The sequence below is a fragment of the Paraburkholderia sp. A1RI_3L genome (assembly GCF_048957895.1).
GTDB classification, from domain to species: Bacteria; Pseudomonadota; Gammaproteobacteria; order Burkholderiales; family Burkholderiaceae; genus Paraburkholderia; species Paraburkholderia kururiensis.
Window position 1 is genome coordinate 55,795 of the sequence record NZ_JARCHA010000012.1, and the last position, 56,421, is coordinate 112,215.

The following is a 56,421-nucleotide window of genomic DNA, read 5'->3' on the forward strand; positions in this document are numbered from 1 at the left end:
ACCGGCGTCGACGCGCTCGCCGAACTGAACACGAAGCGCCCCGATTTCGCGTTCCTGGACATCAGGATGCCTGGTATCGACGGTCTTAAAATCGCTGGCCTCGTACCGCACGTGCACGTGGTCTTTGTGACGTCCTACGACGAGTATGCAGTTCAGGCGTTCGACCAGTCGGCGATCGACTATTTGCTGAAACCGGTGACCGACGATCGCCTTCTCCGCTGTATCGTAAAGCTGCAGCGCGGTGGGCCAGTTCCCACCGACACTGGGCTATTGGCAAATGCGGGCGAGCAGCGAGATGCGGCGCCAATTCGCTGGATAACCGTGGGCTTTCGGGACACCACCCGGCTCGTCTCGGTGGACGAGGTACTGTATTTTCAGGCCGCGGATAAATATACCGAGGTCGTCACCGCGAACGAGCGGCACGTGATTCGCACGCCCCTAAAGGAGATGCTGCAGCGGCTCGATACAGAGCGTTTCGCGCAGGTGCATCGCGGCGTGATAGTCGCCTATGCGGCGATCGACCATATCGAACGCGATCTACTTGGCCGCCAGCGCATCCATTTGCGCGGAAGCGCAGACGTTCTGCCGGTCAGTCGTGCCTGTGCGGGCCTTTTCAAGCAGATGTGAATACAATCGTGCGCACGCCAGCTGGCGTGCCAGAGCTACCAGCCGGTGCGACAGGCGAGCGTCTCCGAGGTTTGCTTGCGCGAATTCCCCGCTTGCCCAGTTTGCCGTGTCGTCTCTGATCGCCAATCCGCGGCCACGGAGATTGCCAACAACAACCCGACGGAAGTTCAGAGCGACCTCGCCCCCTTCCATGTCGTGGGGTTACCACAGCTGCAAGGGGTATTCGCGTACGGTAGTGCCCCACGCGTCCTCCTGGCTCCGCCCCCCAACGGAATTTATTGGTGCGGCCGCGAGCGCGCTGCAATCAGCACGGCTGCCGGTGTGCTATTCTTGCATCACATTTGCGATGCACAGAGGATCGAATGAAAACCGCGACCATGCCGCCACTGCGCGTTGACCCTGACCTGCGACGGGCCGCAGAAGAGGTACTCCATGAGAACGAGTCGCTGTCTGCATTCATGGAAACGGCTCTGCGCGAAGGAATCGCGCGTCGGCGCCTGCAGCATGAATTCATCGCGCGCGGACTCGCCTCCCGGACACAGGCCCAACGTGACAACGAATATTTTGATTCGGCGGAAGTGCATGCCGAGCTGGAAAGCATGCTAAACGCAGCCCGGAAAGTTCAGTGAACTTTCGCGTCCGTTACACCCGGGATGCTCGCGATGACCTCAAACGCCTCTATAGCTTCCTGCTCAAGCGCGACACAGAAGCCGCGGCGCGCGCACTGGAAGCCATTCGCCACGCCACCCGGTTGCTGGAGAGTTTCCCGTTCACCTGTCGCAAGGTTGACGAAGCGAACCCGTTCCTGCGCGAGCTGGTTATTTCCTTCGGCGATTCCGGATACGTTGCGCTCTTCGAAATCGAAGGCGGACCGCTCGCGGACATATGCCACGTCACAATCCTTGCCGTTCGTCATCAGCGCGAAGATGACTACCACTGACCTTAATGCCAGCGCCGAATGCCTCGCTCGATCGATCGATCGATGGGATATGCGGACTCAAACACACACAGAGGCCTCAGGCTCAGGCTTCTCGCACGCATGATTCGTGAATAAACCGCGTCGGCGGATTCTTCCGGACCGACGAGATCGTAAGCGTCTCGCGGGCACGCGTCATGGCCACGTAAAAGAGCCGCCGCTCTTCCGACTCCGGGCTTTTCGGGTCTGGCACGACGTTCTCCTCCGCACGTGTGATCCACACGTGGTCCCACTCCAGCCCCTTCGAGCTGTGCATGGTGGTGAGTACGAGCGCGTCGGGCGCCGCCTCGTTGTTGGCACGCTTCAGAAACTCGATGCGCTCGCTGAACGAGCCATTGAGCCGTGAAACGACGTCGTATGTCGCAATCACTGCGCGCTCGGCTGCTTCCTTGCGCACGAAGGTCATCATCCACTCGCGTACGCCCTCGAGTGCGAGCGAGTAGAACCGCCGCTCGGACAACGTCTGCCATTCGGCAAGACGTTTCATGAAGCTGCGATAGGCCGACGCGGTGTCATCGGTCAGTCCGAGCGCGACGAGTTCCCTCTTCTGCTTCTGAACGAGCGTCGCACCCATCGCGTTATGCAACGCAGTGAGGTCGCGCGTGCTCATGCCGGCGTATCCGAGCACTGCATCGAGGCCGTTGAGCTTCACCCGCTGCACGATCTGGAGAAGGTTGCACATGAGCGCGCCCTCAGGCTGATCGAGCACGGAGCGCCCGGAAGCGCGGTAATACTTCACCCCATACGAGCGGCAGACCGACTCGATGGCGTCCAGCACGCGGTTAGTGCGCGCGAGGATGGCACACGACTGGCCCGAACCGAGCTTCGGCTGGAGCGCTTCCACGGCAGCCGCAGCGTCGTCGTATTCGTCATCGAAGCGTCGAGCAACCACCACGCCGCCCGCGCCCTTCTCGGCGTGCAGCACCTTGGGGATGCGGTCCTGATTGTGCTGGATCAGACGGTCGGCAGCGGCAAGGATCTCGGCACGGCACCGGTAGTTGCTGCCAAGAACCACGCGCTGCGCCTCAAACTTGCCCGCGAACCCCTCCATGCCGCGAAAACCCATCGCCGCCCGGAAGCCATAGATGCTCTGGTCGTCGTCACCAACCACGGTCACGCATGCGCCGGCGTCCGCGTGCAGTTCGACCCAGCGGTACTGCAGGGGGTCCGTGTCCTGGAATTCGTCAACGAGCAGATGGGTGAACGCGTATGGTTCGATGTCACCCGACTGCATGCCCGCAATCGACAGGCGCAGCATGTCCTGGAAGTCGATCTTGCCGTTGCGCACGAGCGCCTCCTGATACGCTTCGTAGAGGATCGATTCGGGCGACCCCTCGACGGCGTGTGCGACGCCCGTCTTCAGCTGCTCGATGACCGGCACGGCCTCCTCAACCTTCCAGTTCAGGCCAGTCTCGGCCAGCGCCCGCATGAGCAGGCCCATGCGGTCACCATCGGAAGCGATGTCCTGCCGCCGACCGCCGCGGTGCCCGATCTGCCGGAAGCCAAGCGAGTGGAACGTCCCGGCGATCAGGCGGCTCTTTGCGGCCGAGCCCACAAGCCTGAGGATGCGTTCGCGCAGCTCGATGGCGGCCTCCTTGCTGAACGTGACCGCGCCAACCAGGGTGCCCGGCTCCTGAAGCAGGACGGCCGCTCTCGCTGCGATCGTCTTCGTCTTGCCGGCACCCGGGCAGGCCACGGCCAGGCAGGGACGGAGTGACCGGACTACCTCCAGCTGCTGCGGGTTCAGGCCGTCAAGCATGGCGTCGCTCAGAGACCGCGCACCGCCGTCATCAGGCGCAGGTGGGTCATGTAACCCCGCACACCGACCGGCTGGAACTTGCGCAGGAAGCGGCCCGTTTCCTCGTCGACGTCGGACTGGTCGCGCACGGCGTTCCAGACGAGGAAATCGAAGTGGTCCATCACCCTGTCGAACCGCATGATGATGGAGAGCAGGCGCATCGCAAACCGCGAGTAGGCCTCGACAGAGATATCGAGTGCGGGCTTCGTGACGGAAGGCTGGAACACGATATCGCCACGCGCCACCATTTCGCGCTCGGTGCGCTGACGGAAGCCCTCGGCCACCTGGAACTGCTCGTCGACGTAGGCCTCCAGCGCATCCAGCTGTTTGTCGAACCAGGCGTTGACGGTGTCCTTGTCATCCTCGCCGAACGTTGCACGACCAAAGCGCTGCATGTTGAGGCTCATGCGGTTGAGATACGGCCACCACTGTTCGAACAGAGGCCGCAGGCGGGTATGGTTCAGGCGAACCTGCGCGGGGACGATAGCCGCGCCCGACAGTTGCCTGTCCAGCAGTTGCCGGCCGATCTCGCGGCGGCGCAGGACGATCGCACGGCGCTCGGCCGCCGGCAGGTCGCGAAAGAAGCGGCGCGTGCGCGCGACCTGCTCGAGCTTCTCGCTGGCTTCGCTCTCGTTGATCATGCCTTCGCGCTGCAGCGTCACCGCATCGCTCTCCATGCGCTGGAGTTCGCTCTCCAGCTCCTCATCGTCGGAGCCGTCAGTCAGTGCGCGCCCATGCTCGCCCGCGTCGCCGTGTTCCATCGCAGTCTGCCCTGATGCCAGCGCACCGGCGACACCTGCCACCGCTGCGGCATCGGTCGTCACGTCTTCGTTGATGGTGCTCATGTCGTTGTCCCTTATGAGTTGCACGCGCACCAGCGCGCGGCACCCACCTATTGTTCCGGCGGGCCGCCGCCGTGTCGGGGCAAAACGCGTTCAATTGCGCGGGCTTTCCGGCAGGGCGCGGTCCGCGCCGACGCGCGGCATTGCCCCGCGGTTCAGGCGCCTGAACGACAAAAGGCAGAAAGCTCACAGAATTCGTGAGCTTTCCGGGAGGAGACAACGAAAGTGGACCGATGACCCTCAGGCCGACGAGTTGACGATCCAGATGAGCAGCGGCAGGAATATGGCCAGCAGCGTCCAGCACTGGGCGACGAGCGGCACCGGCAGCAACAGCACTGAAAACGCGCCGCCCGTAAGAACGAGCAGCGCGTGCATGGCCAGATGGAAGGAAAGCGGACTGGCCATGCCGGCGGCAGCCGCCCGGACCTTCCGGCGCACTGCGCCGTCAATAGCCGCGGCGATGCTGAGTACCGCGATGCCAGCGAACCACGTGTGCATGACCAGGACGCGGTACAGCGCGCGATACACCAGCATCCAGAACTGGCGTGCCCAGTCCCGGGCAAAGCCGTTCAGGCCGTCGGCATCAAGGTCACTGCGGTCGCTCCCGGCGGTCATCGTCGCACGCACGGCACCGGAGTCGACGAACCAGCGGCGGAACAGCGCGTTGGTTGCATCGACGGCATCGCTTGCGCGGACCTCGCCCAGCATATCGACAACGGACTGCGATTCGACGTCGCTGACCTCGAACAGGGCGCGATCTGGCACAACCGGCATTACGAGGCCAGTGGCCAGCGGCATGATCACGAACCACCATTTGACGTGACGTACGAAGCGGCTGCTAGCCATGAAGCCACTCCACCACGGACAGGAGCAGGTAGACCGGGAATGCGGTCAGGCCCAGGAGGCCCAGCCAGAAACGCACCGGGTTGCGCACGATGACAACTGCGAGCCCGTACGCACGGGCCTTGCGTCCGCGCGCGAACTCCGGCGGCGCAGGCGCCGCGAGGTCATCCTGCGAACGCACCGTCGAGAGCACGCGCGCGGCGTCGACCTGGTCAAGCCCCGACAGCTTCGCGATCAGGGTAGCTGTGAGCGACATCGTAGTCCTCAAAGTAGAGCCGGAACCCCTCGCCGGTGAGCGCCCGGGCTGCGAGCTGGAAAGCTGCGGTCTTATGGGTAATGCGTTCGGGGCACGCCTCGTCGACCATCGCGGTCGCGCCTTCACCAAACCGGGCCTCGAACGCCGTGACGGGTTCAAGCATCGGCCACCACACATGCACTCGGTCCCCCTCATTCGCCACGTAGCGCCGGGCGTAGAGCAGATGCGCGCGGCTGAACAGACCGCGCATGAATGCGACATGCGGCTCGCCCGTCTTACGCACGCGTCTGTATTCCGCGACGCCGTCCTCCAGCATCTCGCACATGAGCGGCTTGCGCTCCCCTTCGAAACGCTCACCGATAAAATCCGCGAGACGCGAGCAGGCGAGTTCAAGCTCGGGCGCGATCGTAAACACCGGCACCAGGTGGGAGGAAAGTCTGTGTTCGCGAATGATTTTTTTGAACAAGGTGGAAGTCATGCCTGTTTTGTCTAGCCTTGCAGGATTGGAATGCGGCCCTGATACACAGCGCCCCCTGAGATGCGCATGAAGTACTGCAGGTTGGGTAAGCGCTGGATGAGCGCCACGGGGATGAGTGGCACCTTCTCCAGCTGCAGCGACCGGGTGATGGTTCCGTTGAACTCGCCGATGTGCCCTTCGCTGCCGCGGCTCGTGCCACCGGACACCTGGATATTGCGGATGGCTGTCTCCCCGACCTTGTCCGAGAACCACTGTGCCGTGTCGCTGTCTTCCAAGCGTAAGATGATCTGGTTGTTCAGGTTGCCCAAAACCTGCAGCATCTTTGCAGCGTTTCCGAGCTTCGCTTCCAGGTCGGAGCGTGTCTGGAACGCGACGAACGCCTTGAAGCCTGCGCCGCGCCCCTTGTTGAGGATCTGGATCACCTGCTCGTTGATCGCTTCGGCCACCTCGTCGATGATGAGCACGACATCGGGCGTCTCCTTGTAGAAGTTGTAGATCGCGCCGCACACTGCCGCAACGTCGGCCAGCACGAGGGATGCGATTGCCTTCTGGACGATGCTGTTCGACAACGAGTCGAAGCCCATGTACAGCACGGCCTTCTGCTTGATGATCCGGTCGATGTCCCAGATTTCCCGCTCGTCCTCGAAGTCTTCGACCTTGGGAGCGAGCATAAGGCCCGTCTCGCCGGTCGCGAGCATCTGCAGGAGCGGCATGACAGACGCGATGACCCGCGTGTAGTGATCGCGGTCGTGTGTATGAGTCGCAATAAGCCCGTCGATCGCCTCGTGGCCGAGATCGTTATGCGCGTACCGCTCGTTGTACAGCAGCACCATGGCGTCGACGCGCGACGTACTCCCAGGCTTGCCGCCGATCTGGGTGACCGTCGTGGCGACCAGCTCTTCCCAGTTGTCGAGGCCCTTCTCCCGGAAGAACCGCTCCAAGCTGCGTTCGAGCAGCTTGGCGACACCGGCCTGCGCATATTTGAGAATGGAGCGCAGGTTCGGCTTGTCCCCGATATACAGCTCGCCCTTGACCGCGCGATCGATGAAAAGGAAGGCGAAGTCCCGGAACGGCCCCTCATCCATCAATTGTGCGATGCGCCCGGGGATTTCTGACGGCTGCGACCAGTTCTCCAGCGGATTCAGCCGGATCGATTCGAGCGGCTTGGCCTGACTGAAATAGAGGAACTTGCGGCCGGTGCGTGCGCACTCGCGCTCGACACGCGCTTTCCAGTCCTTGTCGTTCTTCGGGTCAATGACGATAAGCACATCGCCGCAGTGGATCACCTGGGTGGAGATGACCTCGTAGGTGCGCGTCTTGCCCGAACCGGTGGTGCCGCCCACGGCGGTGTGCGCGCTCATCGCCTTGTAGTGAAACGGGATGCGGACCTTGCTGGGCTCCATGCCGTGAATCCACGAGACGCCCTGCGGCTCGCGGTCGCGAATGCTGTTGGCCGGTACGAACATCTTCTCGATGGCCGCTTCTATTTCGCGACCGCGTCGCGTTTTCCCCAGCCACTTCGGCAATCCCGGTATGTCGGTAGTGGGCATGCGCAGGATATCGTGTGCGATCTGGCAGTGCTTCTGGGTCCACTCGAAGCCTGTGCCCAGGTACATCGAGTTGCTCTCCTCGCGCATCTTCCTCTGCACCGCCATCAGCTGGGGCACTGGAAGCGTCGTGAGCCATTTGGTCGAGATCGCCAGACGAAAGCGCAGCGCCTTCCAGACCTGCGTGCCCCGCAAGGCGAGCGGCGCCAGCATCGCAAGAGAAAAGGCCCAGCCATAGGGCATGCCCGAGAACGGGAGAAAGACGAGGGCAACGAACCAGAAAATCGTTGCCCGGAGTTCGTAGACCGGCCGGAAATGGTTGATGTAGGGGCTGACAGCGTTCACGCTCCGCGCTCCACGATGAGTTCGCCCGCGCGCGGCGCGAGCACGATCTCCGTCTGCGCATTGGCCACGAGCAGGCCGCGCCTGCGCAGATGTTCGACGAGCGTGTCGCTGGCCACGCCGTAGCTGCCCACGAGCCGCTTCGATACTGACAGACCCTTGTCGGTCCAGGCGACCTTTGCCTTGCCCGCTGCAACGTCTTCGGCCAGCGCCCGGAAAAACTCGCGGATCATGTTGGGCTGACCCTCGAGCACCTGGTCGAACGTGGCAGGCACGCCTGCGCGTTCCTCGCGTGCCGCGCGGGGACGCATCGCGCCCGGATCGACAGGCGCCGCCACGGGTACGGTATCGCCCTGAAACGGCAAACCGAGTTGCGCGTCCTGCTTCTGGCCAGTCGTGCGGGCCACACCTTCCGGGGCAGACGGCGCCGCTGGCGCGGAAGTGGAGTCGCCCGTCGTTGCGCTCACCAGGTCTTCCCGGATCGCTTCCATCAGCGACGATGGCCCCGTTGCGTTCGCGGCGGAGTCTGCCGGTGACGTCGCCGTACGTGCGTCGGCACCATGCGCGACAGAGGGCGCGGTGGAGGCCGGTGCGACGGCTGGCACTGCGGCCGAGGTTGCCGAAGGGGGCGACATGGGCGGAACCGCGGGAGTCACCGCTGCCTGCGAGCCACCCGCGGCATGCGCCGCGGCTGGTGGCACGGCCGGCGAGGTCACTACCGGCTGCACCGCCGCCGCGACGTGCACCGCAGCCGGCACCGGATAAGGCACCGCGTTGTACACGCCCTGCTGCGCCTTTCGGTCGAAGTCGGCCGCCACGCTCACTGCCTGGCGCACGACCTTGTGCACGAGCGACTCGGCACCTTGCGGATGAGGCACGGGGTTAATCGCCCCAAACAGCTGCGTCAGCACGTCCGCGTCGTATCCGGCCAGCAGCTCGTGGCCAATCAGGTTTTGCGCGAAAAGCGCGGTGCGCATGCGTTCTACCGGCAGCGGCGCCGCGCGGCGTTGAACAGCGTAGGCGCTCCCACCGAGCCACGGGCCAAGGGCCCCATGCGCGGCGGGATTCCACTCTGCACGGTCGCGTTCACGCAGCACCACAAAATGCCGGTACGGCTCGTCCAGACCGGAGCACACCGCGGCGAGAAACACGGCATGGTTGTACTGCGGCTCGACCCGGCGCCGATGTTCGGATGGCAGGTTCGTGCCGAACTTCTGGCCACCCGCCAGACGCATCGCGTAGAACGCAGTTTCCACCGTGCAGCGGAAGGCACCACCGGGCTCGCGGTAGAGTTCCGGCGACCACGGCAGGCTCGAGAACCACGTTGCGCAGCGCCCGAGCACCTCGCCCCAGCGCTGGCGGTACTCTGGCTCGCTCGCCTCGTTGGCAGCCTGCCGGATGAGCGCCACGCGGCGCTCGTGCACGGCGACCAGTGCCGCGGGCTCCATCGGCTGATGCAACGAGCTGGCGGTCACAGGATGCCCCCCGTGGCGACGCTCGCAGCCTTCTTGATGAGGGAGCCCGAGGCGTTGGCGCCGCCGCCGAACATACCCGCAAATTTCGGAATCTCGAACGAGAGGAGAAAGACGAAAAGCGACAGGTCAAAGACGTACGATGCCCCCTGTGCCGTCGTCATGCCGTTCGCGGTGGCGGCCGTAAGCGCCGTCGATAGCGAGCCGATCACGAGCCTCGCGAGAATGGCGCTCACCACGCAATACATGCCCGCGCTGATCATGTAGTCGAGCCACGACTTGAAGTAGCCACGCGTGAATGACGAAAAACCCAGCGCAATCGCGATCTGGCCCATGACGATGCCCGCAGCCGCCTGGATCAGGCCCAGATTGTTCATGAACGTGAACACGACCCCCGTGAGCATCAGGATGATGTAGGCGAAAATGAGCGGAACCAGCGAGATCGTCAGGGCGATGTATTCGTACCAGTGCGTGCCCTTGTAGGCCTGCACGATAGACTCGAACGCCGTGCCGGCGACACCGCCGGTCATGGTGAGAAAGCCTGCCCCCGCACCAGACTGGATCATGCCGGCGAGCGTCTGGAACCATCCGTAAAAGCCCTGCGAGAAGTTCTGGTAGCCCACATAGATCGATGCAAAGATCCCGAGCATCGCGAGCTCCTCGAACACCACGACCCATGCATTCACGGGGTCCCGGGTAGCGGCATAGCGCACAAAGGTCAAAACCAGCGTTATCGCGCCCAGGCCTGCCGCAAACTTGTCAGCCTCGGGCTTCAGGCTCTGGCTCGCCGCCACGGCCGCCGGAATGATCGCGCTGAACAGGGCGTTGAGCTTCGACGCGGCGGATGCATTGCCCTGCGCGATCTCGCCGCTCTTGATCGTTGACCCGAATGTGTCATTACCCGTGGACGTCACGGTGACCGTGTTGTCGCTGGCCGGGGTAATCTGCTGGCCGCCTGCCTGGGTGTCGTCGGCACGCGCACTGGCCGCCGCGAACAGCGTCAGGACGAACAGCAGCCCGGCGATCCAGTTGCGTCTCACGTTCATGTGCCGCCTCAGTTTGTCGGCATGGCGCTAAGCGCCGCGCGCTCCGCATCCTGTTTCGCCTGGAAGCTCTGCGCGGCAGCCGCCCGGTCCTTCGCCATCGCGTTGTCCATAGCCGACTGCTGCGCATCCGTCTGGGTTTTGGCGGCCATCATCTGCAGCAGGTCGCTGTTCTGGCTCGTCACGATATCGAGGTAGTGCGTCGTAAGCGCGGCCGTCGCCTCCTGGGTCGGCGTCATCGACAGCTGCGACTGAAGTTCAGCGCGTCGCGAGGCCAGCGTCTGGATGTGCTGGTTCACGTCGTTGCCCATCTGGAACAGGCTCGTCGCGGTCTGGTCGCCCTGCTTGTAAAGCGCGTTCATGTCGGAGAGCCACTGCGTCGGCGACTTGCCCGATGTCGAAATCAGGTTCTGGATGTGGGTGATGTATGAGCTGCCCTGCGAGAGGCTCCCGTAGAGGCTCTGCAGGTTGCTGTTGTAAGTGTTGATCTTGGAGATATCGCCCGTGATCTGGTCGTACTGCGCCTTCATCGCCGTCGGGTTCAGGTTGGTCGCCTGAAGCAGCTGGTTGGCCATCATCTGGTACTGGTAGGCGATGTTTGTGTCCTGGTAAATCTCGCCCTTGATCGCCTTTGCCGCCGTGATCATGTTCTGTGCAAAGTTGGTCGGATCGAAGACGACCCACTGTGCCGACGCCGGCTGCATCAGGCATAGCGCAGCTGCCACACCACACAAAGCGGTAGTCCCAAACTTCTTCATCGTTTCACCCCTCTCAGTCCTGCGCGAGCATCTCGCGCATGTAGTTCTCGCGCCAGTGCTCGTCGCCTGACTCGAAATGCCGGTCCAGCACGCTCTGCGCGCGGCCATCGGCGCGCAGCGCAGCAAGCGTTTCGCGGTCGAAACTCGCCTGAAGCATCCGCGTGTGCGTGGGCGTGACCCACAGGTAGTCGCGGTTGGGCACCGCATCGGCCACCATGTCGATCTGGCTATCCGTCAGCCCGAACACATCCGCGTAGAGCTTGCGGTTGCTGCGCGCGTCCGCGTTGGCCAGATAGACGATGTTCTGCAACTGCTCCTTCAGGATCTCGAAGTTCGCCACGCGCTCGAGCTGCTTGAGTGACTGGGTAGCCAGGGCCAGCATTCCGTTCAGGCGACGGATGGTGACTGCCCACAGTTCCAGCCGCGCATAGAAGCGCGGGTACAGGAAATAGAAGCCGCACTCCTCGACCTCGATGACCGTGAAACGCTTGCCGTCAAGCCACTGCGAGACGCGGTAGAACGCGTAGTCCATGAACAGGAACGCGGCCTCGGGGTGGTTCTGGAACAGGTCGCCGCACTCGATGGAGAGGTTTTCCGACAGCGCAAACGCATCCTCGGCGTGGTCGAAGAACTGGCCGTTTTTCTCCCCTCTGGTCCAGATCCGCAGCCGCTCGCGAAGCTCGGACGACAGCAGCGTGGTCAGGTACGACAACGTCCAGTACTCGGCGCTGTAGCCAGTCGCGAGCATCTGCACCTTTTCGTAGATCTCGCGCTCCTGTGCCGGCGAGCACCGGAAGCCGCCGGCCTCGTCGTCCTCGATCGCCATCTGGACCCAGTTGGCGACATATACGTAGTGGCGCTCTTCGGAGAGAAGCGACAGCGGATTGATCGGGGTAGCCGCCGTGTACCGGCCGGTGACGTCGATGAAATGCCCCCCGGAGAGGACCGTCGGGATGCGCGTCGAGCGCTCCTTGTCGAAACGCACACGTCGCGCATCGTGCCGCCCCATTTGCGAGAGCAGAAAGTTGAGCAGCATCGTCTTGCCCGCACCGTTGGGGCCCACAACGAGCAGGTGCGCGCGCCCGCTCGGATGATGCAGCACGACACGCTGCAGGGTGCGGTGACGCGTCGGCAGTATCGTGGTCGGGCCAGTCCTGCGTCCGAACTGCTGGGTGAGCCACTCGTTGACCTCCGGGCCTTCGGGAACGCCACGTACGGGCGCCACATCGGACACGGCGGCCGTCTCCACGAACTGGAGGCGCTTTTGCTGGTCCCAGCGGCCAGGCAGCGTGCTCGCCCAGGCGGCCGGCAGGTTGTCCTTCTCCAGGATCAGTCCGAAGCCCGCGTTGCTCAGGCGCCCCACCACATCGGACATGGCCTGATCGCACTCTTCCTGTGTGTCGCCGTAGACGACCACCGAGATGTTGGCGTAACCAAACTGCGCGCCCTCGGCATTCAGGCGTTTGAGGGCGTCCTCGGCCTCGTCGGCCAGGGTCTCGCGATCCTTCTCGTTCTTCTGCTCCTCTTTCGCGAAATAGGCCTTCGCGATGGCCCACGGATTGAACGCGGCGGCCTTGAAGAACTTGCGCACTGACTTGATGAACGCTTCAGCGCGGCTGGTGCTCAGAAAGCGGAACATCACGCAGATGTCGAGCTCGGCGTCGACATCGCACAGCACGTCGAGCGCAGCCTCCTGGAAGCCCAGCCACTCCTTCACCGCGACAATCTTCGCGTATCGCTTGCCGTGCGCGGATTCGAACAGCAGGTGCTCTGCGCCATACGTCACTGTCGACTCGGTCAGATGCGTATCGAGCATCGTGACCGGGTAGCGCACACGCCGCGGCGGCACCGAGGGATTGGCGGTCTGATGCAGATAGGCGAGCGCATGCTGCAGCTCCAGCCGTTTCATCCTGAGCCGCCCCACGCCGCCGCGAAACGCGTCGAGCACGCCTTCGAAGCGCCGGATGTCCGCGGTCAGCTGGTCGACGTCGAAGACGAACGCGTTCCGCGTCAGGACCTGGTCGCGCACCGCCTCGAAGATTGCGAGCGGCATGGGTTTGCCGCCGACCTTGAGGTGATAGCCGACCTTCTCGAAGAACTTGTTGATGCCGGTCTCGGGCGTGAAGGCGAGCGACAGGGAGTGCGTGTTGCGAAAGTATTTCCCGCTGCCGACGCTGTGGCGGTTGATTTCGTTCAGCCGCGCATCGAGCGGCGAGGCGAAATCGCCGTCTATGTCGCCATGCACGCGCCGGTGCGCAAGCCGCCACCAGGCGGTGACACGATGGTCAAAGTTCTTGCAGGCCTGATCCAGGTTGTTGCGCGTGGCCGTGATGTCGCCGGCGTTGGGTGTATCGATGTCGATGCCTTCGTACTCGAAGGACGTGAGCACCGACCCATCCTTGTCGAGCACGAGACTGGGCGTCACCATCGTCATCCACGGGACGATCTCGTGAATGGGCCGGCGCGCAAGCGCGCGGCGCTTTGCGGACTTCAGCATGGCAGGTCCTGGTCAAATCCGTAGGGCCGGCGAAAGCGTGCCGATGACCTGAGCGAGGGCGACGGCTCATGGACGTCCGGGTAGCGGTTGTAGACGAGCATGACGAGGCGCCACCAGGGATCGCGCGAACTCATCCAGCGCAGGAAGAAGTGCACGGCGACGCCCATCGTGATAAAGCCGACGCAGCTGCCGAGATCAAATCCACACGAGTAGCACAGCATGACGGTGACGAGGCCGTTGGCGAGCGCAAGTACCCGGTCCGCGCCGCCAATCTGGCGCGGCAGCGAAAGCGACCGGCTGACCTTGACGGGCTTACGTGCAGACATATGAAATCTTGAAGTGGTTCTTCAGCACGGGGACCGCACAGGCGGCAAAGCCGATCCCGACGAATGCCGCGGACAGCACCTTCGCGATCGTGCTTTCCGACGTCGCGATTGCAATGCAGGCCACGATCATGATCACGAGGCCAATCCCGAAGAGCCACGGCCCGCTGATCCAGTTGGAGACGAGGCAGATCACATCCGTCGCCGACCCCAGATCGCTCAGATCGGTCGACGAGGCCGAAGCGAGCGGTGCGATGGCGCTCAGGGTCAGCGCAACGAGCGTCGTGCGGAGCTCACGCCGGCTGAAGAGTCGTGCGTATGCCTCGCACGCGCGCTGTGCGACACGTCGTCGGAAGGAGGTCAGGCGTTGCTTCATTTGTGGTCCACTCCAGTGGTTTAGAAAACGCGTTTGAGGATGTAATCCCCGTTGTCGTAACCCCGCACTTCGAGGATTTCGGAGAGGTGGCGCATTTCGCCTGTGCGCTTCATGTGCACGACGTAGTGAAAGCAGCTCGCGATGTTCTGGCGCAAGTCGCCGATGTCCCAGCGCGTGCCGGACGGCACGCCAAGCATGGCGAGGCTCTCGAGCCGGCGCAGCCCGCCGCGCGCAGTGCTGGAGTGGATCGAGCCCAGACCGCCGTCATGACCGGTGTTGAGCGCCTGGATGAAGTCGTATGCCTCGCCGCCGCGCACTTCGCCCACCAGAATCCGGTCCGGGCGAAAGCGCAGACACAGTGCAACGAGCATCTGCGTCGTCACGCCCGTGTCGGTGTTCGATAGCAGCCGCAGCAGGTTCGGGACCGGGAGATTCAGCTCCTTCGTGTCCTCGATCGTGATAACGCGATCCTCGTCGGGGATCTCGGCGCCAATCGCGTTTAGCAAGGTCGTCTTGCCGGAGGAGGTGCCGCCGGCAACTAGGATGTTCTTCTTCGCCCGCACGATTTCGCGCAGCGCCTGGCGCAGCTCGTCGTTTTCTGCGCCAGGCGGGAAGTATTCGATGTCTTCGTCCTGACGGGCGCGCGCCCGCGAGAACGCACCTGCGGTGACGTAGTCGTCGAGCGAGAGATGCCTGTCGCGATGCTTGCGGATCGCCAGCGCATCGCCGTCGATTGCCGTCGGTCGCATGACCGCCGCAATACGGAGGGTGCCGTGACCCGCGTTGAGAATCCCCTGGTGGGTGCCAGCCTTCGCGGATTTCTCCACCGATGAGGCGAGCGAGTGAATCGCACCGGACAGCGTCGAGGGGTTGAGCTGGAGGGGTACGCGCGTGAGTACGCCGCGCCGCTCGATCCACACATCGTTGGGGTGGTTGACGAGCACATCCGCGATATCGGGCGCGTCGAGAAACTCCTGCAACGGGCGCAGTGAGGCGAAAAACATCTTCACCGCGCTCTCTTCGAGGCGGTTGAATTTCAGGGCGGAGTTGTCGGCGGCATCGGACATGCCTGTATTGTTCGGGCGCGCCCGTGTGCCCCGTCAGGCAAAAGAGCCGCGATATTGGTCAGCTTTTTGCGCGGCTCAACGCGTGGCGCCGATTGCCGCGACCGCGCAGAGCCGCCGTTCAGGCGCCTGAACGGAAAAACCCGGAATGGTGCGGTTTTTGTGCAGCTTTCCAGCCTCGTCGCGTTCGGAACAGACGAAAAAAAACCCGGCTCGAAGGAGCCGGGTTGGGTGCAGCAAGTTGGACGGTCAGACAATCACCTCGACCGTCTCGCCAAAAGGCGCGTGCCGCGCACGCTTCAGCGGCGTGGTCGACGCCCACAGGACCGGGTACGACGGCGCGACGTCGGGAAACCTGCCCTCCATGTCCGTCAGGTAGACGAGGAACGCCGGATTGATGCCCTCCTCGTCCACCCGATGAAACGGATCTACAAACGACGTGCCGCCGCCGCCCTTCACCGGCGCAAGATCAATGGGGTCGCCCCGCGCGAAGACCTGCACCTGCCTCACGCGTGTGTCGCAGTCGAGCACGATGAGCCGCGCAGGCCGCACGACCTCAGCGACGTGAATCACCTCAGCTGCAAACTGAGCCTGCGTCTCGTCGAAGACCGACCCGCTGCTGTCCCGTACGAACACGGCATCGCCTACTGCCGGGGAATGCAGCGACGGCAGGTAAAGGCCCAGATGCAGATACCGGCGGTTTGGCATCGCCCAGCTGTAGTCGTCGTGGGTCACCCGCTGCGCAAAGCGCATCAGGATCGCGCGCCAGTCCACGGAGGGTTCGGCCGTTTCCTCCACGAGAGACGCAAGGCTGCCGGGCAGTGACCCGCGCATCTTCGCCGCTTTCGCGGCCTGAAGCACGGCGACCTTCCACCCGGCTTCCTTCACCGGCTTGTCCGGCCCCGGATAGGGGCGGACCTCGCCGCAGGAAGGTGGGGCATCCGGTTCGGGAGCCGCTGACGGATTGTTCGCGCCGTTCGCGGGTGCCGGCTGGTCCACCAGCGCGTTCGCACCGGTCTTGCCGCCAGACTTCTCCTTCTCTTTCTGCCTTGCTTCCTGCGTGAGGACCGCGTAGATCTCCTCGGCCGACTTCCCGTGAAACCGGGCGTCGTCGAGGTGCGGTAATGGCAGTACGAAACCCGCCTGCTTCACGATCGGATTGATCGCATGGTCGCACGCGTCGTTCCACCGGTCCGCGTCGCGCGGCCCCTGCCGGAAGCAGTGACCGTTGGCGACGTGCAGGATCAGCTGCGCCAGCACACCCCGGCATTCGAGATCGTTCAAGGTGGCGAGATACGCCGGGTTGTAGCCCAGCAGCTCCCCATCCACCCAGAAAGTCCTGCACGCCGGATCCTCGATCACCTTCAGGCGCAGTGCCAGCGCACCGAAGAACGGCTGGTTCAGCACGAGCGCCGATCGCTGCTTCGAGATACGGGCATCCATGGGCGCCTCACGCCGCGATGCGCAGATGCGACGCAGTACCCGCCGCGGGCAGCGCCGTCTGCGGCTTGCCGCCCATGAAGGCTTCCATCAGTTCCTCGATCTCCGTCGCCTTGGCGGCAACCTGAGAGCGAAGCACCTCGGATTCCTTCAGTTCTATGCCGGTATGCACTGCAAGGTGACGGCGGGCCTGCTCAAGGATGTGGTCGAGCTGCGGGTCGTTACTGAAGTTCAGCTTCGGCAACAGCCCGCACAGATCGCGTACGTTATCGGCGACGTCGATACGCACGTTGCCCGCCGCATACAGCCGGTTGGCCATCGCCGACACAGCATCGTAAAGACGCCGCACGATGTCCTGATTGGCATCCTCGATGGAGCGCATGACGTGCTGGTCGATTTCCGAGCGCAGGCTCGTAAGCACGTCCTCGGGCAGATCGACACCAAACTGGCTCGCGTCGGGAAACGGCAGCACGGACATGCGCACGCCGAACTTCGCCCCCAGCTGGGCAAGCGTCGGGTAATCGGCCTCGTTGAAGAGGCCATTCATTTCCTGCCGTGCCTGTTCCTTGAGGTCCAGGTAGTCGGTGAGGAATACCTGCACGGCGAGATCGAACTCGTCCTTCATCCGGCGCATCTGCGCCGAGAAGTCCATGTAGATCTCCGTGGGCAGCAGACGCACGGACAGCTGGTTGTATTCCAGCGTGTGGTCGTAGAAGTAGCGGCGGATGCGACCACCGAGCGACACGACTTCCTTGAAGCTGGGCGCATTCTCGGGCAGCAGGCGCTTGTTGAAGCGCCCGATGCCCTTCGTGTCGTGGCGGCTCTCGACCTCCTCGGTGACCTTCAGGTCAAACCGCCGTGCAACCCACGACGAGATGGTGACCGAGCAGAGCATGACGCGCGACTGGATGTCGGTGATGTTCATGGAGAAACTCCAGAGAAATGTATGGGATGGAATAAGTCAGGACAGGAAGCTGCGACGCGGGAAGCGCGCGATGCGCGCCGCCCGGAACAACGAAAGGAAGGCGTGGCGTTCAGCCGTGGATCAGCGTGCCGATCGGACCGCCCTGCGCCCTGATGAAGGCATGTGTGTTCGCGATGGCAGGCGTCTTGCGCAATGCGTCGGTCACCAGCAACGCGGCAAACTCGTTCAGACCCGCGCCGATCAGACGTTCGGTGTAGGTCACGACGCGCTCGAAGTTGCTTTCGTTCGCGTACATGGCCAGCGCCGCACTGATCGCATACAGGGCCGAAGGCTTTTCCGGAATCGGCGCCGCATCGGGCGCGGCGAGGACCGCCGCCGGCGAAGGCAGTTCGCGGTAGATCTCCACAAACGCCATCAGCTCCGTGGCTGGTCCCTCGCCCACCGCGCCGGCATAGGAAATCAGCTCGAGTTCTTTCGGCACAACGCCCATCGCCTTCGCGACGAAGCCCCAGCTGCGGGGACTCGGTGTCGCTTCGATGTCGCGCGAGGTCTTCTGGACCGACAGCAGATCCGGGCGGAAGCGCAGGAATGCGATGAGCTCTGGCTTGACGTTGTTGGCCACGGCCCAGGCGGTCCACTCCTCGATGGTGGCCTCAAGCTCGACGACCGTTGCGAAGCGGGAGATCAACGGATCGAGGATGCCGCTCACGCCCGCGTTGTCGTTGCGGCGATTGGTGGCCGCGAGAAACGTGACGTGATCCGGAAGCCTGTGCTCGCCGATGCGGCGTGCGAGCAGCAGCTGCATCTTGGCGGCCTGCACGGCTGGCGAGGCTTGCCCGAGATCGTCAAGGAACCAGATGAGCGGACGCTCGCGCGGTTGCAGGGCGCGCTCCAGATCGCCAAACGGCAGGAAGCGCGCCGATCTCCCGTCAGCCGCGGCGAACGGCAGGCCCTTGGAGTCGGTCGGGTCTTCGACGACCGGGTGGCTGATCAGCAGGTCATGACTGAGGGTAGCGGCGACCTGGGCGACGATGTCGCTCTTGCCGATACCCGGGCGCCCGGTGATGAGGACCGGCAGGCGATGGGGGACATAGGCCGTGAGCAGGGCATTGAGCTGGGAAGCGTTGACTTGCATGAAGGTTTCCTGAGAAAAGAGAAACCCCGCGCAGCAACACCCCCGGCGGGAGCGTTATCCCGGCGGGGTCATTGAGATGGCCGCGGTGGCGGCGTTGTGATGCGTCGAACGACGCGGTAATGCGGCTTACGGCCGGGCGGCGTCGAGCGCGGACCGTTGCGTGTCGTTTAGCGATGCGCGCGAAACACGCGTCCAGCCGTGATAGATCGCGAGACCGTATACGTCGGCCAGCGAGCGCGCCTCGGCACACAGCACCGGGCTATCGGGATCGGCAGACGGGCGGCGTTCGCGCCAGTGATTGATCGCGCACTCAAGCTGCGCAATTGGTACATCGGCGGGTTGCGGGTTCATGGGCAGTCCTTTCGGAAAGCCCGACGGGAGCACGCCCCCGAGGGACGATGCCCCCGGCAGGCGGGTTGGATTGCCGGCAGTGCCGGCGTGGTCGATGCGTCAGGGACGCGGGTGATAGGGGCCAGTGTAGGCGTGAGCTACCTACGCGAACGCCGCAATGCTCGCGAATTCCGCGTGGCTTTCGATGCGGGACGTTTGCCGTGGACAAAAAAAAGCCGGCGCACAAGGCGCCGGCGGACTTCAGCAAACAAGAGTCTACGCAGCGCGCCGCTCCAGCAGGGCGCGCGCGTAGGCGAGCGTACCGTCCTTTGCGCTCAGACGCCGCGCCGCGCTTTCGTTGCCGCGCATCAGCGCATAGTTCAGTATCGCGCCACGCCGGAAGCTGTGGATGGTGCAATACCCTTCGCTGATCGCGAGATCGACGTGCTCTGCCCCGCTCAATTCGGCACCGTTGCCGGCCCTGTAACTTGCGCGGGCCGCGGCGTCGCGCGCCTCCTTCAGGTCGCGCTCCGCATCCCGCTGCGCCTTCGCCTGCGCAGCGTCGCGCTCCCAATGCGCCTGCTCGTCCTCACTGTAGCCGCAAAGCGCAAAAACCGCGCGGCGCCGGGCAACGGCACGCACGCCAAGGACTTTGACACCGAGGACCTCGCGGAACGCCGTCTTGCTCGCGCGGTTATGCTCGTCCGAGGTATCCAGCACCTCGAGCAGCAGGCGGACGTCGCGCTGGTCCAGCGCGCGGGAGAGCCGGTTTCCATACGCGAAGGTGTGGCGGCCGTGCTCCAGCCGCGCGATATTGCAGTGGTGGCGATGCATGCGTCCGCTGATGCGGCCGAGAGCCAGCTCCCTGTCGGCCTGGTCGATCGCACGTTTGCGCGTGCTGTCCGCAACGAGTTCACGTACACGGATGGCGAGCGGCGAGACGGGTTCTCCCACGTCGACCGGCACGTCGAACGCGGCGGGCAACGGCAGGTCGTCGATGAAGCCGTTGGCATGCAGCAGATCCTCGACATCTGGATAGCTGGGGCAGTCCTGCAGCAGCCGCGCGATCCTCGTGAGGACGTCGGCATTCTGTGCATCGATCGCCTTGCCGTTGTGCTTCATGACGGAGACGATGTGCTGCAGCTTTGCGCCCGGAATCGCGCCGCGCAACTCCGGGACATACACGAGCGTTGCTGCCCAGTACGGACCATAGCGGAACGCCTCACTGTTGCGGCGGTAGCCATCGAGCACCGCCTCGGGTACCGGCAGGTTCGCGAGCAGCGCGTATGCGACCTGCACCTCATGGCGACTGCTGACCTCCCGTGTGCCGGGGAGCGCCGGTCCTGCGTAGCCGAAGCCGAAGCGACGCTTCATGGCCTCGATGCACAGATCGGAGAGGTTGAGCCTGCGGCCGCGCCCGCGAGCCTCGGTGACGGCTGCGTCGATCTGGTCGAAGCTGAGCAGCAACTGCGGTTCTCTGCAAACATCGACGAACGCAAACAGCCCATCCCAGTCGACTGCACAGATTTCCCACGGCTGGCGTTGCACGCCGCGGTCGTCAAGAAAGGCCACGCTGCGCATTTCATCCAGCATCCCGGCGACGATCGAATCCGCCGTGCCGGGCTGACGGAGTGCGAGCTTGCCGTTGTAGCGCGTGACGCTCACGCCGGCCGGTGCGCCGCCGAGTGCAATCTGGGCCGATTCCGTCGCGCGCACACGCTCGTCACGGAACAGACCGAAGAGGCCGGCGAGCGTGCTGGCCGAGAGAACTGCGTTGGGAATGGAAAGTGTGTACATGGTGAAGCTCCTGAAGGCGAAGCATCACCCGTCCGGGGCAATGCCCCGCAAGGGAAGGGAAAGAGGAAGGTGGTTCCGTCAGTCGATATCGAGCAGGCGAGAAACCACTGCGGCCACCGACCACGCGAGGGTGCGTGTCAGCGTCTTGATGCGCAGCAGCGGCACGCTGCTCCAGTAGCCGCCCTCGCCTTTCGCATGAAATGCGATGTACTCGATGTGAATGACCCAGCCTTCGGAGTGGCGGCGTTCGACCGACAGGCTCAGGCGTTCCTTCGGACTACCAGCCTGCGGCCACGGCGCCGTCTCGCGCAGGCCGTAGACGTTGCACTTCGGATCACCGACGAAATTCGAAATGCAGACCCACTCCGGTTCAAGCCCGGTCCTGCATAGCTTCCGCCCGATCTCGCGGGCCACTTCGCCGACCGTTTTGCCGGAAGTGTCGTACGGTGCGGCCGCAAGCGCGACCGGCAGATCCAGCTCAAGCGTTGATTGCATGTTTGCGGCCCTGAAAAGAAAAAGGGCCGCACCGGAAGGTGCAGCCCTTTACTCAACTATGCCGACGTCAGCCGGCGCTACAGTGATCGGTCAGTGCGAATGCGAGCGATGCGCCCGATCCGCCTGACGGCCCCGGTTCGTCATGTGGCCGCCGTAGAAAAACACAGCGAGACCAACAACGAGGGCGAACAGTCCAAAGCCCATGCTCATTCTCCGTTCATGGAATCCATGCCTCGCAAAAAGAGTATCACGAACAGGAACACCAGTACCGCCTCATTCAGCACGGCGGAGATGGTCCAGGTCCCAGTAGAGTGCCAATAACCCACTGCGCCGACAATCGATGCCGCCGACAACGTGTGGGAAAAGCGCCCAAATTGCTGTCGTTGTTCCTTGCTCCAGGCATGCCCGAAGCGGCGGAAAGACAGAAGCGAACGAGGCGCCGGCTCAGCCGCGCTGGCGCGCACGATGAACTGCCCGTCGAGCGAAGTCACGGGCAAACGTGCGTCGTCGACCTGTGCCGTAATCCTCGGGGGCGCCTCCGTCGTATCCGACTCCAACAACAACCGCCGGAGACGCTCCGAAAGATAGACCGTCATGGAATCAGGATCGAACGATGCTCCGTCTGTGATGTCCATCCCGGACGCAAACTCGACCACGACGCTAATGATCTTCATCCGGCCTCCTGGCGGCGCTCTTGATCGAGCCCACTGGCCAGCCGCAGTGCGGCGAGCATGGCCTCATAGCCCTCGCGCGACGAGATCTGATCGAGACTCACTGCGTTATCGCCGCCGCCCGACAGGTCGGAACGGCCATGCCGGGTGCGGAACGAGACAGCGACGCTGTTGCGTGCCGGTGCATCGGCCACCTCGACGATGAGCCGCCCGGTGTTCAGCGTCACACGACAGCCTCGACCGCGCGCGGCAGGTAGCGACGTGATGTCGTGCTGGCCCGCGCGCAGACGCAGGTCACCTGCCACACGGCGCAGGAAGCCGCGAGCGCAGCGTGCGATTTCGGTATCACGCCTGGCGCCCGCGCTGCGGCGATCGGCGTGAGTGATCCTCGTAATATGATTCATGAATACCTCGAAAAAGAAAAAAGCGAGGCGTCCCTGGTGGGAAACGCCTCGCCGTGCTGGAGAGGAAAGCCGGCGTGCCGCCGGCGGATGAGGGAAAGACTCAGTGCGTGACGCGCACGCCCGAGTTACTGCTGACAAGCAGGACCTGATCGCCCGGCTTGAAACGCTGGTCGTCAGGCTGCGTGACCACGAGCATCGAACCGTTTGCTTTACGCACAACGATTTCGAGGCCTGCTGTCCGCGAGAGCGCAGCGCCAACGCGTTGCGCGATCACTCCCGCACCGGCACCAGAGATCGCGCCCGCGATATAGCGACCGTTGCCGTTGCCGATCACCTGTGAGCCGAGAAAGGCACTCGCACCTGCGGTGATCAGGCTGACGATCCCCGAGCCGTCGCCCGAGGTCTGGATCGTGATGTTGCGCACGCGTACAACGGTGACCTCCTCGAGGCTACCGACGCGCTGCACGTCCGAACGCTGATAGACGTCGGGCGAGCCGAAGTCGGTCATGTTCGCGCAGGCTGCGAGCGTGGAGAGGAGAACGACGATGGAGACACTACGGAACGCACGTTTGAACATGGACGGCTCCTGAATGAAAAAGGGGAGCCGCGTCCCGTCCGGGAGTAGGCTCCCAAGGGGGATCAAAACGATAGAGGCTGGACAGGCGCCAGGCCGGTAAGACAGAAAGAAGCACAACGGCAAGCCGCTGTGGTCAGGTCGATGCGCCAGAAGCGCGAGGGATAGGAAGAGTCTAGGCCGCGGCGACTACATTGCCCGTCGGAATGATCGCGAAAACGACCCCGTTTTTATCGCGCAGGCCTGCCCGCGCCTCGCGCACGATGTTCACTGCAGCGCACCCCGGTTTCGAGACACGCGTCGCCGCAGCCGGCGCAATAGTGGCGGTCCACGACAGCCGAGGCGTCCCATCCCGCTCCGGTCCCGAGCGGCGTGCCGAACTCCACGCCGCCCTCGCGCGCGAAGAACACCGGCTCGCCGGCCCGCCCCCGTCGCACGATCGCATTGATTTCGTCGCCGCCAAACGCCTCGCGGAGCGCCTCAATGAAGCGCGCGATCTCGGGCATCGGTGAGACGGAGCGGACCACGGATAACCTCCTGGACAGTAAGCATGCCCACTCTAAGCCAGCCCATGCCATCGTTCGTCAGCATTGAGCTTTTCGCTATAGTCGTTGGCACCTCCTGCACACTGGGTGCGGTGGTGCCGGATATGTCAGCCGTGATCGGCACGGCTGTCCTGCGGTCACTCGGTGAGACCGGGCAGCGAGAACCAGCGCGAGTCCGCGACCGGGTCTGGGGCGCGCTGGCGTGCACCAGCGCATCCGTAACGGCCCTCGCCACACGCGGTGTGTCACTGCCCGCGCTCGTTGCTTCGCTCCTCTGCCTGTCGCTGCTCATCGCTGCGGACATCGACCGTCGCCATCACCTGCTGCCGGACGCTGTCACCCTGCCCTTGCTCTGGCTGGGCCTGCTCGTCAATCTCGGCAACCACGTCGCTCCGTTGCCCGACGCCGTCATCGGCGCGGTGGCCGGCTACCTCGGCCTCCGTATCCTTTCGCTGCTCGTCGTAGCCATCACGCGGTCGGATGGCATCGGCCACGGCGACTTCAAGCTGCTCGCGGCAATCGGCGCGTGGCTCGGCTGGCAGGCACTGCCGCCGGTCGCGTTCATAGCGGCCGCCCTTGTAGTGCTCGCTGGACTGATGCGCACCGCACGTTCCAACGCCGCGGCCCATTCGCGCGTCGCATTCGGGCCTGCGCTCGCGGTCGCAGCGACGGTAGTGTTATTCGTTCCGTCACTACGACACGGGTGATTTGCATCGCACACTCACATGGAAACGGCGGACAAAAAAAACGCCGCCCGTTTTAAGGGGCGGCGCTGATCGATAAACAGCCAGGGTGGACCGAGCAGGCCGGTGGCTCCTCAAGCTTAGCCGCCGCGCGCAATTTTGCGACGCCGCGCCGGCTTGCCTGAAGGCGGTGCTTCGTACCCGAAGCGCGCCCATGCTGCCGCGTCGATCGGTACCGGATTCGTGCGTCCCGTTGCGAGATTCACGAACACGGCAGAAAACACCAGACCACCATTCCGAAACAGCGACCAGAGCAGGTTGAACGCCTGAACGGAAATCGCCTGATTGATGACGAGCGACTGCTTGCGCAGCGCGTCGGCCATCGAGCACGAAGGCGTATCGTCGGCTTTGTCGTTCTTCGGATTCAGCATGTCGGGAAACAGGTCGCCCACGTGGGGCAACCGGTCGTGCCGCGGCTTGCCAAACTCGCCGAGAATAACCTGACCACGATCCTCCTCATTGCCGCAATCGAGGTAGTAACGGCACTTTCCCCGCTTTGCGGCCTGCACAATTGCATGGCGCGCGCGTCGCGAGTCCACGCAGCCGATCACGAGATCGGCATGCAGGTTAATCCGCGAATCGACGCGCCGCGGCTCGGCCACCCAGTTCGTGCCCATCAGAAGGTTCAGGCGGTTCACGAGCAGCGTTGCCTTGTACTGGCCCACGTCGTTCGGATAGAACCCCTGTCTGCCGACGTTGAACTCGCTCACCGTGTCGTCGTCGTACACCGTGCACTCGATACCACCGGGGTGCCCGAGCTCCACCATCGCGTGATGCAGTCGGGCAAGCGACGACAGCAGGGCACTGCCGGTCCCCCCCGCACCGATCACGACGACCTTCCATGCGCTCCGCGCCATATGTTCCGGGGTAGCGTGCAGAACATCGCCAGTCATGCGACCTCCCCGGCCAGTGCCGCCAGCCAGTGAGCCGGGGCGCCGGCCTGAACCTCGAAGCGGCCTTTCATGCACAGCCGCAATGCCACCGACGGCGTGCGATCGCAGCTTCCGAGCACGAGCGCAAGCTTCACGTCGTGCGCGTCATCGCGGTCATCGGTGGACGAGAAATATGCTTTCCCGTGACCGTGCGAATGGCAGTCAACAACCAGCCACTCCCCTTCACGCAACTGCGGCCGCCCATAGTGCAGATGGGCGGGTCCGTGCGAAAGCGACGCAAGCCTTTCCAGCCTGAATTGCCTCGTCACCGCGTCCCACACGATCCATGCGCCTACTTCGTTGGGCAGTGCCGCCCGCGCAAGGCGGGCGAACTCCACAACGAGCGCGGCGGGAATGGCACCGCAACGCAGATCCGTCAGCTCCCCCACCTCGCCATACGGAACCGGCGTGCGCCAGTCGAATACGCCAAGGCGGCGGACCAGCCTGATCCACGGACGGTCGACTTCGAGAAACACGCCATTGGAAGCGATGAGCAGTCGCTCGCCGGCGCCAGCAATCGGCGCGACGGATTCACGCGTGGGCACCATCACCGACGGAAACGACCCCTGCAGGACGGTATCGACCGGATTCATGCCTCACCTCCGATCTTTCCTCCGACGAGCCTGCCCGCCGTGGCGCCCTTCATCGGGACGAGCACTTCGAGCGGGAACGTGTCGAACTTCCCGTCGAGCATGTCGGTCCAGAAGCCATAGAAGCCCTTCGCGTACTCGACGCGCTTGCTCCCCTGATTCGGGTGAGTAAAGGCCGACGTGAAGAAGCCCTCCTCCCATCCCGTGATTGCCGAGACCTCGATGCGTCGTGGAACACGGGCCGATCCGATGCAGATCTTGCCGTGGTCCCACGTGTTGAAGTACGGCGGTTCGAAGAGCTCAGTGCCGGCCTCGGGGCGCGTGTCGCCCTTCAGCGCGAAAACGCGGAACCCGCCCGCACCGGCCTGAAAAACGAGGCCAGGATGCGGCACAACCGCACTGCGTTCACCGATCGTCTCGCACTGGAAAAACACGCGGCGCCGTATCGGCGGACACCACCATGTCACCGCGGCTGACGTCACACCCAGCACGTTTCCAGGGAGGAACTCGTCGCGCGGCGCAGCGTTGCGGTCAAGTTGTACCAGTGCGTCGACGAGCGCGCGCCGGCTCAGCGGCCGGCCTGCACCGATCACGGGCCGACCTGTCTGACGCTCAGCCGCGACGGAATGCACTGTCGCGTAACGCGACCCGTCCTGCGCCGAGTAAAGCAGGAGGGCCGACGACAGGGTGACGTCGTGCCCGGTCTGTCCAATATGAACACGTTTCATGAAAACTCCTGGTCAAGGGCTCACCACCAGCGCCAGAAGGCGGTCAAGGTGGCGAAGCATCTGAAGGGCGAGGCTCCATTGCGCGTACTGCGCACAGATGCCCCGCCTGTTGTTGGAAAACGTTATGAAGCAGCTGTACTCGGTGGCCTCGCCGCCCTGGTACTCGCCATTCATAAAGTCGTCGAGCAACTCGCCGATACGCTCATTGCTCTCGAGCACCAGTGAGCAGCCCGAATACAGCGGCCGCGCGTCATGGCCGTCGTTCAGCAACGGTCGATTACCTGCGCGCCCGAGTAGGCGGTGCAGCGCGGCTAGTTCCACGCACACCCGGGCCACGAGCGGCGTGGTGCCGCTTTGCAGATGCCGCAATTCCCGCCCGGATAGCACCTGGCTGCGCGAGCGGCGACCGGGAACCTTTGCTGGCATCCGGATCTCGTCGGGGTACAGCTCGGGGCGCAGCACCGATGGAAGAAAACGGTTCACGACTTCCTCGTCTTCACCGTAGTACTCCTTCATCCATTCGCTGACGTCGGCATCCGTGGCTGCTTCGTCGCCGTCCCAGTGACGGCAGGCCGCCTCACAGAGGAACCAGCCCGGCGTGCGGATCAGAACGGTCTTGCCCGACACCCGGTCAACGAGGTCAAAGAGGGTGTACAAGAGAAGCGGATGAGCTTCCCGTAATGGCTGGGCAAGCACACCCATCTCATGCAGCCACTCGTTCTCCAGCCGCACGCCAAGATGCAGCGGGCCATCTGGCCTGAACTCATCAACGCCATACCCATGCTCGAGAATGTCCATCACGGCGTTCGTGTCGAACAGGTCGAGGCCGAACGAGAGAAAGCGAAACGGCTCGCGGATCTGCCGCTGCACCCAGGCGTAAAAGGCCTGCTGGAATGCATCGACCGGGCTGACCGGCGCATGCACATCTGCGGCGCGCAACGGCCCGTAGCGGAACTGCTCGAGCACGACTGCCTCCACCGCCACGTCGGCGCGCCACCGGATGGTGGCCTCGCGTGGCACGTCAGCGGCGAACCCGGGCAACGTCAGAACAGAATCGGGAGGTCGATGTCGGGCAGCGGCAGCGCGTGGCGATTGCCATGCCCCGCCGGCAGCCGCATCGACTGGTCGATCAACGCATGAAGGATCGAGCAGCATGTGCGAACCTCGTCGTCATGTAAAAAAACCGCCCTCTCGGGCGGTTCCTGTGAGTTGAAGAAGCTGCCCGCCGGATCGGCGAGCGCCCTGAGCAGTGTGTCCTTACGCATGGGAGCCCTTGGCACCCGCCGCGCGGACAAATTTGTAGCTGGCAACTTCACCCGAGAACTCGGGGCCATCAACCGTCGCGGTCGTCAGCTCCGGGTACTGCGCCGAGTACAGATCGCGGACCTGATCCGGCGTGAACGCCGGGCCAGGGTCAACGAACCGCATGCCGTTGTAGGTGAACTCGCGAAGGATTGTGGCGATGCTGATCGTCATGACGCCTCCCTCACAACAGGCTGAGAAGGTCAGTCTGGCCGGCATCGGACACCGTCGATGTCGTCGCCTGCGCGGCGGCCGCGGGCTGGCCATTGCCCTCACCCTCGTCAGCCACATCGTCATCGCCTTCGTCGTTGTCGTCGGCCTTGGATGCGGGCGCTGGCAATGCCGGCTTCGAGCCTTTCGACAACGCCTTGTGCGCCTTGCCCGCCTGCGACTTCTCTGCCGCCTGCAGGATTTCCGTCGTGGCGCTCACCTGCTCCGCGAGTGAGCGGTGTGCGCCTTCGAACGTCCGCAGCGCGTCAGCGAAGCCTTCATCCAGCTCGGCCGGGCTCGCTGTCAGCACCAGTGGCTGCCGCATCGCGGCCTCCTTCGAGTCGCTGCCCGGCACCATGACCACTGCCATCTGGTCACCCGCCATCTTCAGCGTGAGCGTGACCTTGCCGGTCTCGCGCACGAACGCTTCGAGTTGCTGGAACATATGAAACCTCACGGGAATGAAAAAACGCCGCGCAAAGGCGGCGTGAAGAAAAGGGAACCGTGGCAACCGCCACGGCCAGCATCAGTATTTCAGGACCTTCGGCACCTTGCCCGCGTAGTCGAAGCCTTCGACCGAGAGCAGGGCATCGATAACCTCCGACTTCGATTTCGCGAACACCTTTTTGAAGTTGTCGCCCATCGCGGCGCGAAGGCCGAGTTCGTCGGCCACCACCTTCATCTCGGATTTCGTGACCAGTTCCAGAAACTCCTTGTCGAGCTTCCAGTGCTTTGCGAGATCGAGCTTGTGGTGACGGCACATCTTCACGAGATACTCGACGTCGACGCCCTGGATGGCCGACATCGTGAGCGCAACGAGCAACTTGACCTGCACGTCGGAGTGCAGCTGTCCGGCAGCCGACGCGGCCTTTGGGAAGTCAGACACACCTGGCTTGTCGTCGATGAGACGCTCCCAGATCGTGTTGAGCGGTTCAGCTGCGATGCTTCGCGCCTGACCGGTCGCAACGACCGCGATCAGATACTGGCGAGCGAGCGCCACGTCCGAGCTGACCTCGCGACGCAACGCCTTGCGCCAGAGCGCGACGCGATACGTCTTGACGCGGTCGGACTCGGCCACCACTGTCGGCTCGGGACTGGCTGCCGTCGATGACTTGGCGTCATTCGCCGCACCCGCCGCCTTCGAAGCGCCTGGTGCAGTCGCAGCTTTCGCCGCATCCGTCGCTGGCGCCTTCTCGCTCTTGATACGCGCGGCAACCTTCTTCATGTTGCAAACCGTGTCGAAGCACTGGCCCTTGTAGACGTTGCCCATTGAATCCGGCAGACCGCTCACCGCCGCGCCGAAGTTCTGGCACCCGTAGCAGGCTTTCGCCTGTTCGGCACCGACGCCCTTGGGACCGTCAGCCACGAGCTGGATGCGCGTGTGGTTGTCGCCAGGGCGAACGATGCGCACGGTCTGGTACTCGTCACGCAGGCCTGCCGCGATCGCGTCGAGCTGCTTCTCCGTCTTCGCGTTATAGCAGGCGCGGTTGGTACAGCTCCCTGTGCCGATCGACTCGCCGAACATCTCGGCCTGGGCAGCAGAGTTGTGCGGGCACGCGGCGCAATCGGCCTTGTCGAAGATCGCGGCAGGCAACGAACATGAAACCTGCTCGAGCGTTTTCTTCAGATCCGCGACCGTACGGCTTTCCTTCACGACCACAGGCAGAAGCTTCTCCTGCTGGTCCTTCGTGAAGGCGGCGAACAGCTCGGCGTGGCCGAGCTTGATGGTGCGCGTATCGAGCGCATCCAGCACGGAGGCGCTGCAGTTCATGAGGGCGAGGCGTGAGTCAAGCTTCTGACGGGTCCAGCCGAGCTGCAGGGCCGCTTCGTCCCGGTCGCCCTTGCAGATGCCGACAAGTTCCGCAGCGCCCACGGCCTCTTCCGACGGTGCCATGTCGTCGCGCTGGATGTTTTCGATGAGCGCGACTGTGCGCGCCTGAAAGTCATCCAGTTCCCTGAGAACGATGGGCATGGGATAGTCGGGCCCGCAGGCCTCCATCGCAGCACGGTAGCGACGGCCGCCGCAGACGAGTTCTCGCGAGCCGTCATCGAGCGGACGCACGACAACCGGCTGCAAGATTCCCTGCAGGCGGACGGATTCGACCATCTCGGCCATCTTCGCCGGATCGAAGTAGCGACGGGGGTTGCGGCCCAGCTTGATGTCGCCGAGTCGCATGGTGGGTTGCTGTTGCATTGCGGGGTCTCCTGAAAGGGAACCCGCGTCCCAACGGGAAGTGGATTCCCGATGGGTGGAAGAATGCGGCCGCGAGGGCCAGGGTCGATGCGCACGAGGCGCAGTAGGTAAAGAGACGATACCGCGCGAATGCTGCACCCGGTTGCGAAAAGATCGCTGATGCGAGGCAGCTTTCGGGAGATGGCCCGGAACAGGTCCGGACCATTGTTCAGAACAGGGTCAACTGGTCGACGAGTTCGAGAAACGGTTGCGGGCCCGACTGCGGCTGCACCGCTTCGTCGAACAGGTCCGCCAGTCTGGCCGTGTCCACCTGTAGCGGCTCGACCAGCGCGACTTCCGTTGCGTGTTCTACGGGCGGTTCATCCGTCGACATCACCGGCACAGTGGCCGGCTCCGCAGCGAATGCGGTATCGTCAGCTGCGGTGTCCGGTGCGCTACCGATCATCTCGCGCATGGCATCCTCAGCGCGACGCGTTCGCAGGCGGCGGCTCCACCCACCAAGCACATGGGCGGGGGTGAACCAGTGTCCCCACACCTCCATCGAAAGTGCGTTGCCGTGCACAACGATCGCCGGAATGTGCAACAGGGAAAGTTGCAGGTACGTCATGTGAACACAGCACGGGTCGATGTCGATACACGTTGCGTGCATCGCCTTCTGGTAGTTGAGGCCTGCGTCATGGAACGCTTCGGCCGTTGCGATCACCATGCCGCCGGCGCCGCACGCTGGCTCATGTACGCGTGTGAAACCTCGCGACCGTGCGACCTCAACACTTGCGCCTGTCACGATTGACGCCATGAGATGCGAGACATGGTAGGGCGTAAAGAACTGTCCACTCCGGTCGTTGCCAAGCCCGAGCATCATGTAGGTCTCGCCTAGCACGTCCGCCAGTCCACCGCCGCGTGTGCCCACGGTACTCGCAGCGAGCATCGTTTCGACGCGCCTCTCGAACGACAGTGTGAGTTCGGCCAGCATCCTGGGGAACCTCGCGACCTCTTCACGACTGTACTTCCCGATGGTCTCGAGATAGCGCTTCTCGCGGGTCTCGAACTGTGTCCGGTCCACGCTATTGCTGATCGCGAGCGCGGCCAGCTCAACGAAATCGCGGAATACCATGTCGAGGCGGTGGCCGTACGAAAACTCCTGGAACAGCGCGACCAGGTTTCGCTGGTGCCCGTCGGCCGTCAGATCATGTTTGCGCTGCGCGCTCTTCTTGCTCATGCCACTCCATAACAAAAGAGGGGCATTGCCCCTGCGGGCGCGATGCCCCACAGGGAAAGAAAGGAAGTTCCGGCAAAGCCGGCCCATGTCGATGCGTCGATGACGCTGGTGATGAGGGCATGTTAAGCCCGCATACCTCTGACAGAGACCTTCAAAGAGTGCGAACATGCGCGGGCTTTCGCTAGCAGCCGACACGGCGTTATCCACAGTTTCTGTTGGCAAAGCTGTGGAGAAGTATCTCCGATACGCGGCGACGTCAGCCTATGGAGCCAATATCGGCGGGCTTTCGGGCGGTTCGGGGCCTGCGGCGCGTTCGAGAATGATCGCGCGTGGGCAATCACGCCCGCGCTCTGCGGCGATATACGTGCTGGACCTGACAAGACCCCAGGCCTGGGCAGGCTCAATCACATTCATTGCCGCCATCCCGGCGTTTGCGCTCCGTTCTTTCCGGACGTTCGGCGTGGCCGGCATGCAGCCGCCCCTGCGAGCCCCTTTCGTTCAGGCGCCTGAACGGCTTTTCCCGAAAAGCTGCGCTTTCTGTTGAGCTTTCCGGCTGACTCCATCCCGCAAACGCTGTCAAATCCCACCTCTTTCGCGCGTCGGCGTGCCGGGAGCCGCGCGATGATAACGGGATGGACTTCGCGACCGACCACCACGATGGTTCCGTATCGCTGCGCCTGCGCCGCGTTCGCTATCCCGGCCGCTCCCGCGAAAGCCGGGCGGGCGTCGTGATCGAACACGAGCTCTCGCGCGGCATGGTGACCGTCCTCGATACCGACGACGGTACCTTCTGGCGCGGCCGGGCGGATTCAATCGTGGTTCTCGTCTGACCCGCGTTCGCAAGGAGAATCGCCAGTGCCCAACGTATCCTTCGACGGCAGCACGCTCGCACTGTCCGACATCCAGGAGAACCCGGCGCGCTTCGCCCGACGTCTCGAACGGGCAAAGATCAACCCGGGCCACGCACTTTGCCACTGCCGCCCGGATTCACCGCGCAAACTCGTGATCCGCAGGTACGGCTCGCTCTAACATCTCGCCGGGTGGCCCGATGACGGACCGCACCATACCGACGGCTGTGACTTTCGCAAGACGCACGGTGCCAGCGGCACTGCCGGCAATGACGGTCGCGCTGCCATCCTCGAAGGCCCCAACGGCCTGAACGTCCGCCTCGACGCCTCCCTCGTCCAACGCGAGGCGACCTCATCCCCCGGCCCACGTGCGACCGGAAGCCCTGGCGGCTTGTCCCGTCGGACAGCTTCGCTTCTCGCATTTCTGCAGGCTCTGTGGGCTACCGGCCGGCTGAACGCATGGCGCGGTTCCTCAATGGCACGCGGCTGGGGTGCCGTCAACGCAATGCTGCTCGGCGGCCTCGGTGAAAACGTCCTGATTAACGGCGCGCGTGCGCAGGATTCGCTGCATGTCATGCGCCGCTACGAGGAGAGCGAGCGCGATGCAATCAACGCCGAGTTCGATGTTTTCCTCAACGGGATACACAACGACGGAAAGGTTTCGCGACGCGCGTTGATCCTCGGGGAAATCGGTGAGGTCACGGACACCCTGTACGGCAAATCGATCACGCTGCGGCAGCGCAGGCAGCGCTATTTCACTACCCCGACACTCATCGCCGCTGCTGCGAAGAAGTATGGGCACGCGTGGCGCGCCATTGGAGAGGCAAGCGCGCGCGGCGTCGCGCTCATACTCATCGAGCGCACGCCCAAAGGACATCTTCGCGTCGTCGATCTCGCCGCGATGCTCTGCTCAGCTGCGTTCCTGCCCTGCGATTCCATGCATGAGGTCGCGATGGCCAACCGTCCGGTCGCGGAGCGCCGGATCTTCGACAAGCCGATGCGCCTGTCCGATGGCGACACGATGCTGCCCGACTTCGTGTTGCTCGATACAACGCCGGCGACACACATCGAGGTCTACGGAATGAACGGGATGGCCAGTTACGAGCACCGCAAGCTGGAAAAGCAGATGCTTCGCGAGGTCAGTGGTGTGCCGGTTGTGGAGTGGAACACCGACCGGGAGCGGCTCGAAGAGGTACGACTGCCAGCAGCCCAACGGAACACCTGACTTTGGCCGGCACGCGGGAGGCCATAAAGCGCTCACGCCGGTCCCGTCCACTGTCTGCGAAGCTGCGTTATACGAATGGGCCACGTAGCACCTCGATTCGCGACCAGGGGTCGGATGCGAACCGCATGACGGGCACCAGGGGCAAAATACTCGGTCCACGCGAAGCGCCGGCGTAACGATGGACGACATAATGTTCGGTGACGAGCCCCACACGCTCAGACCGGGATGCCCTCGCTTTCTCCGGTTGCTTCCATATCCAGTTTGAATGGCGCGAGCCGGGAGTTGACGCCCACCTTTCGGTTTTGAAACACAGTGTGGATAATGGCGGGCAACCATTCAAGCCAATCGCCATGTACGAGCAGCTCATCCCCTGCGACCACTGCGGCGGCCGCCCCACCCTCGGCCGCTCCCAACGCCTTACCTCCTTCCTGCCCGACCCCAAATTCGACTATACCGAGTGGGGACGGCTCGCTGGCCCCCCCCGCATTGGGGACCGCGTGCCACGGCCTCCCGAAGCTCCGCCGACGGAGCATCTGGTGTGCGTTTACTGCGCCGAGTGTGGCATGCAGACACCGTGGGAGCCCATTGAACCCGACGAGCGCGCCGCGAAGGACCGCGTCGCTGAAATATGGAACCGCCGGCTTAACCGACCCGAGACCGACAAGACAGACCTGCAGCGGCTCGTTGAACGCGAGATCGGTGCGGCCGACATTCCGGCCGTCCTCGACCTGCTATCACGCACAAAGGAGAACTGGGAGGAGATGGGCCCCGTTTTCGCGATGATCGCGCGTCGCCTGATCGATGCCACGATCGTGACCTTCGACGGCTGGCCCATCGCGCCCGTCCTCATGGATGCCGCCCGATACCGCAAACTCGTGCAGCTCGCCAAATGGGTTGAAATGGAGGGTGAGCGCTACGCCGAGTTCCCGCGCATCTACTCACCGTCGGACGACGACGAGCTGCTCTTCGAGGACCGGATCGCGGTCGGAGTCGATTCGCTGCCCGACCGGGACCGCTGGTAGGGAGCAACGCGAACAAAGCGTTCATCCCGCTTCTCCGCAGGAACGCGGCGGAACAACGTCGGCGTTCGGGTGTCGGGCGGCGATCGGCCACTTCCGGTCGTTCGCGAACGTCGGCTTTGCGGCCGTGAAATCGGCTGTCCGTCCTGCAACCGGCGCGGCTAGCGGCCGTAACCGCTGCAAAGTCGAAGTCGCGCGTTTGAGAGGCGCATCTTTGCTCCATCACTGAAGGCTTTGCTTGATGCCGCTAAGCCGCGTTGCTCTCCTATTTAGCGACAGGGCGTTTGACATCGAGAAGGAAGCATGGACCCTGCACTGCTTTCGGCTTAATCAGCATATCCATGCCGTCAGAGCCCTTCAACTTGGTCCACTGTCCAAGTTCAACATTCACAGGCTGCCCGGCACCATCGTTGATCGAGACGTTCTCTCCGTACACGTAGGTCCTACCTTGGGCATCATTAATCAGATTGATGTTACCCATGAGACCGGGGATTGCGGTCCAGCCGTCGGTGGCGATAATTGATCCCACGCCGACCTCCGCTACCAAGTCGATTCGAAAAGGGTCGCTGGTGACCGCACCAAACGCTCCGGCGAAGTCTGGATGCGAGACGAAGACTATGTGACCGCCGGCAAAGCGAGGTTCAAACGCTGCCAATCCTGAAGACGAAGGAACCGATCGGTGAAAGACACCGTCTTGATCAATGAGCATGACGACGGCGTTTGCCACTGGAAGGTTGTTCTGGTCGCGCACGTCTACTACGACTGGCATTCCAGACGCTTGTTCCCGCGTTTCTGGGCGACCGAACACTACAGCAAGTGCAGTCTTAACCGCGATCGGGAAATGCCTCCGAATGTCTTCGCACAATTCAGCGATGTCGCTTTGCTCCCGGCTGCCCCCACCAAAAAACGAAGTGTGCTTGTCCCAGAGTAGCCCGCCAAAACGCGCGCGGGCTGGCCCCTCTAACGTGATGCCACACCGCACTTTCGCCATCGGTGCGCCGTCCCGCCGCAGCGTCACCCTCGTCACAATCCGAGCTGCCTGTCCGGTCGAGTCTGGAATTGCCCCAACTACCTCAAAGCCCCATTCAAAGTCATCGATCCTCAAAGAGACGGGCTCGAATGACTTTTCGCTTAGCGCGCGCCTCATCTCTTCCGCGAGTGGACGAAGATATTCTCGCAGCCTTAGGCCGAATTCTCTGGTCGCCGCTGCCGCGCGACCTTCTAGTTCACGACTCGCGTTCGCGTCGATAAGACGTCGGTCTAGTTCGACTGCGAAAGCGCTCGTATCCAAAGTCAATCCTGTCGAAGTCGCTATGGTCGGCGCCAGCCATGCGGACAATTCCGAAGCGAAAAGCGCCATCGGCGGACGGGCCGCGGGTTCAATTGCCGTGGCACTTGCGATGAGTCGATCGAGCGGGGCTGTTCGTTCTTCGGCAATGTAAGAACCGATTCGGAACACGGGAAACGCAGGGTCGTATGTGCCCGGCAGTGGAAATTTTTGCCCCGTAGCGAGCACCCACAGAGTCTTCGCCAAGGAGAACACGTCGGCCGGCTTGCCGTCGGCATTCTCTGCATCATTCAGCATCTCAGGAGCGATGTAGTAAATAGGGCCGATTCGCTCTCCCTTCGCTGTGTGATGGCGCTTGCCTTCGAAGCTTACGAGCCCGAAGTCGCCCACCGCCCATACGGAGTTGTAGCGAAACAGGTTGTCGGGCTTGATGTCGCGGTGCGAGACGCCCCGGCGGTGCAGATTGCTCAGAGTGCCTGCAAGCGCGGCAACCGCCTCTACAACTGTGCGCAGAGAGGGCTGCTTACCAAGCGCATCTTCGATGGGCTGCGCCAAGCCCATCACGAACCAGGGTCGTGATCCCTGCGCTGCGTCCAACGCTGCGTCAAGGACTGGCAGAACGCCGACAACATCAGCACATGTACGCAGCGCTTGGACTTCATCGCGAAAACGATTGACTCTCGCCTGCTGGTCATGTTGGGTCAGCACTTTCATCGCGCCCTGCTGGCCACCCTTCTCGACGAGGTAAACCTGCCCATTCCCGCCTTTCCCGAGGATTCGCCGCCGCTGCCAACCACCAACGGGTGGAAACACGTTCGAGCCCTTCGCGCTGGCAGATTTACCCACTGATTACCCCTAAGTGCGTGTCCATTGAAACATTCGTCAGCTACGAGAAGTCGGCTTGAAGACCGTCAAGCGATATGTGAACTGCCACCTCGTTGCCGGTATCGCTGTGCGAGGTAGTTCGGGCCGTGCTCTTCTCGGTGGAAACTATAAGCTGGTGCGACGTAAAGTTGCTAATCTAGCGCGGCTTGCAACGCCTGCTTTGCAGCGCGAGCAGTCGTTAGTGGCGGAGGATCAGGAACGACCGCCTGCAGGCAGTCAGATCTTCGCGGTGACCGGCCGCTTTGGGTCGATTCTGTTGAAAAACCCGCTTTCGAAGTCGGCACGCCCGTCTTCTTTCTCGGTCGGCGGGCCTGATTGTCCCGCGTGCGACTGGGCCGGTGCACAAGATCGCGGGCCCGAAACCCCTCAAGCGGGGCTGATTCCCTCTTCCTTGCTGACCAGCATTAACCGCTTTGCCATACGTCGTAGATTTTGTGCTGTTGCCGCCATCAGAAACTCATCGTGTGCACCGCTTAATCCTCGCAGTCGAAGTCGATCAAGCTTGAGGATTCGCTTCAGGTGAGCGAAGAGCATTTCGACCTTCTTGCGTTCGCGACGTGAGCGTTTGTATTCCGGTGTTGTTGCTATAGCCCTGGCATGGTCACGCGAGGCCTCGTGAACACTGCGCGTCACCTTGCGCATCGGCGTGTCCGGACAGCACTGCTCTTTCATTGCGCAACCGGCACAGTCGCGCTGGCTTGAACGATAGATAACAGTGCCGGCTTTCGTTATATGCGTGCGGGGATTTTTGAGTGGTCGCCAGTCGCTACGCAGGGCATGTCCACCAGGGCAGCGATACTCGTTAGCCTGTTCGTCCCAGGCGAAATCGCTGTTGGGGAATACGCCCTCGGCATGTGCTATTCGTTGCCACACGGGGACGTGTGGCTCAATCCCTTTCTCCTGGACAATCCAGGCAAGCATCGCTCCGGTGCCATAAGCGGTATCACCGACCAATCGATGGGGCTTGAGATGGAAACGTTGCTCGACCCGGTCGACCATTGTCTTTGTCGACTCAACCTCCTGCGATCGAAACGCGGGTGTGGCCTCGACATCAAGGATGATTCCCGCGCGTAGGTCGATCAGATAGTTGGTCGAGTAAGCGTAGAAAGCCGGACCGCCAGGGGCTGCCGTCCATCGGGCCGCGGGATCGGTCAATGAGATGTTCTTTGGGAGCGTGGCAGGTTCTGCCTGCTTCACTTCATCGGCCGTGGTCATAGCGCTCTTGTCCAGAGCCGCCAGGTATTCACATACTGCGCGGCTCGGACGCTCACCAGGATTCCAGTTGGCAACCTCGGCACCCGGGATACCACGTGCACGATTGGCGTCGGCCTTGACGACGCTCGCATCGACGGCGAAGCCTTCACCGCCGACCAGTCCCTCCGTCATGCATCGGCTCAGGACCGATTCGAACACGTGACGCAGGGTATCGCTGTCACGAAACCGGCCATGTCTGTTCTTCGAGAAGGTCGAGTGCTCCGGAACTGCATCCTCCAGTCCCAAGCGACAAAACCAGCGATAAGCCAGATTCAGATGAACTTCTTCGCACAGTCTGCGCTCGGAGCGAATGCCGAAACAGTAGCCCACGATCAGCATCCGAACCATTAACTCCGGAGGGATCGACGGTCGGCCCGTCTGGCTGTAGAACGGCGAAAGGTGACGACGCAGGTCGTCAGCGTCGAACAGGTGATCGATCCCACGAAGCAGGTGGTCACGCGGAACATGATTGTCGAGGTTGAACGAATAAAAGAGCCTATCCTGACCACCAGCCTGTTGACCCATCATGACGATGCACTCCCGTCGATTGATGTCTTCCAGGATAGCCAACATCTCGCTTCGTGGGCGGGTTTTTCAACAGAATCGGTCGTGTTATGCCTTTTGCATGATATCCGCGCCCGAAGCGATCGCGGCGCCCGGTCGTGGGGCGCTGGTCGGCCAAGAGCGGTCATTTGACGATCGCCCTCCGATTGCTGACAATCCAGCGTCTTTCGCCGATCGCCGACTTGTCAATCCATCCGGTTTTTCGACAGACAGTGCCACAAGGGTGCCAATGACCGTCTCCAAGATTCTCGAACTTTACGCTCGCAGCGGTCGGTCGCTTGAAGATATGGGTCTAAAGGAAGCCGCGTTAGATCTCTCGGAAGCAGGGCAAGCGTTGGACCTGTTTGCAGGCCAAAAATGGCTGGTCCTTGGCGGGGACGTTTACCGCGCATCGTCTGACGGACGAAGTCTTGAGCCTACGCACGAAAATTGGTTCTACGAGGGAAACGACGTCGACGACGGAATCTCTGCGGCTAGGGATTTTTTGCATTCCTTGCGAGAGCGCTCATTATTCGTTGTGTTTGTTGTTACTGGCCGAGTTCCACTCTGGTGAATCACCGCCCCCTTGAGCGAGCGGGCGCTCATGGTGACTCTTGCTGTCACAGGTGCCGCCCCGCTACGCGAATATCATGAGGCGACGGTCGGCCAGCAGCGGCCGGTCGAGGTCGTCGTCCAGTTCGGCTGGTCGATATCTCGGTCGCCCTCGCTCAATGGCCGGTTTCCGGCGAGCATGTTTCGAACGGCACTGCTCCAACCCGGCCAGGAGCGGTCCCTCACGCATTGTCGGCGAACGACTGCTAATGAGCGATCAACCGCCCATCAGGCAGTAGCGCGCGTGATTTTTGGATCAGAGGGTCGTAGGTTCGAGTCCTACCTCACCGACGACAACGGCTCTCCCACCGAGTGAGCCAATCAGCCATCCGACGATTTTTAGCGTGTCCATATCGGCCCGTAGGTTTGATCGGTTAGATTTTAATTGCACCGAACAGCGGGATGACAAGAGTGTCAGGGGTTCGGTGCTCGTTTCCGCATGGCTTATGATTGCATCAGTCCCACGACCAGACACCGAAATGGATTCCGCCAAGGTCATTGCCGAGATAGAAGCGCAAGTTAACGTCGCCATGGATGAGGCTAGCAGGGCGATTGCTTTTCATGAGTCGTGGCGACCCATGGCATACGACGAAGAACTGCACATGCGCATGGGGAATTCGTTCGCGGCGGGAACCTTCGTAGTGATTCGGCAGGCTCTACGGCGTGAAATGCTTTTGGCCCTGCTGCGAGTCTGGGACGATCAGCAAAAATCTTTGAGTCTCCGGCGTACCTTCGAAGCGTTGCGCATCCCCGCTGTTCTCGATGCGCTGATTGAGAAGCGCACAAAGGACCGCACGGGGTCGAATGCGTTCGACAAGATACTGGCCGAGCATATTGCCGGTTCCTGTACCGATTACATCAAGAAAGCGAGCGATCTGTTCGACAAGTACTGGAAGAAGGGCGAAGCCTCGCACGTCATGCAGCATCTACATGTGCTCAGAAACACGATGCTGGCTCACAACCAACTCGCACCCCAACGTGTGAAGGGCAAAGACGCAAGGGACGACGAAATCGAGGCTTTCTATCGAGACACCCGCACTATCGTGGAATGCTTGCTTCATGCCGTTCACGCTACGGCACTCGATATGAACGATACGCAAGGCGTCTACGAAACCTATGCCCGGTTCTTTTGGGAGAGCGTGAGAGGTGAATCCACTCCGGGGCATCCTAGCTATCGAGCACCGTTCGACTCGACAGGAGTCGAACAATGAAGTTCACGGCGGGAGATGATACAGACCGCGCCTTGTGCGCGACGATCAGTCACGAGTATCTTCGTTGCGATGATGCCTTGCACGAGTTCGCACGCTTGCGTGAGCAGATGATGGCGACGGGTGATGATAGGCGCTTGTCCTACGCGGCGTATAACGCTTACGCCCGGTTCATCCATCATCTGTACGAGTTCAACATCGCATGTGCGCAGCGAGACTTTCACGACACGTCATTTCAGCCGAAGAACGATGAAGCCGACCGACTGATTGCTTCTCATGCTGATCGAGCCATACGAGTGAGGCGGCAGGCATACAACCAACATGCCTTCGGCGCACGCCCTTTCGAACCCTTCCCGGTGCTGATTGAGTTCGCGAAGGCGTTTCGTACGGCTCGCAACACGACAAACGGTCACGCCAAGCACCAACGCTATACGTTGAATCTTTCCGACTTCTTCACACGCTACCATCGGTTTTTGCTGGATATGCACAATGCTGCCCGCCACATGTGGTTGCAGCAGGGCGACCAGTTTCCCGATTGGGGTGAGATCACAGCGTTCTCTGTGGTAGTCAAGGCTACCGTTCTACCTACCGACGATGATTAAGCGGGTGGGGCATCTGTCGTGTAGAAGTAAGGCAGATGGAATCCGCGTATTGGCGGAGCGTCGAACGGCTCGGCGCTTTCTATTTTCGCTTGTGTGTCCTTGTGCTTCGCGTACAGACTTCCGAGATAAGCATTCAAATTCTCAACGATGAATTCCACGAGCGCAGTCGAAAGCTCATTAACGGTGTTCGTCATCTTCCGTACGGCCTCGGTCCATTCATCGTCCGACTCCATGTGATAGGCCTGAACCGCGACTTCCGCAGACGTCTGATATAGGTAGTTCCCCGCAACGCGGTCCCTGAGGAACACGTAGCTGCTATCCGTAGTCTTCATCTGTTCCATCGCTGGCCGAAAATCGTTGAGACTTGGATAGTGCATGGCATGCGAGTTTCGTGCATCCGATAGCCATTTGCAGTCGCCTGCCATCTTGTTAAATGTGCGTTTTAGTGTTTCACCCATGCCGTTCGGCATGTGCGGATAGCACCGTTCGCGCAGGAAACTGTTCATTTCAGGCTTGTTGATTCGCTCTTTCGCTTCGTGCAGCTTGCCGCTAAGCATGCGGGTTATGAACAGTGTCCGTGAAACCCGGCCTATTTTCTCCGGCGTTTCAGGATCGCCCGGATGTGGTGTAGAGACTATCGCCAGCTTCTGTAGGGTCATCACCTCGTTGAAGATGTGTCCAAGCAGGAGCACGGCATAGCGTGTCTCTTCTGACTCCGTATTCCATACATCGTGAGAGATTTCGAAGTGCTCAAGCTGAAGCTTCCCCATGCTGGTCTCCTATGTGGTTTGACAAATCTACCATTCCTGCGTTTTGACAAACGAAAACCGCACAGGTGTATATCAGCCCTTGCTACCCGACGAGTCGACTGGCAGAAACGGGTCTCCACGAACAGCGTCCGCACGGCGGAGGTTCAGACTGGTTCGGGCTGGACGACTCGGCGTACGGCACGCACACGATGCGTCGCACGAAGGCATCACTGATGTATCGCCGCACCAAGCCTGCCTGCGGTGCAGATACTACTGGGACACACGAGGCTCGAGAGTACCGTGCGCCTTCTCTCGGGATCGAGGTCGACGACGCACTCGAGATGGCCAAACAAACGGAAGTATGACGTGCACTGCGATCGGCGAAGGGGCGCTCGTCGGCCACCAAGGGCCCGTCGATTAGTTTCATCGAATGCCGAAGTTCGGCGTATATTCGACGCCGAATGGATCCGCCACGCGCGAGAGGGGAACGCAATGCCGAACATACCCGCAATGCTTGTGGCCGCGCACGATATAAAGGCACAAATCGACGGGCTGCTGTTGCGTGGGCGCGTGCAGGATAGTGGCGAACATCGCGTCGCTGCAACGCTGTGTCTGACGATCGCCGAGCAGTTTGCGGCGACCCTGCATTTGATAGAGGGCGGCTTCTCGTCTCATGCACCGGTCATGGTGCGTTCAATGCTGGAGGGACATGCGAATCTGCTAAACCTAGTAAGCGATCCTGCATTCGTCGACCAGATCAGGTACGACAACGCGCGTGCCGATGTCGTGTTGTTCACTGAATATGCCGCGGACCCCGAGATGCAGGGCAACGCGGACGCGCAGGAAACATTGGCCAGATGGAAAGCCGTTGCGGAACCGGTGCGTGATGAGTTGGAAGCAAAGGGCTATGGCAAGCTCGACGTGTACCAGCGATTCAAGAGAGCAAACATCTTGTCTACATACGTGGCCTACCGCGTCTTTTGCTCGTTCGCACATAACCAACTCACAACATTGTTGGCGCGTCATGCTGACCGTTTCGAGCTTCGCTACCATGCCGAAGCGCCGAATGCGCTAACTGCCAGCCTGCTGAATGTAGCCGTCAGCATTTTGTGCCAAGCGGTTGTGACGGCATCGCACTACACCGACCTGACCGACGCCGAGCTGCGGGAAATAATCGACGCTGCCGACGCAACATGGAGCACAGCGCAGGCACTCGTCGAGTAGGTGTCGGTTACCCGTATAACATGGAGCGGGTCGATGAGCCCACGCACCAGCTCAGCAAGTTCAACATCATGCTTGAATTCCCGAGAGCACACGGGTATCCAGAGCGACTAGTCGTTTCCCTCGAATACCGGCCCGTCGAGCGCGTGCTGCAGTTAGTGACGGTTTCATGAGTTATCACATTCTCGTGAGAACGTCGGTGGACCTTGACCTGCAGCCGAATCGTGCAATTCCAGAAGGCCGCTGCACCGGAAGATGTCGCTCTGTTTGGGCACCGGTCCCCAAAAATCATGGGGATGTTGCGTCCGATATTCGCTGCATTGCCGCCATTGAGCGGTATATGGCGAACGGCCACACTGGGTCGACTTATGCCAATTGCATCGGGACCTGCGCCCGAGGCGATCTCGCGCTCAGTCGTCGGGCGCTGGTCGGCCATGAGGAGTCAGTCGATAGGCTGAGTCCTTGGGCCTTCAGGCGACGGCTATCGTACACAACTCGGTCGTTGGATCAGTAGCCACGGGTGTCGCTTGCGTGCGTACGAGAAGTTGTGGAGTAACATTCGTCGACCACTACTACCGGGGAGGGAAAAATGGCGTCGTTGGTTCTTGAGATGCAGCGCGAGGCAATGAACCCGAACGGTAGCATTACCGGACTGCTACGTATGGCGCTGGTCGTTTCTCGCAAACTGGGTATCGAAGAATTTCAGCGATGGGCCGAATGCGAACTGAATGGATATAAAGCCACCGACGACGTTCCTGAATACCGCTTATTGCGCGGCGACCCTAGCGTATGGAATCCATATCACGGATGGCAACCCCTGATGTTTCAAAACCCAAAAGAGGCAGAAACCGTTTCCAAACGACCAACGCATCAACCCGCGGCGCAGATTGAGGAAATGCTACAAGGTTCGGACAACTCGACCTTCGCGATGTACTTCCCAGCGGCGGCAGAGCAGCGATTGATGAACGCGATGGCATTTCCGAAGCTACGGCCAGCCACGGTGGTTCCACGCTCAGCCATCGCGGGAATAGCCGACGCGATCCGAAACACAATTCTCGACTGGTCTTTGAAGCTCGAAAACGCCGGCGTACTTGGCGATGGATTGACGTTCTCGGCACAGGAAAAAGAGCGCGCTCCAGATGCCGGGGTCCACATCACATATCATGCGGAGAACCAGACTGTCATACAGAGCATGACGAACTCCCAGGTACAGCAGGCCACCACGGCATCGACCCAGTCTTTGGTCGTGAAGGAGGTTGACGTCGAGGCTGTCTCGAAACTCATGCAATCTTAACGGCAGTCGCTGGACGATTTCACACTGAACGGTGATCAGCGGGCGGAGATCGAAGCCGACATTACAACCGTGAGTGCCCAAGCGGCCTCACCAAAGCCGCGTTTCGCAGTTATCAAAGAGGCCATGCACAGCATGCGGTCCGTACTCGAAAATGCCGCAGGTAGCGCCGTAGGTACTGCAATCGTCGCGGAGTTTGCAAGGCTACTTTCCTGAGCAGCCGATAATGACGAGACCGGCAGATGGAGCCTTCGAAGTACTCACCGCCGTCTCGGTGATTGCTGCTCCACGGATTCCCTCGACAAGACATCCGCGGTTTAGACCGTTCTTACGTCAACTGCTCAGGAGGTCGCGCGTGTAGCCCCTCTTCAACTTTTCAGATTTTGAGAAGAATGCGAGCTTGACTCCGAAGAGATCACAGACCTTAGCGAGCTGCTCTTTTAGCGTCCTGCGGGTCATACGCTCGGCGTCCTCCGTGAACATCAGGTGGTACACCGCCCCCCAGACAATCGCCGCATCGGTGAAGCGGATGTTTTCGGTTGGTCCTACTACGGAGTAGCAACCGCTCGGTGGAATAAGTGCCTTTGCGAGATCTTCGTGAACCGTGGAACACGCGGAGAGGAAGAGTCGCCGCCCTTGCATATGCGGTTGGAGCATCTCGGCGAATTCATCGAAATCAACCTCCTCTTGGTTCGTGGTGACCAATCCCTCTGAATCCCCATGGGAAGATATGTGCAGGTAACGATAGTGGGACTCCGCAAACTCCAGCACGGCATCGTTTAAAGCATCGCGGGTCCGGACGTACCGGTATTGAGGGGCTTTTCCGTGAAGTCGCAGAATGTGGGCCAAAAACACACCCTCAAGTCTGCCATTCCCCTCGTCGTCAGGATCCAAACTCTCAATGATGAAGACGTCTGCGATTGTTTTCATGATTAACGCGCAAAGTTGGGCAGCGAGAAGCCTCTACCGGCCGATTCCACGAATACCTGCGGCCCCCGTAGTGTCGATATCTTTCGGCACGCGCCCGTACTGCCAAATGCCTTGAAGCAATCCACGCCAATTGTGGCAGCGTGGACTCCCGCTATCCCGCAATGTGCAATGGCCGATTTACTCCCGAAGGCGGTCATTATAGGGGCCGTATGAGCAACAGCGGCAATGGGTCGGGAGTGCGCGCTGACGACCGGCCGCTTTGGGGCAGCGAAATACCAATGGCCGCTTTTCGGCGATGAGTTCGAAGCGCGGATGGACTCCGCCCGCCCCACTCCAGCCGTCCAAGACAGCGTTGGTTCAACGGCGGGTATCTGAGTGGACCGGCCACCCATTGTAGCTGCTCAGGGGCAGTAGGTCGGCCAAAGCCGACCATTGCCATGTGCTCAGCCATGGTCCGCAATGTCTCGGCTTCCATCCGTTCACTTGAAGTCTGGAAATCAAAGATGCACGCTCAGCGCCCTTTGGATTGACTTGCAGAACCACAACAACGGCGTAACGTAATTCACTGCACTATGCCATCCCTCGTCTCCGTGAATACTCTCGGAGCCGCAGGTAACGGACATCTTGCGCAAGCTGTGGCGAAACTTGCACGATCACGTCCAAACATTGCCCTAACTCCTGAGGGGCCCATTGTTGGTCGGCAATCACAGTGTCCAGCAGATGCAGAGCATCCGCTGGGAACCTGGAGCATAAACCCGATTCGTGCAGCAGATGCACGACGTAGTGTGGATGTTCAATTGGTTGCAGCCAGTCTTGCATCGCAGCCAAAGCAGCCGGAAATTCAGATCGGGCAGCAATGATCAGCCGGGTCAATGATTCGGCGATTCGCGGCGTGGCAAAGTGACGGGACTTGGGCCAAACATACTGCCAGAACGGCTGGACACGGTTCTTCCAATAGTCCTCGCGTTGATCGCCGGCCCCTTCAAGAGCCTGAGAGAGCGCCTGTGCGGATTCCTCGAGCCCTTCTTGAGGCAGGGCTCCAATGGCAGATCGGAACTCATCGACGGTGTAGCCCTCGGTCGGCCCCAATGCCGCGTAAGTCAGAAAGGCTGCGAACTGCTGGCGGTGTTCACCTAAGTCGGCGTAGTGGTTGGCGCTCTCCAAGAAGTGCAGTTTGAACGCAATCAACAAGGGCTGGTACAAGCGCGGTGACCACAAAAAGCCTTCCCACACGGCTTTCGCTTCAGCCGGATTGCTCCAACTGAACAACGGCAACAGTTTTTGCTCGGTCCAAGTTCGATCAACGCGGAAAAGCGCGATCAATTGTGAACCCAACAGAACCCGCCCGTGACGGAATCGATCCACCTGCACATCACAGAGCTCCGTGAAGAAGGGCTCAATTGCTGCAGGAAGCTGATCGTTGTCGTTCGGATTCCGTTTGAACCACAGGTTGAGCAGCGCCTGTGTGACATGCCCGACCGGATGATTGATGGCTTCGGTAACAGGTCGGTCAATCGGCTCACCATTGAGCGTCATCCCGGTGCCAGCTTCAAGCGGCAAGCATAGGATGCGGCGACACAGGTTCAGCAGGATTTCCTCGTACTGATTGATCGATTTCGAAACGTTGTCGATCCACCACGTCACAGCGTGGGCAATTTCCTGGATGACGGCGTCTGGCATGGTCTGCACCAATGGTGCTGCGTATCGCCACGACCGCAGCACCATTCCTTCCTCGCTCCAGACTTGCAGTGCCTCGCGCCATCGTCCGGCCGGCCATACCCCATCACGTGACAGATCGCACAGTGCGTATAGGCTATGAAAGAAGCGGTTGCGACAAACGTCGCGCCACGTGTCCTCATAGAGCGGTCGCTGTTCGGGCCGTGGCTTTGTGAGCCATTGAACGAGTTCGCGCCGCTTTCGAGGCGCGATGTCGACATCCCGGCTCTCTTCATAGTCCGGATCGCCGGTGCCGCTCATCCAGTGGGAGAACTCGTCACGCTCATTGGCGGCCAACTGCCATTGCGGGTATTTATTGGAAAGTTCCGTCAAACGCGCCGCTGCGAGTACTCCCTGCGTGAGACCCGAGGCATTCAATTTGGCCAGATGCAGCCAGACTGAGTGCGCCACCAAGTCATTCCACCGGTCTGGTTCGAGATCGTCTCTGTACATTTCGCGCGGTGGGCCAGCTACGATGGCGGCCTCCAGACGCTCCTGTGCAGTACCTGCCAACTGACACCCTTGCAGAACCAACAGCCGGAATACCTCCCGTCCCGTATCCGCGGACCATAGCCACCAAGCATCATCCGCCAACAGCCAATCCACCCACTGTTCGGGTGCGATGCAAGCATCCTGGCTGGCAGCAAAAAGGGCCAGTCGTTTGAACGTAGGATACGGCAGATCGAACCATGTCTGGGCAATTCGCGCGGCACGAGCATTGTCGATGTCGCGAACCACCAGCCACGCATCGCGCAGCAATTCAATCAGGCTGACCCAGTCGCGAAAGCCGCGGTTCTGCCAGTGCGGACTGATGGACGGCAGATCCCACTGCGAGCGATCGCTGTGGTCGTCCGCTTCGCCCAACTCGCGTAGCAAGTCCAGCGCATCACGCAGCAGCTGCTGGAAGTCCTCTAGCAGCTGGGGCAGGGCAGACGCCCAGTGCTCGTCGGCAAGATCGCGCCGAGCTGAATGCACGTGATCGGCGGCTAGCACAAGCTCCCAGTCCACCAATTGCCTGATTCGCGCGGGCTCGGCAGTGCTTGCCTCCTCGTCTCCCCAACGAAATGGTTGCTTCAATGCCACCAAGGGCGCGAGTAGATCGCGCAATTCCAGGCGCAGCGTGCTGGTCAGCCCCTCTCGCTTCAGCCGACTTTTCCAGCGGTATAGATCGTGGTCACGCCTTGATGATTTCACCCTCCCGCTGAGCAGCAGGCTCCACAGCGTGCGCATCAGGGGGCTGGGGATGGCCTTTGGCGCCTGTAACCGGACTTCATCCAGCTCGACAGTTTTGCCTTCGCGCTCCTTGATGGCAAAGTCATTCAGTTTGTCTTCGATCAGCCACGCCCAGCGGTCATGCAACTGGCCGCCGCGTTGTGCGATCCAGATGATCAGCTTCGGGTCATCCAGGTGGCGTACCAACCAGCGCGCCAGATGAAACATCACGTCATCCCACTGGCTGTCGGTGGTACCACCGGCGGCCAGCAGCATCGGCGGTGCGCGGTCGTAGGGCGCCGGCCGGCGAATCAGGCTGAAGCGCAACTTCGCGTCCACCTCGTCGCGTGGGGGTACGCCAAACTGGGCGAGGTCGCTGTACTGAAAGCGTTCGTCCGAGAAGGCTTCCAGCAGCCAGTCCAGCGACGGAACGGGGTTGAAGTCGGCAAAACGCTTGGCCGGCAGTCCCGACTTGTCCGACAAGGCCCACAACATCCGCCCAACGAAGTCGTCTTGCCGTGTGCTTGCTGATGGCCGCGCCAAGGCGTGACTGACGACGATGCGCTCCTTGCCCAGTACCCCATCGCGGTAGGTTTCCGCCCAAGCGTGCAAGGTTTTATGGAGCGCTGAATGGTCATGGCTACCGGGGGGGACTTCGTAGAGGATGGGCGTGACGCCCTTGGCTTCCCACTCGATGGTCTTGCGATGCTCTTGCCCACGCTCGCAATCGCCGAGCGCCCAGGCCTGCGGCGTGACTTCGCCTAGCATCCTGTCAGCAGCCAGCGCATCCATCATGTAGCGCAACACCGGATCGTTGATGCTGTAACCCACGAAACAGACGACGTAATTGCGGAATAACTCGCTCACGAAGCGGGCGGCCCAGCGCTCCGTGAGGTAGGCCAGACCGAAATCCCCACTGGTGACTACCAGACGGTTCAGGACTGTATCGTCAGCCCTTTCTGAAAGCAGACCGTGCAGGAAGACCAGCCCGTTCCAGCGGCTGTTCTTTGGGATAGGTAGCATTGGCGCGGCATACGTTTGGAAAACTTGGCCCGTGCGTTTGGCCGCCGCATGAAACACACGGTCGAAGTTGGTGGAGACCAGCCGCAGCGACCCCTCATGGCTACGCGCCAGTCGCAACAGTGCCGCCTGTGTATCGGTGGCTCCATTACGGCGCAACTTAGGTTTGAGTGCCTGCGCCAGAGCACGACGGACGGCCAAGCGCTGCCCTGGCAGACGTCGCTCCAGCAGGTCGAGCGTGGCGTCAAACTGCCCCCGGTCGAAGGACTCGCGCTCGATGTCCGAGAGCGGTGTGCCGTTCAACCGGTAAATCTCTTCCACCAGCCCCTTAAAGCCTGGCAGGCCTGCAGGGTAGGAAATACCTGCGCCGCAGAAGAACACTACTCGCCCCTCCTCGTGTGCCTGCAAGAGCGCATTCGGTATGTCCGGGCCGTTGGTAACGAATTGCAAAATAATCCCCTATTGTCACTTTTATAGCCGCAATATTTTATTGGCGTAATCAGATTAACCACAATCAGGAATTCGCTCTAAGGTTTGTGCTGTTCAAGGACGACCATCGACGCAAACCTTCAGGGAGATGGCGGCGTCAATGTCTGCAAGATCAACGATATCGGCCGTTGAACCGGGCAAACCTAACTGTCAGCAAAGACCGAGTTGTGCGCGTAACCTATCAGGCTGCTTTCAAAGCGAACCGGACGCTCAAATGACAACTTTGTTAGATTGACGAAAGTCAGCAGTTGGCCGATTGGGCGAAGTCGCCAACGGCCGCTCATGCGCAGGCCGCTTTGCAAAAACTGGATTCAGCTGACTGACCGCTTCGGAGAAGGTTATCTGACCGGGATGGGTCGGATTATGCCTTTTGCATTAGATGGGCGCCCGGCTTGATCGCCGCGCCAAGCCGTGGGGCAAGGTGCGGCCAGGAGCGTTCCTCGGGAGTTGCCCGAGGAACGACTGCTTGCAGACCGGCAGCAGTCGAATTGAGATTGCTAACCCAAATCGACCATCAGGTCGAACGTCTCGCACACGAGCGGCATTGACGCTACGGCCTGTCGTCCTATCCGCTGACACTCCCTGCTGAAGAACTTCCAGTGCTCCGCGCGCCAGAATTCGAGCGAGAGGTCACCTTCTCCTTCGGCCGCCGCAAACTCGCTAGAGACTTTCTCGAAAGGGACTATCTCGACTTTCGTCGTCCGGAGCAGCAGAACGGGGCGATTGCGAAAGCCCAGAACAATTTCGATGTCCCCTTCCTGCGGCAGGGGTTCCCCGTCAAGTTCCCATGACCACAGCAGGCTACACGTGCCGCGCTTTGCCTTGGACGCTATCAAGGAAATGAGCACTGCTGAGGATTGGTCCGAGTCGCCATAGCTACCCATTCGAACATTGGCCCCGGAAAGATCGATTCCGCGTTCGCTTAGCGCTGTAATCAACTCGGGCAGTGTAGGCGTATCGGACATAGATTATGGCGAGACACGGTACGTACGACGTCAGGAATCGCATTCTATTGCATGCCAAGGTACGCCTTGAACGTCCCGCATTGACCGGTGAGCCGACGTTCGTTCGAGGAGCCGACAAGGCAGCATGGGTCGCTTTATGCCCGTTGCATGAGAGGCCGTCTCCGCGACGATCACTCCGCTCGGCCGTCGGACGCTGGCCGGCCATGAGCCGCCGATCGACGGCGACGCCTGTTTCGTCGACAATCCTCTGGAAATGTCGCGAGGGTTGCATGGCGACGATGCACTTTCGGGGATTGACGTGCGAACAACCAATATGCAGACACGCCTTGCGGCCATCGCACGTGAATCGGAATGGTTCTGGTCCGCGCTCGTCGCAGTGCGCAGTCTCAATCTGCCCTCGTGGTGTATAGGTGCTGGGGCTGTTCGCGATCTCGTGTGGGATTCGCTGCACGATTTCCGTACTGCATCTCCGTTGTCTGACATTGACGTCGCACACTTCGACGCCTCCGACCTCACAGGCAAGTGCGACGCGAATATTCAGCGCCGATTAAATGGTATCCGTCCGAACACACCGTGGGAGGTCACTAATCAGGCTGCCGTGCACACGTGGTTCGAAGCGACTTTTGGTCATCCGGTCTCGCCGCTGGCTTCGCTGGAGGACGCTGTCGCATCGTGGCCCGAGTTCGCGACATCTGTCGGATTAACGCTACGCGAAGACGACTCGATTGACGTAATCGCACCGTATGGGCTTGACGATCTTTTTGCTATGGTGGTCCGGCGAAACCCGGCACGTGTCAGCGTCGAAGCTTACCGAAAGCGAATCCAACAGAAGCAGTATCAAAGGCGCTGGCCGCGCGTAACGATCGTGCCGAGCTGACCGGCACACAGATTGATTGTCTGCTGTGGAGCAGGCGACCGCTACGATCACCGTGCAATATGCTCATCATAGAGGGCGGCGGTCGGCAAATCGCAGCGCCCGCAACGGGCGGCCAGGAACGGACGATCGACGCGAGGGCTAGATTGCTCACAATTTTGTGCGGAACTGACGGCGTGTAGACCTCGCACGATTGTTACAGGGCTAAAATTCATGATGAAAACGCTTTGGGAGCTTCGATTCATGTTCGGCATTTCCGATTTCCCGCTCTTTGTCGGCGCTGTCATGCTGCTCAACGTCACGCCCGGTCCCGACATGGCGTACGTCGCCGGGCAAAGTATTGCGCATGGTCGCCGGGCCGGCATATTGTCGGCGCTTGGCGTGTCCGTGGGGGGAAGCGTTCACACGCTCGCTTGTGCGCTTGGCCTCAGCGCGCTGATCGCAGCATCTCCTGCCGCATTCACCCTAATCAAATGGGTTGGGGCGATCTACCTCGTCTATCTCGGCCTGCAAATGGTGCGTAGAAACGACGCGACAAGTGCGGTTTCGTCGGCTCTTCGCCCAAGTGGGTCTTTTGTCGTAAGAGGCATCGTTTCCAACGTGACGAACCCGAAGGTACTGTTGTTTTATATCGCTTTCCTTCCGCAGTTCGTCAACCCTGACAGTCATCAAAAGACAACTGCACTGCTGATTCTCGGCGCGACTCTGGTCGCGCTTGGATTCCTGACGGATTGCATCATCGTGTACGGTACCGCAAGAGCATCGGGTTTAATCCGAAAGCGGACTGCTGCCGCGAAATGGCTAAACCGAATCGTTGGGACGGGGTTTATCGGCTTGGGCTTTCGTCTGGCCACGAGCACTCGGTGACGATGTAAGGATTAGATGGTTGGGCAGAAAAACGCACCATGTTGTTCGGGGCGAGGCAATATGACGTGCTGGCATAAACTCACGCGATCCGCATCCGCCTGCAGCTAGCTGCAAAAACACGGAGCCTTGCAATGTTCACCCGGTATCGACAGCTAGGTGCGAGCATGCTACTGACCCGATACAGCAGGGAATAGCAGTGTCTCCTGCTGTGTGCGGAAGCTGCGATACGCCGCCGCGCGGGGACCTCGGGTTCAAAGGAGTTCCGGGGTACACATGGCCGTTTTCGGCAAAGATGAAGGACTGCTCCGGGTCGACAAGGGGCGTCCGCGGACATCCCGGAATACCCAAAAAAAGACCGGCTGCCCGGGCCGGTCCAAACCTGTTCTGGCTTTTTTGGAGAGGCGCCAGAACCGAGAGACAGGTCATATTCTCGATCCTGCGGGGTCACGGGCCTATCCCATATCGTTCGTTGTTTCGCGCCCATTCCCGAACCGCTCTGCTGATCCAGACGCAAGTAGCCGGTAAAGCGCCTGCCGCGAAATTCCGAGCGCGGCCGCCGCGTGCGATTTGTTGCCGCCCACAGCCCGGAGCGCGACCACGGCCTGCGCCAATGTCACCACCGGTTTCGCGAGCCGCTCCTGCCGGGCGAACGTGGACAGGTAGGCATTTGCCTTTGTCGCGCGACTGTGTCCGGCCGCCTCGACCACCCTGCGCATCGCCTCTGCATGCAGTGCGGGATCAGGGCGTGTCCCCACCTGCTTGACCGGTGCCGCTACCCCGGTCACCTTCTCGTACAGCTCCTGCAGATACTGGTGGCGTAGACCGTGGCTTGTCACACCAAGTCCGGCCTTCGTGATTCCGTGCCGGTCCATCACGTAGTAATACCAGTCACGCCACTGCTTCAACGTGCGGTCCTCGGGTACGGTCGAACCCGTAACCGGATTGCAGAAGCGCGCGGCCTCTTCGAGCACCGCCATCTTCGCCTCGAGCGGGACGTTGCGTGCCCGCCCTCCCTTCGTTCCCCGCGTGACCGCCAGAAACCCTGTGTCCCTGACTGCACGCAGCGGCTGAAGCATGAAACTCTCCTCAAGACGAAGGCCGAACGCAGCCTGCAGCTTCAGCTGCACAGCGACGCGCGGGCACGTCTGCGCGATCGCCTCAATTTTCTCCGTCGCGTTCACGCCGTTGGCTGCCCACGACCTGTCCGCCTCAGCGACATACGAGCGCACAAGGCCGTGCTCACGCCGGTCCACGTAGTCTCCAAGCGTACCCACGACGCCGGTCTTGCTCATCCAGTCCGCCAGTGCGCGCAGGTACGTCAGCTTGTTTTCGATCGTGCCACCGGACTGGCCCTCCCCGACCCACTTCGACACCAGCCAGGCCACGTGTTTGCTGCGCAGGTTCCACGGGCTCGCCAGCGCGAAGCCGCCTTCGCGCAACTCCACGAACGCCCTGCAGATCGCGCTCGTGCGGCGCTCCTGCGTCTTGATCGAGAGGGCCTTCGTGCTGATACGTGTCGTGCTGTGCACCGCCGACACGTGTTCGTCGAACAGCCGGATCAACGCCTCCGCCATTGGCGGCGTCAGGCGATGTCCACGTACGACCGCCCGTATATTCAGGATCGCTGCCATACCAACTCCGCTACCAGCCGGGTCTTGTCCCCGACCATGTTCTGCTGCGCGCGGGCGACGCCCCTGCCTGGCGTCGGGTACCCTCGTTCGCAGCCCGATCTACGTGCCGCCTGCCACACGGCTTCGCCGTTGCCCCCGGCGTGGGGTTTGCTGCCTTCCCTACCTTTAGCGATTCCATCCGATCAGCCCGACGCACGGAAGAGATGCGTTCCGACTGTCCACCTGCTGCGGCGCGGGGCATGGCGCTTCGCGCATACTCTGCCCGCCTCTACTGCTAACTTCCGCCTGCCGTGGCTACCCGACCGACCCCGGACGCATACCTACGTCTGGACGCGGAGCACGCTTTCGCGGTCCATCCGCGCCCGGGTCAACTGCCGGGCAATTCCTGTTGCGCTGTTCTGCTCTCGGTCGCGCGAACCGGTCTGTCTTCCGTTCAGGGAGTCGCGAAACGCCGGCGTAGCCAGCGCGCAGGATCTCCCCCGTCCCCAAGCACGTTCACGTCAGCCGCGGTGTATCGGGCCTCCTGAACGCACCCAGCGTGGTGTGCTGAAAGGACGTGTGTAGTGCACATGAGGCAGGTCGCGAACTGTCCGGCTGTCCGCGTCCACATTTCCTCATTGCGCATCATCGCGGCGGACACCCGCCGATCGTATGGATATCGCACTGTCCGGTGGTCCTCATGGTGGACCACCGTGGACTTGATCCGATTGAAAAAAAGCCGCGTCACAATGGAACGCGGACAGTGGGGAAAAAACGTGCCCTCGCGGGCTGGGGACGATGGCCAAGGAGGCCAGATTGAGGACGCACGAAAGCGCGTTGCACTTCAGGTCGATGCGTCAGGGACGCGGCAGGTATTGCCAAGAATAGCCGGCCGCCGCAAGCGCACACACCCAAAAGCTCGCCGGAACGCATCTGCTTTCGCGGACTTGACTTCTCACGCCGCTCGCTAGACTGGTCATCGCAATGTCGGAGTTAATCCCGGAGTTGCCTGGCAGTCCATTGCAATCTCCGGGTTTATGTCGGAGATTCCTCGGACGCTGATTGGTATCTCCGACTTTATGTCCGACTTCGCCCTCTGCCCGCCAACGAAGCCGGAGATTATGTCCGGCTTTGACAGTGAATCCAGTCCAACCTGTCTGAGGAACACACTTCCATGAAAACCCCCGTCTTCGCAATCGACGTCGGCTACGGCAATACTAAATATGCATACCGTGCGGCCAGCGGTACTGTCGCGGCAGGCATGTTCCCTTCGCTCGCGCCGCTCGCCGCGAGCCGTGCGCTAGCGGGATACGGCGAGGGCGTCCTGAAGTCCCGCAAGGTCGCTACCGTCATCGTCGACCAGATCGAGTATGAGGTCGGTCCCGACGTCTCGCTCACGGCCGCCTATGGCAAGACGGGGCGCGCACTCGCCGACGACTATGTCCTTACGAACAACTACGCTGCGCTGCTCTTCGGTGCGATCCACTTCGCGGGCGTCACGCACATCGACCGGCTCGTGCTCGGGCTCCCTGTGCACAACATGAAGAAGTTCGCTGCCGCACTCAAGGAGCGTTTCGCTGGTGAGCATGACTTCGGGTTCGGGCCTGTTGTGATCGACAAGGTCATCGTGATCCCGCAGCCCCTGGGGTCACTCGTGCTTGCTACGAGCGCACGTCCGGGAGGCTTCGGTGGGAGCGACGCGCATCTGGTCGTGGACGTCGGATATTTCACGACGGACTGGGTGTACGCGAACGGCCTGACCATGGACGACAAGCTCAGCGGTGGAATGCCGGGCGGAGCATCGCAGATCTCGCAGCGCATCGCGAATCTGATCGCGCGCGACGAAGGCGAGGAGGTGGACAGCATCGAGCTTATCGACAAGGCGCTTCGGGAACAGAAGCCGTTCTTCTTCTATGGAAAGGACATCGCCCTGGCCCCGTACCTCAAACGCGCGGAGCCGGTTATTACAGGCGTCGTGAAGGAAATGCAGACGAGCGTGGGAAGGCTCCCGAACGTGCGCTCGATCATCCTCTCGGGAGGCGGTGCCGCGCTCTACGCCGCGGCGATCCGCGAAGCGTTCCCGCGCGTCGTCATCGAACTGATCGATTCACCATGCCTCGCGAACGCCCGCGGCTTTCTGATCATCGGGGAGGCACTCCTCGCACGGGAGCGGCGCGCAGCATGAGCGACAAGTACGAAATGGCGGTGACGATCAATCCACTCGTCTGCCCCCTGCTTCATGCGAGACTGAGCCAGTGTGCAACGGCCCGCGAGCGGGCTGCCGTGCTGCGCGCGCTCGCAGAGAAGGTGTTGCGGCTTGAATTGACGGGCGAGCTGTTGCCGGAAAGCACACGGGCGGGCGGACCAGCATCGCATGCGGCCGGGCGCGAGCCTTCGTATGAATCCGACGTCGGCGGCGACGCGCTCCCCATCCCGCGAAGTCCGGGAGGCCCAGCCCGGGGCATCCAGGCGCTGCGCCTGGGAGGCTCGGTCGATGTCGACCCGATGGTTGGCGAC

At 61.7% G+C, this 56,421-nt stretch carries 55 protein-coding genes and 2 pseudogenes (2 of these 57 cut by a window edge); 17 read left to right on the forward strand and 40 right to left on the reverse strand.

All coding sequences use genetic code 11. The features are described from left to right. A protein-coding gene (locus tag PXJ20_RS26615) for a LytR/AlgR family response regulator transcription factor (RefSeq protein WP_421032739.1) crosses the window boundary here: on the forward strand, positions 1-627 show its 3' portion. 105 nt of this gene lie to the left of the window's left edge; 627 of the gene's 732 nt are visible here — the last part of the coding sequence; its start codon lies beyond the left edge, outside the window; its stop codon occupies positions 625-627. On the opposite strand, the gene PXJ20_RS26620 is transcribed toward PXJ20_RS26615, so the two are convergent. Continuing rightward, complete coding sequence (locus PXJ20_RS26620) at positions 538-819, reverse strand: transposase DNA-binding-containing protein (protein WP_421032740.1); 282 nt, start codon at positions 817-819, stop codon at positions 538-540. The genes PXJ20_RS26615 and PXJ20_RS26620 overlap by 90 nt on opposite strands. 170 nt (positions 820-989) lie before the next feature. On the opposite strand from PXJ20_RS26620, the gene PXJ20_RS26625 reads away from it, so the two are divergent. Beyond that, complete coding sequence (locus PXJ20_RS26625; protein WP_421032741.1) at positions 990-1,256, forward strand: YlcI/YnfO family protein; 267 nt, start codon at positions 990-992, stop codon at positions 1,254-1,256. Continuing rightward, positions 1,253-1,567, forward strand: a complete 315-nt coding sequence (locus PXJ20_RS26630; RefSeq protein WP_421032742.1) for a type II toxin-antitoxin system RelE/ParE family toxin — start codon at positions 1,253-1,255, stop codon at positions 1,565-1,567. The genes PXJ20_RS26625 and PXJ20_RS26630 overlap by 4 nt, the downstream gene beginning before the upstream one ends. An 82-nt stretch (positions 1,568-1,649) precedes the next feature. Here PXJ20_RS26630 and PXJ20_RS26635 read toward each other — a convergent pair whose 3' ends face one another. The 23 genes from PXJ20_RS26635 to PXJ20_RS26745 form a co-directional block, all read right to left on the reverse strand. After that, positions 1,650-3,362 carry an ATP-dependent helicase gene (locus tag PXJ20_RS26635; RefSeq protein ID WP_421032743.1) on the reverse strand — a complete coding sequence of 571 codons (1,713 nt, stop codon included), beginning with the start codon at positions 3,360-3,362 and terminating at the stop codon, positions 1,650-1,652. Positions 3,363-3,370: 8 nt separating this feature from the next. Continuing rightward, positions 3,371-4,246 (reverse strand): ATPase, encoded by an 876-nt coding sequence (locus PXJ20_RS26640; RefSeq protein WP_421032744.1) that lies wholly within the window; start codon positions 4,244-4,246, stop codon positions 3,371-3,373. 237 nt (positions 4,247-4,483) lie between these two features. Then, positions 4,484-5,089 carry a DUF4400 domain-containing protein gene (locus PXJ20_RS26645; RefSeq protein ID WP_421032745.1) on the reverse strand — a complete coding sequence of 202 codons (606 nt, stop codon included), beginning with the start codon at positions 5,087-5,089 and terminating at the stop codon, positions 4,484-4,486. Further along, positions 5,082-5,342 carry a hypothetical protein gene (locus PXJ20_RS26650; RefSeq protein WP_421032746.1) on the reverse strand — a complete coding sequence of 87 codons (261 nt, stop codon included), beginning with the start codon at positions 5,340-5,342 and terminating at the stop codon, positions 5,082-5,084. Before PXJ20_RS26650 ends, PXJ20_RS26645 begins: the two co-directional genes overlap by 8 nt. Further along, the gene (locus tag PXJ20_RS26655; RefSeq protein WP_126879743.1) at positions 5,299-5,820 is read right to left on the reverse strand and encodes a hypothetical protein; all 522 of its coding nucleotides are present in this window, start codon (positions 5,818-5,820) and stop codon (positions 5,299-5,301) included. The genes PXJ20_RS26650 and PXJ20_RS26655 overlap by 44 nt, the downstream gene beginning before the upstream one ends. A gap of 11 nt (positions 5,821-5,831) precedes the next feature. Continuing rightward, positions 5,832-7,712, reverse strand: coding sequence for a conjugative transfer system coupling protein TraD (gene traD / locus PXJ20_RS26660; protein WP_421032747.1), 1,881 nt, complete (start codon positions 7,710-7,712; stop codon positions 5,832-5,834). Further along, positions 7,709-9,184, reverse strand: a complete 1,476-nt coding sequence (locus PXJ20_RS26665) for a TraI domain-containing protein (RefSeq protein WP_421032748.1) — start codon at positions 9,182-9,184, stop codon at positions 7,709-7,711. Before PXJ20_RS26665 ends, traD begins: the two co-directional genes overlap by 4 nt. Then, entirely contained in the window at positions 9,181-10,227 is a 1,047-nt protein-coding gene (locus PXJ20_RS26670; RefSeq protein ID WP_421032749.1) for a type IV secretion system protein, read from the reverse strand. Before PXJ20_RS26670 ends, PXJ20_RS26665 begins: the two co-directional genes overlap by 4 nt. Before the next feature lie 8 nt (positions 10,228-10,235). Beyond that, entirely contained in the window at positions 10,236-10,982 is a 747-nt protein-coding gene (locus tag PXJ20_RS26675) for a DUF4141 domain-containing protein (RefSeq protein WP_421032750.1), read from the reverse strand. 13 nt (positions 10,983-10,995) lie between these two features. Continuing rightward, positions 10,996-13,479, reverse strand: coding sequence for a VirB4 family type IV secretion system protein (locus PXJ20_RS26680; RefSeq protein WP_421032751.1), 2,484 nt, complete (start codon positions 13,477-13,479; stop codon positions 10,996-10,998). After that, positions 13,473-13,805, reverse strand: coding sequence for a conjugal transfer protein (locus PXJ20_RS26685; protein ID WP_421032752.1), 333 nt, complete (start codon positions 13,803-13,805; stop codon positions 13,473-13,475). The genes PXJ20_RS26680 and PXJ20_RS26685 overlap by 7 nt, the downstream gene beginning before the upstream one ends. Beyond that, the gene (locus PXJ20_RS26690) at positions 13,792-14,178 is read right to left on the reverse strand and encodes a TrbC/VirB2 family protein (RefSeq protein ID WP_421032753.1); all 387 of its coding nucleotides are present in this window, start codon (positions 14,176-14,178) and stop codon (positions 13,792-13,794) included. Before PXJ20_RS26690 ends, PXJ20_RS26685 begins: the two co-directional genes overlap by 14 nt. 20 nt (positions 14,179-14,198) lie before the next feature. Beyond that, the gene (locus PXJ20_RS26695; protein WP_421032754.1) at positions 14,199-15,245 is read right to left on the reverse strand and encodes a CpaF family protein; all 1,047 of its coding nucleotides are present in this window, start codon (positions 15,243-15,245) and stop codon (positions 14,199-14,201) included. 246 nt (positions 15,246-15,491) lie between these two features. Continuing rightward, positions 15,492-16,685, reverse strand: coding sequence for a DUF2201 family putative metallopeptidase (locus PXJ20_RS26700; RefSeq protein ID WP_421032755.1), 1,194 nt, complete (start codon positions 16,683-16,685; stop codon positions 15,492-15,494). Between the two features lie 7 nt (positions 16,686-16,692). Continuing rightward, complete coding sequence (locus PXJ20_RS26705) at positions 16,693-17,607, reverse strand: hypothetical protein (RefSeq protein ID WP_421032756.1); 915 nt, start codon at positions 17,605-17,607, stop codon at positions 16,693-16,695. A gap of 109 nt (positions 17,608-17,716) precedes the next feature. Further along, on the reverse strand, positions 17,717-18,742 hold the full coding sequence (locus tag PXJ20_RS26710) for an ATP-binding protein (protein ID WP_042303809.1): 1,026 nt from the start codon (positions 18,740-18,742) through the stop codon (positions 17,717-17,719). Between the two features lie 126 nt (positions 18,743-18,868). Continuing rightward, positions 18,869-19,093 (reverse strand): DUF3717 domain-containing protein, encoded by a 225-nt coding sequence (locus PXJ20_RS26715; protein WP_042303808.1) that lies wholly within the window; start codon positions 19,091-19,093, stop codon positions 18,869-18,871. A gap of 255 nt (positions 19,094-19,348) precedes the next feature. Further along, positions 19,349-20,788, reverse strand: a complete 1,440-nt coding sequence (locus PXJ20_RS26720) for a hypothetical protein (protein ID WP_421032757.1) — start codon at positions 20,786-20,788, stop codon at positions 19,349-19,351. 159 nt (positions 20,789-20,947) lie between these two features. Then, a complete protein-coding gene (locus PXJ20_RS26725) occupies positions 20,948-21,364 on the reverse strand; it encodes a hypothetical protein (RefSeq protein ID WP_042303806.1) in 417 nt (138 codons plus the stop codon). A 206-nt stretch (positions 21,365-21,570) separates the two neighbouring features. After that, positions 21,571-22,038 (reverse strand): hypothetical protein, encoded by a 468-nt coding sequence (locus PXJ20_RS26730; protein ID WP_421032758.1) that lies wholly within the window; start codon positions 22,036-22,038, stop codon positions 21,571-21,573. Beyond that, positions 22,035-22,439: a hypothetical protein gene (locus tag PXJ20_RS26735; RefSeq protein ID WP_126879728.1), complete on the reverse strand. Its 405-nt coding sequence runs from the start codon at positions 22,437-22,439 to the stop codon at positions 22,035-22,037. Before PXJ20_RS26735 ends, PXJ20_RS26730 begins: the two co-directional genes overlap by 4 nt. Positions 22,440-22,539: 100 nt before the next feature. Further along, positions 22,540-23,016: a membrane protein gene (locus tag PXJ20_RS26740; protein WP_042303803.1), complete on the reverse strand. Its 477-nt coding sequence runs from the start codon at positions 23,014-23,016 to the stop codon at positions 22,540-22,542. A 227-nt stretch (positions 23,017-23,243) separates the two neighbouring features. Next, positions 23,244-23,540 (reverse strand): hypothetical protein, encoded by a 297-nt coding sequence (locus tag PXJ20_RS26745; RefSeq protein ID WP_421032759.1) that lies wholly within the window; start codon positions 23,538-23,540, stop codon positions 23,244-23,246. A 23-nt stretch (positions 23,541-23,563) separates the two neighbouring features. Between PXJ20_RS26745 and PXJ20_RS26750 the strand changes: the two genes are divergently transcribed. Then, on the forward strand, positions 23,564-24,265 hold the full coding sequence (locus tag PXJ20_RS26750) for a prepilin peptidase (protein ID WP_421032760.1): 702 nt from the start codon (positions 23,564-23,566) through the stop codon (positions 24,263-24,265). A 116-nt stretch (positions 24,266-24,381) separates the two neighbouring features. Here the strand turns inward: PXJ20_RS26750 and PXJ20_RS26755 are convergent, their stop codons facing one another. The 9 genes from PXJ20_RS26755 to PXJ20_RS26795 all read right to left on the reverse strand — a co-directional run bounded on the left by PXJ20_RS26755 (position 24,382) and on the right by PXJ20_RS26795 (position 31,644). Then, a complete protein-coding gene (locus tag PXJ20_RS26755) occupies positions 24,382-25,194 on the reverse strand; it encodes a PRTRC system ThiF family protein (RefSeq protein ID WP_421032761.1) in 813 nt (270 codons plus the stop codon). Then, complete coding sequence (locus PXJ20_RS26760) at positions 25,191-25,826, reverse strand: PRTRC system protein A (protein ID WP_042303800.1); 636 nt, start codon at positions 25,824-25,826, stop codon at positions 25,191-25,193. Before PXJ20_RS26760 ends, PXJ20_RS26755 begins: the two co-directional genes overlap by 4 nt. Further along, the gene (locus PXJ20_RS26765; protein WP_421032762.1) at positions 25,823-26,551 is read right to left on the reverse strand and encodes a PRTRC system protein B; all 729 of its coding nucleotides are present in this window, start codon (positions 26,549-26,551) and stop codon (positions 25,823-25,825) included. Before PXJ20_RS26765 ends, PXJ20_RS26760 begins: the two co-directional genes overlap by 4 nt. Before the next feature lie 12 nt (positions 26,552-26,563). Further along, positions 26,564-27,571: a PRTRC system protein F gene (locus tag PXJ20_RS26770; RefSeq protein WP_421057447.1), complete on the reverse strand. Its 1,008-nt coding sequence runs from the start codon at positions 27,569-27,571 to the stop codon at positions 26,564-26,566. A 23-nt stretch (positions 27,572-27,594) separates the two neighbouring features. After that, positions 27,595-27,816: a hypothetical protein gene (locus tag PXJ20_RS26775; RefSeq protein ID WP_421057448.1), complete on the reverse strand. Its 222-nt coding sequence runs from the start codon at positions 27,814-27,816 to the stop codon at positions 27,595-27,597. After that, positions 27,809-28,027 carry a PRTRC system protein C gene (locus tag PXJ20_RS26780; protein ID WP_042303797.1) on the reverse strand — a complete coding sequence of 73 codons (219 nt, stop codon included), beginning with the start codon at positions 28,025-28,027 and terminating at the stop codon, positions 27,809-27,811. Before PXJ20_RS26780 ends, PXJ20_RS26775 begins: the two co-directional genes overlap by 8 nt. 10 nt (positions 28,028-28,037) lie before the next feature. Then, positions 28,038-28,508: a PRTRC system protein E gene (locus PXJ20_RS26785; RefSeq protein ID WP_126879578.1), complete on the reverse strand. Its 471-nt coding sequence runs from the start codon at positions 28,506-28,508 to the stop codon at positions 28,038-28,040. An 81-nt stretch (positions 28,509-28,589) separates the two neighbouring features. After that, complete coding sequence (locus tag PXJ20_RS26790) at positions 28,590-30,257, reverse strand: PRTRC system ParB family protein (protein ID WP_421032764.1); 1,668 nt, start codon at positions 30,255-30,257, stop codon at positions 28,590-28,592. A 208-nt stretch (positions 30,258-30,465) separates the two neighbouring features. Further along, a complete protein-coding gene (locus PXJ20_RS26795) occupies positions 30,466-31,644 on the reverse strand; it encodes an N-6 DNA methylase (protein ID WP_421032765.1) in 1,179 nt (392 codons plus the stop codon). 464 nt (positions 31,645-32,108) lie between these two features. Here PXJ20_RS26795 and PXJ20_RS26800 point away from each other — a divergent pair, with 464 nt between their 5' ends. The 4 genes and pseudogenes from PXJ20_RS26800 to PXJ20_RS26815 all read left to right on the forward strand — a co-directional run bounded on the left by PXJ20_RS26800 (position 32,109) and on the right by PXJ20_RS26815 (position 34,571). Further along, positions 32,109-32,306, forward strand: coding sequence for a hypothetical protein (locus tag PXJ20_RS26800; protein WP_421032766.1), 198 nt, complete (start codon positions 32,109-32,111; stop codon positions 32,304-32,306). Between the two features lie 25 nt (positions 32,307-32,331). Further along, positions 32,332-32,505 (forward strand): hypothetical protein, encoded by a 174-nt coding sequence (locus PXJ20_RS26805; protein ID WP_421032767.1) that lies wholly within the window; start codon positions 32,332-32,334, stop codon positions 32,503-32,505. A 15-nt stretch (positions 32,506-32,520) separates the two neighbouring features. After that, a pseudogene (locus tag PXJ20_RS26810) lies at positions 32,521-33,549 on the forward strand (DUF1173 family protein); the annotation flags it as partial. A gap of 350 nt (positions 33,550-33,899) precedes the next feature. After that, entirely contained in the window at positions 33,900-34,571 is a 672-nt protein-coding gene (locus PXJ20_RS26815; RefSeq protein WP_421032768.1) for a Lar family restriction alleviation protein, read from the forward strand. A gap of 262 nt (positions 34,572-34,833) precedes the next feature. Here the strand turns inward: PXJ20_RS26815 and PXJ20_RS26820 are convergent, their stop codons facing one another. Both PXJ20_RS26820 and PXJ20_RS26825 read right to left on the reverse strand, forming a co-directional pair. Further along, a complete protein-coding gene (locus PXJ20_RS26820; RefSeq protein ID WP_421032769.1) occupies positions 34,834-36,702 on the reverse strand; it encodes a protein kinase domain-containing protein in 1,869 nt (622 codons plus the stop codon). Positions 36,703-37,107: 405 nt separating this feature from the next. Continuing rightward, complete coding sequence (locus PXJ20_RS26825) at positions 37,108-38,523, reverse strand: transposase (protein ID WP_421032962.1); 1,416 nt, start codon at positions 38,521-38,523, stop codon at positions 37,108-37,110. 1,106 nt (positions 38,524-39,629) lie between these two features. On the opposite strand from PXJ20_RS26825, the gene PXJ20_RS26830 reads away from it, so the two are divergent. After that, a complete protein-coding gene (locus PXJ20_RS26830) occupies positions 39,630-40,361 on the forward strand; it encodes a hypothetical protein (protein ID WP_421032770.1) in 732 nt (243 codons plus the stop codon). Then, positions 40,358-40,960 carry a hypothetical protein gene (locus tag PXJ20_RS26835; RefSeq protein WP_011493942.1) on the forward strand — a complete coding sequence of 201 codons (603 nt, stop codon included), beginning with the start codon at positions 40,358-40,360 and terminating at the stop codon, positions 40,958-40,960. The genes PXJ20_RS26830 and PXJ20_RS26835 overlap by 4 nt, the downstream gene beginning before the upstream one ends. On the opposite strand, the gene PXJ20_RS26840 is transcribed toward PXJ20_RS26835, so the two are convergent. Beyond that, positions 40,957-41,730 (reverse strand): hypothetical protein, encoded by a 774-nt coding sequence (locus PXJ20_RS26840; protein ID WP_421032771.1) that lies wholly within the window; start codon positions 41,728-41,730, stop codon positions 40,957-40,959. The two genes, PXJ20_RS26835 and PXJ20_RS26840, sit on opposite strands and share 4 nt — an antisense overlap. A gap of 155 nt (positions 41,731-41,885) precedes the next feature. On the opposite strand from PXJ20_RS26840, the pseudogene PXJ20_RS26845 reads away from it, so the two are divergent. The 3 genes and pseudogenes from PXJ20_RS26845 to PXJ20_RS26855 form a co-directional block, all read left to right on the forward strand. Beyond that, positions 41,886-42,074, forward strand: a pseudogene (locus PXJ20_RS26845) (integrase); the annotation flags it as partial. Positions 42,075-42,201: 127 nt separating this feature from the next. Then, positions 42,202-42,933, forward strand: a complete 732-nt coding sequence (locus PXJ20_RS26850) for a DUF5677 domain-containing protein (RefSeq protein WP_421032772.1) — start codon at positions 42,202-42,204, stop codon at positions 42,931-42,933. 586 nt (positions 42,934-43,519) lie between these two features. Then, positions 43,520-44,224, forward strand: coding sequence for a hypothetical protein (locus PXJ20_RS26855; protein ID WP_421032773.1), 705 nt, complete (start codon positions 43,520-43,522; stop codon positions 44,222-44,224). Between the two features lie 330 nt (positions 44,225-44,554). Here PXJ20_RS26855 and PXJ20_RS26860 read toward each other — a convergent pair whose 3' ends face one another. The 3 genes from PXJ20_RS26860 to PXJ20_RS26870 form a co-directional block, all read right to left on the reverse strand. Beyond that, positions 44,555-45,151 carry a hypothetical protein gene (locus tag PXJ20_RS26860; protein WP_421032774.1) on the reverse strand — a complete coding sequence of 199 codons (597 nt, stop codon included), beginning with the start codon at positions 45,149-45,151 and terminating at the stop codon, positions 44,555-44,557. 570 nt (positions 45,152-45,721) lie between these two features. Beyond that, on the reverse strand, positions 45,722-49,549 hold the full coding sequence (gene dsr1 / locus PXJ20_RS26865; protein WP_421032775.1) for an anti-phage defense-associated sirtuin Dsr1: 3,828 nt from the start codon (positions 49,547-49,549) through the stop codon (positions 45,722-45,724). 536 nt (positions 49,550-50,085) lie between these two features. Beyond that, entirely contained in the window at positions 50,086-50,553 is a 468-nt protein-coding gene (locus tag PXJ20_RS26870; protein WP_421032776.1) for an ASCH domain-containing protein, read from the reverse strand. Between the two features lie 313 nt (positions 50,554-50,866). Here PXJ20_RS26870 and PXJ20_RS26875 point away from each other — a divergent pair, with 313 nt between their 5' ends. Both PXJ20_RS26875 and PXJ20_RS26880 read left to right on the forward strand, forming a co-directional pair. Next, positions 50,867-51,430: a nucleotidyltransferase family protein gene (locus tag PXJ20_RS26875; protein WP_421032777.1), complete on the forward strand. Its 564-nt coding sequence runs from the start codon at positions 50,867-50,869 to the stop codon at positions 51,428-51,430. Positions 51,431-51,670: 240 nt separating this feature from the next. Beyond that, the gene (locus PXJ20_RS26880) at positions 51,671-52,294 is read left to right on the forward strand and encodes a LysE family translocator (protein WP_421032963.1); all 624 of its coding nucleotides are present in this window, start codon (positions 51,671-51,673) and stop codon (positions 52,292-52,294) included. A 452-nt stretch (positions 52,295-52,746) separates the two neighbouring features. On the opposite strand, the gene PXJ20_RS26885 is transcribed toward PXJ20_RS26880, so the two are convergent. Further along, positions 52,747-53,925, reverse strand: coding sequence for a helix-turn-helix domain-containing protein (locus PXJ20_RS26885; RefSeq protein WP_421032778.1), 1,179 nt, complete (start codon positions 53,923-53,925; stop codon positions 52,747-52,749). Between the two features lie 1,153 nt (positions 53,926-55,078). Here PXJ20_RS26885 and PXJ20_RS26890 point away from each other — a divergent pair. Together PXJ20_RS26890 and PXJ20_RS26895 are read left to right on the forward strand one after the other, a co-directional pair. Further along, entirely contained in the window at positions 55,079-56,089 is a 1,011-nt protein-coding gene (locus PXJ20_RS26890) for a PRTRC system protein D (RefSeq protein ID WP_421032779.1), read from the forward strand. Continuing rightward, positions 56,086-56,421, forward strand: the 5' portion of a protein-coding gene (locus PXJ20_RS26895; RefSeq protein WP_421032780.1) for a hypothetical protein. The gene runs 36 nt beyond the window's last position; the window shows 336 of its 372 coding nt (coding positions 1-336); its start codon is at positions 56,086-56,088; its stop codon lies off the right edge, out of view. The genes PXJ20_RS26890 and PXJ20_RS26895 overlap by 4 nt, the downstream gene beginning before the upstream one ends.

Bases quoted from the DNA above. Each gene is read 5' to 3' on its own strand.
- PXJ20_RS26620 (WP_421032740.1), bottom strand. From the start codon at position 819: ATGGAAGGGGGCGAGGTCGCTCTGAACTTCCGTCGGGTTGTTGTTGGC.
- PXJ20_RS26625 (WP_421032741.1), top strand. From the start codon at position 990: ATGAAAACCGCGACCATGCCGCCACTGCGCGTTGACCCTGACCTGCGA.
- PXJ20_RS26635 (WP_421032743.1), bottom strand. From the start codon at position 3,362: ATGCTTGACGGCCTGAACCCGCAGCAGCTGGAGGTAGTCCGGTCACTC.
- PXJ20_RS26640 (WP_421032744.1), bottom strand. From the start codon at position 4,246: ATGAGCACCATCAACGAAGACGTGACGACCGATGCCGCAGCGGTGGCA.
- PXJ20_RS26645 (WP_421032745.1), bottom strand. From the start codon at position 5,089: ATGGCTAGCAGCCGCTTCGTACGTCACGTCAAATGGTGGTTCGTGATC.
- PXJ20_RS26650 (WP_421032746.1), bottom strand. From the start codon at position 5,342: ATGTCGCTCACAGCTACCCTGATCGCGAAGCTGTCGGGGCTTGACCAG.
- PXJ20_RS26655 (WP_126879743.1), bottom strand. From the start codon at position 5,820: ATGACTTCCACCTTGTTCAAAAAAATCATTCGCGAACACAGACTTTCC.
- PXJ20_RS26670 (WP_421032749.1), bottom strand. From the start codon at position 10,227: ATGAACGTGAGACGCAACTGGATCGCCGGGCTGCTGTTCGTCCTGACG.
- PXJ20_RS26675 (WP_421032750.1), bottom strand. From the start codon at position 10,982: ATGAAGAAGTTTGGGACTACCGCTTTGTGTGGTGTGGCAGCTGCGCTA.
- PXJ20_RS26680 (WP_421032751.1), bottom strand. From the start codon at position 13,479: ATGCTGAAGTCCGCAAAGCGCCGCGCGCTTGCGCGCCGGCCCATTCAC.
- PXJ20_RS26685 (WP_421032752.1), bottom strand. From the start codon at position 13,805: ATGTCTGCACGTAAGCCCGTCAAGGTCAGCCGGTCGCTTTCGCTGCCG.
- PXJ20_RS26690 (WP_421032753.1), bottom strand. From the start codon at position 14,178: ATGAAGCAACGCCTGACCTCCTTCCGACGACGTGTCGCACAGCGCGCG.
- PXJ20_RS26695 (WP_421032754.1), bottom strand. From the start codon at position 15,245: ATGTCCGATGCCGCCGACAACTCCGCCCTGAAATTCAACCGCCTCGAA.
- PXJ20_RS26700 (WP_421032755.1), bottom strand. From the start codon at position 16,685: ATGGATGCCCGTATCTCGAAGCAGCGATCGGCGCTCGTGCTGAACCAG.
- PXJ20_RS26705 (WP_421032756.1), bottom strand. From the start codon at position 17,607: ATGAACATCACCGACATCCAGTCGCGCGTCATGCTCTGCTCGGTCACC.
- PXJ20_RS26710 (WP_042303809.1), bottom strand. From the start codon at position 18,742: ATGCAAGTCAACGCTTCCCAGCTCAATGCCCTGCTCACGGCCTATGTC.
- PXJ20_RS26715 (WP_042303808.1), bottom strand. From the start codon at position 19,093: ATGAACCCGCAACCCGCCGATGTACCAATTGCGCAGCTTGAGTGCGCG.
- PXJ20_RS26725 (WP_042303806.1), bottom strand. From the start codon at position 21,364: ATGCAATCAACGCTTGAGCTGGATCTGCCGGTCGCGCTTGCGGCCGCA.
- PXJ20_RS26730 (WP_421032758.1), bottom strand. From the start codon at position 22,038: ATGAAGATCATTAGCGTCGTGGTCGAGTTTGCGTCCGGGATGGACATC.
- PXJ20_RS26735 (WP_126879728.1), bottom strand. From the start codon at position 22,439: ATGAATCATATTACGAGGATCACTCACGCCGATCGCCGCAGCGCGGGC.
- PXJ20_RS26740 (WP_042303803.1), bottom strand. From the start codon at position 23,016: ATGTTCAAACGTGCGTTCCGTAGTGTCTCCATCGTCGTTCTCCTCTCC.
- PXJ20_RS26750 (WP_421032760.1), top strand. From the start codon at position 23,564: ATGCCCACTCTAAGCCAGCCCATGCCATCGTTCGTCAGCATTGAGCTT.
- PXJ20_RS26755 (WP_421032761.1), bottom strand. From the start codon at position 25,194: ATGACTGGCGATGTTCTGCACGCTACCCCGGAACATATGGCGCGGAGC.
- PXJ20_RS26760 (WP_042303800.1), bottom strand. From the start codon at position 25,826: ATGAATCCGGTCGATACCGTCCTGCAGGGGTCGTTTCCGTCGGTGATG.
- PXJ20_RS26765 (WP_421032762.1), bottom strand. From the start codon at position 26,551: ATGAAACGTGTTCATATTGGACAGACCGGGCACGACGTCACCCTGTCG.
- PXJ20_RS26775 (WP_421057448.1), bottom strand. From the start codon at position 27,816: ATGCGTAAGGACACACTGCTCAGGGCGCTCGCCGATCCGGCGGGCAGC.
- PXJ20_RS26780 (WP_042303797.1), bottom strand. From the start codon at position 28,027: ATGACGATCAGCATCGCCACAATCCTTCGCGAGTTCACCTACAACGGC.
- PXJ20_RS26785 (WP_126879578.1), bottom strand. From the start codon at position 28,508: ATGTTCCAGCAACTCGAAGCGTTCGTGCGCGAGACCGGCAAGGTCACG.
- PXJ20_RS26790 (WP_421032764.1), bottom strand. From the start codon at position 30,257: ATGCAACAGCAACCCACCATGCGACTCGGCGACATCAAGCTGGGCCGC.
- PXJ20_RS26795 (WP_421032765.1), bottom strand. From the start codon at position 31,644: ATGTTCGCACTCTTTGAAGGTCTCTGTCAGAGGTATGCGGGCTTAACA.
- PXJ20_RS26800 (WP_421032766.1), top strand. From the start codon at position 32,109: ATGGACTTCGCGACCGACCACCACGATGGTTCCGTATCGCTGCGCCTG.
- PXJ20_RS26815 (WP_421032768.1), top strand. From the start codon at position 33,900: ATGTACGAGCAGCTCATCCCCTGCGACCACTGCGGCGGCCGCCCCACC.
- PXJ20_RS26825 (WP_421032962.1), bottom strand. From the start codon at position 38,523: ATGATGGGTCAACAGGCTGGTGGTCAGGATAGGCTCTTTTATTCGTTC.
- PXJ20_RS26830 (WP_421032770.1), top strand. From the start codon at position 39,630: ATGGATTCCGCCAAGGTCATTGCCGAGATAGAAGCGCAAGTTAACGTC.
- PXJ20_RS26835 (WP_011493942.1), top strand. From the start codon at position 40,358: ATGAAGTTCACGGCGGGAGATGATACAGACCGCGCCTTGTGCGCGACG.
- PXJ20_RS26840 (WP_421032771.1), bottom strand. From the start codon at position 41,730: ATGGGGAAGCTTCAGCTTGAGCACTTCGAAATCTCTCACGATGTATGG.
- PXJ20_RS26850 (WP_421032772.1), top strand. From the start codon at position 42,202: ATGCCGAACATACCCGCAATGCTTGTGGCCGCGCACGATATAAAGGCA.
- PXJ20_RS26855 (WP_421032773.1), top strand. From the start codon at position 43,520: ATGGCGTCGTTGGTTCTTGAGATGCAGCGCGAGGCAATGAACCCGAAC.
- PXJ20_RS26860 (WP_421032774.1), bottom strand. From the start codon at position 45,151: ATGAAAACAATCGCAGACGTCTTCATCATTGAGAGTTTGGATCCTGAC.
- PXJ20_RS26870 (WP_421032776.1), bottom strand. From the start codon at position 50,553: ATGTCCGATACGCCTACACTGCCCGAGTTGATTACAGCGCTAAGCGAA.
- PXJ20_RS26875 (WP_421032777.1), top strand. From the start codon at position 50,867: ATGCAGACACGCCTTGCGGCCATCGCACGTGAATCGGAATGGTTCTGG.
- PXJ20_RS26880 (WP_421032963.1), top strand. From the start codon at position 51,671: ATGTTCGGCATTTCCGATTTCCCGCTCTTTGTCGGCGCTGTCATGCTG.
- PXJ20_RS26885 (WP_421032778.1), bottom strand. From the start codon at position 53,925: ATGGCAGCGATCCTGAATATACGGGCGGTCGTACGTGGACATCGCCTG.
- PXJ20_RS26890 (WP_421032779.1), top strand. From the start codon at position 55,079: ATGAAAACCCCCGTCTTCGCAATCGACGTCGGCTACGGCAATACTAAA.